This window comes from Leeuwenhoekiella marinoflava DSM 3653 (assembly GCF_900129005.1).
Taxonomy (GTDB): domain Bacteria; phylum Bacteroidota; class Bacteroidia; order Flavobacteriales; family Flavobacteriaceae; genus Leeuwenhoekiella; species Leeuwenhoekiella marinoflava.
This window is the reverse complement of record NZ_FQUN01000011.1, coordinates 124438-182108: the sequence shown is the minus strand read 5'-3', so window position 1 is coordinate 182108 and position 57671 is coordinate 124438. Positions and strand designations below refer to the sequence as shown.

52 protein-coding genes (2 of these 52 only partly in view) are annotated in these 57671 nt (G+C 39.1%); 23 read left to right on the top strand and 29 right to left on the bottom strand.

Features of this window, described 5'->3' with window-relative positions; genetic code table 11:
- The 5 genes from arsB to BUB91_RS11500 all read left to right on the top strand — a co-directional run.
- Positions 1 to 598: the 3' portion of an ACR3 family arsenite efflux transporter gene (gene arsB / locus BUB91_RS11520; RefSeq protein WP_073099373.1), read on the top strand. The gene continues 449 nt to the left of window position 1, outside the view; the window shows 598 of its 1047 coding nt (coding positions 450–1047); the start codon falls outside the window, past its left edge; the stop codon is at positions 596 to 598.
- Positions 599 to 749: 151 nt separating this feature from the next.
- Positions 750 to 1121: an ArsR/SmtB family transcription factor gene (locus tag BUB91_RS11515; protein WP_073099372.1), complete on the top strand. Its 372-nt coding sequence runs from the start codon at positions 750 to 752 to the stop codon at positions 1119 to 1121.
- 12 nt (positions 1122 to 1133) lie between these two features.
- Entirely contained in the window at positions 1134 to 1757 is a 624-nt protein-coding gene (gene merTP / locus BUB91_RS11510; protein WP_073099371.1) for a mercuric transport protein MerTP, read from the top strand.
- Positions 1758 to 3104 (top strand): dihydrolipoyl dehydrogenase family protein, encoded by a 1347-nt coding sequence (locus BUB91_RS11505; RefSeq protein ID WP_073099370.1) that lies wholly within the window; start codon positions 1758 to 1760, stop codon positions 3102 to 3104.
- A 9-nt stretch (positions 3105 to 3113) separates the two neighbouring features.
- Complete coding sequence (locus BUB91_RS11500; RefSeq protein WP_073099369.1) at positions 3114 to 3323, top strand: GDCCVxC domain-containing (seleno)protein; 210 nt, start codon at positions 3114 to 3116, stop codon at positions 3321 to 3323.
- Positions 3324 to 3340: 17 nt separating this feature from the next.
- Here BUB91_RS11500 and BUB91_RS11495 read toward each other — a convergent pair whose 3' ends face one another.
- From BUB91_RS11495 to BUB91_RS11375, 22 genes are all read right to left on the bottom strand, one after another.
- Complete coding sequence (locus BUB91_RS11495; protein ID WP_073099368.1) at positions 3341 to 4003, bottom strand: P-loop NTPase family protein; 663 nt, start codon at positions 4001 to 4003, stop codon at positions 3341 to 3343.
- The gene (locus BUB91_RS11490; RefSeq protein ID WP_073099367.1) at positions 3987 to 4739 is read right to left on the bottom strand and encodes a hypothetical protein; all 753 of its coding nucleotides are present in this window, start codon (positions 4737 to 4739) and stop codon (positions 3987 to 3989) included. Before BUB91_RS11490 ends, BUB91_RS11495 begins: the two co-directional genes overlap by 17 nt.
- Positions 4740 to 4741: 2 nt before the next feature.
- A complete protein-coding gene (locus BUB91_RS11485; protein ID WP_073099366.1) occupies positions 4742 to 5026 on the bottom strand; it encodes a helix-turn-helix domain-containing protein in 285 nt (94 codons plus the stop codon).
- A gap of 293 nt (positions 5027 to 5319) precedes the next feature.
- Entirely contained in the window at positions 5320 to 6171 is an 852-nt protein-coding gene (locus tag BUB91_RS11480; protein ID WP_008610946.1) for an RteC domain-containing protein, read from the bottom strand.
- 277 nt (positions 6172 to 6448) lie between these two features.
- On the bottom strand, positions 6449 to 8401 hold the full coding sequence (locus BUB91_RS11475) for an FTR1 family protein (protein ID WP_073099365.1): 1953 nt from the start codon (positions 8399 to 8401) through the stop codon (positions 6449 to 6451).
- Between the two features lie 753 nt (positions 8402 to 9154).
- Entirely contained in the window at positions 9155 to 11086 is a 1932-nt protein-coding gene (locus BUB91_RS11470; RefSeq protein WP_008610948.1) for a heavy metal translocating P-type ATPase, read from the bottom strand.
- A 12-nt stretch (positions 11087 to 11098) separates the two neighbouring features.
- On the bottom strand, positions 11099 to 12097 hold the full coding sequence (locus BUB91_RS11465; RefSeq protein WP_073099364.1) for a sodium:calcium antiporter: 999 nt from the start codon (positions 12095 to 12097) through the stop codon (positions 11099 to 11101).
- The gene (locus tag BUB91_RS11460) at positions 12097 to 12780 is read right to left on the bottom strand and encodes a lipoprotein signal peptidase (protein ID WP_008610950.1); all 684 of its coding nucleotides are present in this window, start codon (positions 12778 to 12780) and stop codon (positions 12097 to 12099) included. The genes BUB91_RS11465 and BUB91_RS11460 overlap by 1 nt, the downstream gene beginning before the upstream one ends.
- Positions 12781 to 12824: 44 nt before the next feature.
- Positions 12825 to 13616, bottom strand: coding sequence for a cation efflux transmembrane domain-containing protein (locus tag BUB91_RS11455; protein ID WP_008610951.1), 792 nt, complete (start codon positions 13614 to 13616; stop codon positions 12825 to 12827).
- A 75-nt stretch (positions 13617 to 13691) separates the two neighbouring features.
- Positions 13692 to 13940, bottom strand: a complete 249-nt coding sequence (gene acpP, locus BUB91_RS11450; protein WP_008610952.1) for an acyl carrier protein — start codon at positions 13938 to 13940, stop codon at positions 13692 to 13694.
- Between the two features lie 254 nt (positions 13941 to 14194).
- On the bottom strand, positions 14195 to 15598 hold the full coding sequence (gene lpdA / locus BUB91_RS11440; protein WP_008610954.1) for a dihydrolipoyl dehydrogenase: 1404 nt from the start codon (positions 15596 to 15598) through the stop codon (positions 14195 to 14197).
- Positions 15599 to 15686: 88 nt separating this feature from the next.
- Positions 15687 to 16124: a Fur family transcriptional regulator gene (locus tag BUB91_RS11435; protein ID WP_040879465.1), complete on the bottom strand. Its 438-nt coding sequence runs from the start codon at positions 16122 to 16124 to the stop codon at positions 15687 to 15689.
- Positions 16125 to 16183: 59 nt separating this feature from the next.
- Entirely contained in the window at positions 16184 to 17752 is a 1569-nt protein-coding gene (locus BUB91_RS11430) for a multicopper oxidase family protein (RefSeq protein WP_241652604.1), read from the bottom strand.
- Between the two features lie 142 nt (positions 17753 to 17894).
- Positions 17895 to 18290: a hypothetical protein gene (locus BUB91_RS11425; protein WP_008610959.1), complete on the bottom strand. Its 396-nt coding sequence runs from the start codon at positions 18288 to 18290 to the stop codon at positions 17895 to 17897.
- A gap of 34 nt (positions 18291 to 18324) precedes the next feature.
- Entirely contained in the window at positions 18325 to 18675 is a 351-nt protein-coding gene (locus BUB91_RS11420) for a SpoIIAA family protein (RefSeq protein ID WP_008610961.1), read from the bottom strand.
- A 31-nt stretch (positions 18676 to 18706) separates the two neighbouring features.
- The gene (locus BUB91_RS11415; RefSeq protein ID WP_008610962.1) at positions 18707 to 19138 is read right to left on the bottom strand and encodes a Fur family transcriptional regulator; all 432 of its coding nucleotides are present in this window, start codon (positions 19136 to 19138) and stop codon (positions 18707 to 18709) included.
- Positions 19139 to 19151: 13 nt separating this feature from the next.
- Positions 19152 to 19490, bottom strand: coding sequence for a P-II family nitrogen regulator (locus BUB91_RS11410; RefSeq protein WP_073099362.1), 339 nt, complete (start codon positions 19488 to 19490; stop codon positions 19152 to 19154).
- A gap of 108 nt (positions 19491 to 19598) precedes the next feature.
- Positions 19599 to 20819 (bottom strand): efflux RND transporter periplasmic adaptor subunit, encoded by a 1221-nt coding sequence (locus BUB91_RS11405; protein ID WP_008610967.1) that lies wholly within the window; start codon positions 20817 to 20819, stop codon positions 19599 to 19601.
- 16 nt (positions 20820 to 20835) lie between these two features.
- Positions 20836 to 25239 (bottom strand): CusA/CzcA family heavy metal efflux RND transporter, encoded by a 4404-nt coding sequence (locus tag BUB91_RS11400; RefSeq protein ID WP_008610968.1) that lies wholly within the window; start codon positions 25237 to 25239, stop codon positions 20836 to 20838.
- Positions 25240 to 25361: 122 nt separating this feature from the next.
- Positions 25362 to 25673, bottom strand: a complete 312-nt coding sequence (locus BUB91_RS21150; RefSeq protein ID WP_073099406.1) for a DUF6660 family protein — start codon at positions 25671 to 25673, stop codon at positions 25362 to 25364.
- Between the two features lie 62 nt (positions 25674 to 25735).
- Positions 25736 to 26950 carry a site-specific integrase gene (locus BUB91_RS11390; protein WP_008610969.1) on the bottom strand — a complete coding sequence of 405 codons (1215 nt, stop codon included), beginning with the start codon at positions 26948 to 26950 and terminating at the stop codon, positions 25736 to 25738.
- A 1231-nt stretch (positions 26951 to 28181) separates the two neighbouring features.
- A complete protein-coding gene (locus BUB91_RS11375; protein ID WP_073099359.1) occupies positions 28182 to 28919 on the bottom strand; it encodes a hypothetical protein in 738 nt (245 codons plus the stop codon).
- Positions 28920 to 29423: 504 nt separating this feature from the next.
- Between BUB91_RS11375 and BUB91_RS11370 the strand changes: the two genes are divergently transcribed.
- The 18 genes from BUB91_RS11370 (at position 29424) to BUB91_RS11280 (ending at position 52543) form a co-directional block, all read left to right on the top strand.
- Positions 29424 to 31106, top strand: coding sequence for a DUF6377 domain-containing protein (locus BUB91_RS11370; protein WP_073099358.1), 1683 nt, complete (start codon positions 29424 to 29426; stop codon positions 31104 to 31106).
- Positions 31107 to 31417: 311 nt separating this feature from the next.
- Positions 31418 to 34360 carry a SusC/RagA family TonB-linked outer membrane protein gene (locus BUB91_RS11365; RefSeq protein WP_241652603.1) on the top strand — a complete coding sequence of 981 codons (2943 nt, stop codon included), beginning with the start codon at positions 31418 to 31420 and terminating at the stop codon, positions 34358 to 34360.
- A 5-nt stretch (positions 34361 to 34365) separates the two neighbouring features.
- A complete protein-coding gene (locus tag BUB91_RS11360; protein WP_073099357.1) occupies positions 34366 to 35991 on the top strand; it encodes a RagB/SusD family nutrient uptake outer membrane protein in 1626 nt (541 codons plus the stop codon).
- A 14-nt stretch (positions 35992 to 36005) separates the two neighbouring features.
- Positions 36006 to 37148, top strand: a complete 1143-nt coding sequence (locus BUB91_RS11355) for a SusE domain-containing protein (RefSeq protein WP_073099356.1) — start codon at positions 36006 to 36008, stop codon at positions 37146 to 37148.
- Positions 37149 to 37192: 44 nt separating this feature from the next.
- A complete protein-coding gene (locus BUB91_RS11350) occupies positions 37193 to 38635 on the top strand; it encodes an alpha-amylase (RefSeq protein WP_073099355.1) in 1443 nt (480 codons plus the stop codon).
- 68 nt (positions 38636 to 38703) lie between these two features.
- Positions 38704 to 40551 carry a glycoside hydrolase family 13 protein gene (locus BUB91_RS11345; protein WP_073099354.1) on the top strand — a complete coding sequence of 616 codons (1848 nt, stop codon included), beginning with the start codon at positions 38704 to 38706 and terminating at the stop codon, positions 40549 to 40551.
- 9 nt (positions 40552 to 40560) lie between these two features.
- Positions 40561 to 42678, top strand: coding sequence for a TIM-barrel domain-containing protein (locus BUB91_RS11340; protein WP_073099353.1), 2118 nt, complete (start codon positions 40561 to 40563; stop codon positions 42676 to 42678).
- Positions 42679 to 42913: 235 nt separating this feature from the next.
- A complete protein-coding gene (locus BUB91_RS11335; RefSeq protein WP_073099352.1) occupies positions 42914 to 43525 on the top strand; it encodes an MCP four helix bundle domain-containing protein in 612 nt (203 codons plus the stop codon).
- A gap of 67 nt (positions 43526 to 43592) precedes the next feature.
- Positions 43593 to 44897: a Na+/H+ antiporter NhaA gene (gene nhaA, locus BUB91_RS11330; protein ID WP_073099351.1), complete on the top strand. Its 1305-nt coding sequence runs from the start codon at positions 43593 to 43595 to the stop codon at positions 44895 to 44897.
- A gap of 29 nt (positions 44898 to 44926) precedes the next feature.
- Entirely contained in the window at positions 44927 to 46003 is a 1077-nt protein-coding gene (locus tag BUB91_RS11325; protein ID WP_073099350.1) for a sensor histidine kinase, read from the top strand.
- A gap of 6 nt (positions 46004 to 46009) precedes the next feature.
- Entirely contained in the window at positions 46010 to 47338 is a 1329-nt protein-coding gene (locus BUB91_RS11320) for a sigma-54-dependent transcriptional regulator (protein ID WP_073099349.1), read from the top strand.
- A gap of 457 nt (positions 47339 to 47795) precedes the next feature.
- The gene (locus BUB91_RS11315; RefSeq protein WP_073099348.1) at positions 47796 to 49103 is read left to right on the top strand and encodes a Glu/Leu/Phe/Val family dehydrogenase; all 1308 of its coding nucleotides are present in this window, start codon (positions 47796 to 47798) and stop codon (positions 49101 to 49103) included.
- 14 nt (positions 49104 to 49117) lie between these two features.
- Positions 49118 to 49531: a GreA/GreB family elongation factor gene (locus BUB91_RS11310; RefSeq protein WP_073099347.1), complete on the top strand. Its 414-nt coding sequence runs from the start codon at positions 49118 to 49120 to the stop codon at positions 49529 to 49531.
- A 71-nt stretch (positions 49532 to 49602) separates the two neighbouring features.
- The gene (locus BUB91_RS11305) at positions 49603 to 49986 is read left to right on the top strand and encodes a hypothetical protein (RefSeq protein WP_128759351.1); all 384 of its coding nucleotides are present in this window, start codon (positions 49603 to 49605) and stop codon (positions 49984 to 49986) included.
- 49 nt (positions 49987 to 50035) lie between these two features.
- Positions 50036 to 50416: a hypothetical protein gene (locus BUB91_RS11300; RefSeq protein WP_073099345.1), complete on the top strand. Its 381-nt coding sequence runs from the start codon at positions 50036 to 50038 to the stop codon at positions 50414 to 50416.
- A 463-nt stretch (positions 50417 to 50879) separates the two neighbouring features.
- Positions 50880 to 51242, top strand: coding sequence for a hypothetical protein (locus BUB91_RS11290; protein ID WP_073099343.1), 363 nt, complete (start codon positions 50880 to 50882; stop codon positions 51240 to 51242).
- Between the two features lie 262 nt (positions 51243 to 51504).
- Complete coding sequence (locus BUB91_RS11285; RefSeq protein ID WP_128759350.1) at positions 51505 to 51918, top strand: GreA/GreB family elongation factor; 414 nt, start codon at positions 51505 to 51507, stop codon at positions 51916 to 51918.
- A 40-nt stretch (positions 51919 to 51958) separates the two neighbouring features.
- A complete protein-coding gene (locus BUB91_RS11280; protein ID WP_073099341.1) occupies positions 51959 to 52543 on the top strand; it encodes an HPP family protein in 585 nt (194 codons plus the stop codon).
- Positions 52544 to 52612: 69 nt separating this feature from the next.
- Here the strand turns inward: BUB91_RS11280 and BUB91_RS11275 are convergent, their stop codons facing one another.
- The 7 genes from BUB91_RS11275 to BUB91_RS11245 all read right to left on the bottom strand — a co-directional run.
- Positions 52613 to 53599, bottom strand: coding sequence for a transporter family protein (locus BUB91_RS11275; RefSeq protein WP_073099340.1), 987 nt, complete (start codon positions 53597 to 53599; stop codon positions 52613 to 52615).
- 12 nt (positions 53600 to 53611) lie between these two features.
- On the bottom strand, positions 53612 to 54667 hold the full coding sequence (locus BUB91_RS11270; RefSeq protein ID WP_073099339.1) for a cytochrome-c peroxidase: 1056 nt from the start codon (positions 54665 to 54667) through the stop codon (positions 53612 to 53614).
- Positions 54668 to 54713: 46 nt separating this feature from the next.
- Positions 54714 to 55520, bottom strand: a complete 807-nt coding sequence (locus BUB91_RS11265; RefSeq protein ID WP_073099338.1) for an MbnP family protein — start codon at positions 55518 to 55520, stop codon at positions 54714 to 54716.
- A 214-nt stretch (positions 55521 to 55734) separates the two neighbouring features.
- Positions 55735 to 56109 (bottom strand): hypothetical protein, encoded by a 375-nt coding sequence (locus BUB91_RS11260; RefSeq protein ID WP_083557924.1) that lies wholly within the window; start codon positions 56107 to 56109, stop codon positions 55735 to 55737.
- An 11-nt stretch (positions 56110 to 56120) separates the two neighbouring features.
- The gene (locus tag BUB91_RS11255; protein ID WP_073099337.1) at positions 56121 to 56555 is read right to left on the bottom strand and encodes a hypothetical protein; all 435 of its coding nucleotides are present in this window, start codon (positions 56553 to 56555) and stop codon (positions 56121 to 56123) included.
- 38 nt (positions 56556 to 56593) lie between these two features.
- Positions 56594 to 56959 (bottom strand): hypothetical protein, encoded by a 366-nt coding sequence (locus tag BUB91_RS11250; RefSeq protein ID WP_073099336.1) that lies wholly within the window; start codon positions 56957 to 56959, stop codon positions 56594 to 56596.
- Between the two features lie 161 nt (positions 56960 to 57120).
- Positions 57121 to 57671 carry the 3' portion of a DUF2652 domain-containing protein gene (locus BUB91_RS11245; RefSeq protein ID WP_073099335.1) on the bottom strand. The gene runs 55 nt beyond the window's last position, so the window shows 551 of its 606 coding nt (coding positions 56–606); its start codon lies off the right edge, out of view; the stop codon is at positions 57121 to 57123.

The following is a 57671-nucleotide window of genomic DNA, read 5'->3' as shown; positions in this document are numbered from 1 at the left end:
AGTATTTGCATATAGTTTCTATGCGTGGATATTCATAACTATACTTCCGCCTTATTTTGGGTTTGAAGGCGCTATCGTTGATATTTCAATAGGTACGATTGCAGAGAGCGTGGCTATTTATTTAGGTATTCCGTTTGTTATGGGAATATTGAGCAGATTAATCTTGGTAAGGTTGAAAAGCGAAGAGTGGTACACTAAAGAATTCATTCCGAAAATTTCGCCCATAACCTTGATTGCACTTTTGTTTACAATTGTTATAATGTTCTCGCTCAAAGGCGAACTGATTGTAGAAATCCCGATGGATGTAGTAATTATTGCAGTCCCATTGCTCATCTATTTTACCCTGATGTTTATCATCGGCTTTTTCTTTACCAAAGCCACAGGTGCGGAATATGATAAAACTACTTCCGTGGCGTTCACAGCAGCTGGGAATAATTTTGAATTGGCTATTGCTGTTGCCATTGCAGTTTTTGGGTTGAATTCTGGACAGGCTTTTGCAGGTGTTATTGGACCTTTAGTGGAAGTTCCAGCATTAATACTATTGGTTCGGGTTTCCTTTTGGTTGCGGAAAAAATATTATGGAAAAGTCGAGGTTTAAGTTGCTAAAGAAGTAGATTTTCTTTTATCACCAGCTTTGGTATCAAAAGCAATCCAGATTAAAAGTTCACGTTTTAGATTTATTCATTATTTAAGTATTTGCTTAAATAATATAATAATGATATATTTGTGGCCACTTTAAATCAAAAAAGATGAGCTTGGAAATAACCTGTACACGGAACGAAGCAGACAAGAAGCAAATATCGAGATGTAAGGAAACCATAGAGAATTCTTCAGGTAGCTTAGAAGCAATAAGCAAAATTTTGTCTCTTGCGGGAAGCGAGGTACGACTGAAAATTCTATTTCTATTGAACATAGAGAATGAACTGTGTCCTTGCGATATTGCTGACATTCTTGAAATGAGTGTTCCTGCCGTATCCCAGCATATCCGAAAAATGAAGGATGCGGGAATTATTACATCGAGACGTGAAGGGCAAACATTGTATTATTCGCTGGTAAAGAGTGAGGACAATGTTTTGAATGGAATTTTCAATTCAATTTCGACAAGAAAGAAAACAGCTTAGAAAGTTTACATTATGGCACCGAATAAAACTTCAAATACCGCGACCTATACCGGCATTTTTACCGCAGTTGCAGCATCAATATGTTGTATAACCCCTGTCTTGGCATTAATTGCTGGAACAAGCGGAATTGCATCTACCTTTTCTTGGGTCGAGCCATTTAGACCCTATCTTATCGGCTTGACCATTATTGTCTTGGTGTTTGCCTGGTATCAGAAACTGCGGCCGAAAACACAGGAAGAAATAGATTGCGCCTGTGAAGATGATGCGAAACCATCGTTTTGGCAATCCAAACGGTTCTTATTGATAGTAACACTATTCGCCGCATTGATGCTGGCCTTCCCGTACTATTCCAATCTATTTTATGCACAGCCCACCAAGGATATTGTCTATGTCTCTCAATCGAATATCAAAAAGCAGACTTTTGAAGTCGCTGGAATGACCTGTGCAGGCTGTGAGGCACACGTAGAAAACGAAGTCAATAAGCTGGATGGAATTATTTCGGTCAAAGCCAGCTACGAATATGCCAATACCATAGTGGAATTTGACAAGACCAAAACCGATTTGCCTGCAATCCGAAAAGCTATAGAAAGCACCGGTTATAAAGTTGTCGAGAAAACCACTAAAGAAAATAAGTAGATGAAAAAATATGATGTTTTCATTATTGGTTCGGGTATGTCAGGTATGACAATCGCCAATAAATGCGCTTCAAAAGGTCTTTCGGTGGGCATTACTGATGAACTGCCTTATGGTGGCACCTGTGCCCTACGAGGCTGTGACCCAAAAAAAGTGATTATCGGTGCCACGGAAGTACGCGACTTTGCTAAAAGACTTAAAGGGAAAGGCATTGATACCATTCCGAATATCAACTGGAGGGATATAATGGCGTTCAAACAGACCTTTGTTGATGAAATGCCGAGGAAAATAGAAAAGGGGTATAAGAAGAACGGAATCGACACCTTTCACAATTCCGCTACGTTTATAAATGAGAATACCTTAAGTGTAGGTAACGAGACCATTCAAGCTGATAAAGTTGTAATTGCGTCAGGTTCAAAACCAAAAGTTTTAGATTTTGAAGGCGGACAGCTTGCGAAAACGAGTACGGATTTTCTAAACCTTAAGGAATTACCCCAATCCCTGCTTTTCATCGGTGGTGGATATATCGCCTTTGAATTCGCGCATATTGCCGCACGTTCTGGTGCCGAGGTAACAATAGTACATCGAGGCAAACGTCCGTTGGAAAACTTTGACAAGGATATTGTAAAACATTTGGTCGATGCCACAGGTAATTTAGGTGTTAAGCTCGTTCTTGAAACTGAAGTTTCTAAAATTGAACATAAAGATGACAACTACATTACTACAGGAATTTCAAACGGAAAGGAAACTAACTTCAAATCGGCAGAAGTATTTAATTCCGCTGGTCGTCCCCCAGCCATTTTTGATTTAGAATTGAAAAAAGCAGGTATATCCTTCTCAAAAAAGGGGATAGAGGTCAACGAATACCTTCAGAGCAAATCGAACGCGAACATATATTCAGCTGGCGATGCAGCGGACTCAAGAGGATTGCCCCTAACACCCGTAGCTGTTTTGGAAGGACACGTCGTAGCTTCAAATATCATTAAAGGAAATAAGAAAAAAGTCAGTTATCCCCCAATGCCTTCAGTAGTTTTCACTTTGCCCACTATGGCAACCGTTGGCCTATTGGAAGATGATGCCAAAGAAAAGGGATATGATATCAATGTCAATTTTGAAAAAGTGGATAATTGGTTCAATGCGAGACGCCTGAATGTGGATGAATATGCTTATAAAACAATCATCGATAAAAATAATAATACCATTTTGGGCGCGCATCTGATCGGACCTCATTGTGAGGAAACCATCAATCTTTTCGCAATGGCGATAAAGACCAAGATGACCATAAGCGATTTGCGGACAATGGTATTTTCATATCCTACAATGGCATCTGACCTAACCTATATGCTCTAACTATTATTTATGGAAACTACAATATTAAAATCTACGATCACCTGCCCTGAATGCGGCCACAAAACAGAAGAAGAAATGCCAACCACGGCCTGTCAATTCTTTTATGAATGTGATAATTGCAAACAAACACTAAAACCAAAAGAAGGGGATTGTTGTGTATTCTGTTCTTATGGTACTGTGGCTTGTCCGCCGATTCAAGAAAATAAAAATTGTTGTTAAAAAGCCATACTATAAATTCACTTCCTCTTATCCCCAGCTTTAGTATCAAAAGCAATCAAATTAAAAAGTTCCCGCATTCGACTACGGACACGATTACCATAACGTTCTTCCAGTTCTTCTGCGTTGAGATTGGTGGTGGCGTGGGTCTTGATTTTGTGTTTGGTTTGTAAGTACAGCTCGTATCGAGATAAAAGTACTTCGCCCATTACGTTCAAATCCTTTCCGTAGAATCTGCCAGAAGGTTCCACGCCCAAATCATCAAAACAGTAAAATTTAGTGTTACCATATTCTTCAACGGTTTTAAAACCCAAATGATTAAAACTGAAGGTTACGTTTCGGCAAGGAATCATCTCATAAGGACGTTGCAAAGGCACTAAATGGCGCAATAATTTCATTAAACTGGTTTTGCCGCAGCCAACAGGTCCAGAAAGTAGAATGCCTTTGTCAATGTCAATACCATAAGTCTCACAGTTGTCTTTATCCTTGATGAAGTAGGAACAGAGTTTCAGTAGAATATCCTTGTCCTCATCATAAATTCTGAATCTTTTTCCAAACAAAAGTTTGCCCTTGGCATTCAAGTAAATCAATATTTTTGGAAAATCATAGAGGACGCTTTTGCCATCAAATTTTCCGAGCGAATATTCCACGCCACCTTCGGTAATTTTAGAGGGGTTGTCCATAATCTTTGTTTTTAGTGGTTCGCAAGTTGTCCTTGATTTGGGACGCTTGTTTTTCGTTTGCTTTGTTTTCCTCGTCGAATATTTCGGTTCTGTCCATCCAGTTGATGGCTACGGCACGCCAATCTCGGATGTCTTTTCCGTCGCTGGTTTGCCAATTACGAGTTTGGTAATGCTCAAAGAATTTTTTTGCTTCATCAGCATCAAAACCTTTTTCTTCAAAAAAAATGAAAACGGCCTGCCAGCCCTTTGGCTGTTTTATATTGTTTTCTTGTTTGTTATTGTTTATAGTAGATACCAATGCTTGTCCACCTATGGGACGGTGTTGGTTCACTACTTGTCCGTTATTGGGACGGTGCTGTCCCACAACTGGTTCACGTATGGGATGGTAGTGTTCCGCAAGTTGTTCTAATGTGGGATTGTACTGTCCCACAACAGGTTCATCACTTGTCCCGATAATGGCCATCTTTATTTTGCTGCCTTTGTACGGATTGTTGGAAGGGAAATAGCTCAAATAGAGCCAAGAATCTAATTCCGTTATGCACCGATGATAGGTAGATTTTGAACCTATTTTGGCACAACGCATCAAATCCCTACGGTTTACATATAGTTCATCTGCAAACCTTGAGCTGTTCCATTCTTGGAACAGCGCCATATATAAGCTTATATGGGTAGGATTTAGGCGGTCATCAAAATAGAACTTTTCAAAAGCCGCATTAAGTAGCTTTATATAGTTCATCGTTAAGAATTTAAACTATGATCCACACGGTTGGCGTCCATTACTTTTTGAATTTCCTCTGTATCGTAATAGATAATGCCACCCACTTTTGTGTAAGGTAGCGTACCATTGATACGAAGATTCTGTAAAGTGCCTGGACTAACTTGAAGCAAGTCCATTACCTCGGAAGATTTTAAATATTTCTTGAGTTTTCCAGTTGCTTGTTTAGATAGAAGATTCTTGATGTCATCGAGCAATTCCATTTTAAATTCTCGAAGGTCGTCGGTGGTAATAATATTTGCTGGCATAATAGAACGGTTTTAAAGAAAGGGACTATCGTATCGATTTCAACTAATTTGATAGTCCCTGACCTGATTTGACTTTCGTTCTACAAATTTGGGATGGTTTATTGGATTTTAATCCCAAGTTGTACCCAAGTAGGGTGTTTTTATTTGCTCATTTTCAATGGTTTAAATTGGTTTGATTTAGAGGTGTCACTTTAAATCATCTATGCCAAATGATAATAGATAAAATTAATTTTATTTTTTCACAAGTAAGACCCAACTTGGGAAGAAATTTAACATTTTTAAAAATGAAAATATCAACCGTCCGTTTCTTCCATTCGCCTTAAAAGTGTTGCTTTTAGTCTATCAATAAACTTGGTTTGGTCGATTTTCCGTTCTCTTATTTCGAGAAAAGTTCTATAAACGTTACCAAGATTAAGTTCAAAAATATCTTCACAAGCTGAAGCCATTTCTTTAATACCAGCTGTACCGCTTTTTATCGCTCCAGAAGCCTGTAAGGCATAAATCAATTCAATCAGGTCAGTTTTTGAAGCCGTCCAGCCAAGGCGCTCACCATTGGCTAAAGTGTTTAGTTTATTTGAAATACCGTAGGACTGATCTCTTAAATAACTTAATTCCTGAACGTAGTGATTTATTAAGAGGTCATAGGCCATAATTTTAGCAATTGCGTTATCGTGACTTGTAGAAAATTCAGCATCAGTATAGAAATGGGAAGTGTCCGAAACCAGACTAATTTTATCTTTACCTCTTATAAAGTAAAATTCATCTAAAACCGTAGATTCCTCCCGGTAATATTTAATAAAGTCGATATTCCGGCGGTTACTTTCTTGAAGTTTTTGAATTTCTTCGTCTATAAAGATCTGTTGAGATTGAATCGTTCCCGCCGGGCGATTAATCAAAAAATTATACAGTTTAGCATAGAATTTCAACCTGCTATAAACATACGGCTTGTGCTTTTTGAAAAATGTTATTTCATTTTCTTTATTTTTGAATTTATTATCTCTAATACATAGCCGAAGTTTTTGTAAATATTTCCTTGAGATTGTAATTCCCTTTTCAACTACATTGAAATCATTAACGTTGGACTCCTCTATTTCTAATATTTCATTTTTGAAATCTTCTATTATTTTAAGTAAATCTTTTTCCAAATTTAATCTGGGTTTAAATGTTAATAAAATAAAACCCACATTATTGACAACTGTAATTTTGGGGTTTAAGAAATCGCATTTTGCATCTTAACATCGTTTCCAAAACGACTTAATACAAAACACCTAAATCATTTGGTGTCATAAAGAGAGACTAGTTAAAATACACGCTCTATAAATGTTACTTTATTACCATTATTAGGCTTTTTAATTCGTTAGGTTTATTATTACATTATATTCAAGCCTGTAAAAGTTTGAGGAACTCAACTCTACGCATCTCTTATTTGACTTGAATAGCCCTATTTCTATGATTGCTAACATAATACAACAGTAAAAGAAACCCTAACAAGACCACTTGTGCCATTAGAGTTTCATTTGTAGGATACACGCCCAACCAATCTATCTTAAGGGAAATAGGGAAACTAGTGACTGATACCCAGCCTGCCTCTTGGACAGCGTGAATCCCTTTTCCAATTAATATTATCGCAAGTAAGGTTATTACCCAAGCCGAATATCTAAAAAGTTGCCTTACCGGAATTCTTTTGGAATATTTTACAAAAATCACTGCAAGCAATGCTATCAGTCCAAAAGCAGCAATCACGCCCAAACCTATGGAAGACCCATCACCAGTTTTGGTCTCTAAGCTAATGGCCTGTAAGAAAAGGATGGATTCAAAGGCTTCCCTAAATACAACCATAAAGGAAAATACGGCCAATCCAAACATTTTTTCCCCTCTTAGTTGTTTGCCTATCTTTTTTTCTATAAATTCTTTCCACTTTTTTGAATGGGAATGATTATGCAGCCAAAACCCAACAAATGCCAGCACTATTACCGCTACTAAAGAAATCAATCCCTCCATAATCTCACGGTTCTTACCACTAATACCGATTATCCAATCTGACAGGAACCATCCTGCGATACCTGTTAGAATGGCCATAATCCACCCGCCGTGTACATACGGGAGTGCTTTTTTAGTGCCGGAAGTTTTTATTAAAGCCAGGATCAGGGCAATGATAAGGAATGCTTCAAGCCCCTCGCGCAACATAATAGATGCTGCCAAGAAAAAGGAAAGCCAATAGTTGAGCTTCGTATCCCTCATCAATTGGTCCGCACGGTCTATCATTGATACCGCATCAGCGATTTCAGCTTGTACCGTGGAGATACTTTTAGAGCTCTCTATAGCTTGTCTAACCGCCATCATTTGCTGCTCTAGTTGTGAGGTGAATTCTGGGTCGTTGGCTTTCAATCGTACTTCTACCGGTTCAATACCTTCGAGATATGCATTCAGGGCATTTTGACGTGCCGATTTTTTATTGCCCGCCTTATAATCTAACAGAACAGCGTTCAGGTAATTTCTGGCAACAACAAGACTATTGTCGGTCGAGGCCTTTTCGAGAGAAAAAATTCTTAGAGCTTTCAATTTTTTATAAGTAACGGAATCTTCGTAGCCCAACTTTTGAATCAATTCCTTATCGGATAGAGTAGCCACATCTTTTAAGGAAACTTCATTAGAGATTTTGTTAAATATTTCCTTTAGCCCAAGCGAATCTGCAGAAGAGGCATTAAACCTCAGGGATTTGATATAAAAGGAAAGATCCCATACTTCTTTATCGCTCAACATACCGAAACTTTGCATTGCAGTTCCTTCTACACCAAGTTTGATGGTGTTATAAGCCTGAAAGGGGGAAACCTCACGCATAAGGGTATCGATTAAGAAATTGGTAGGCGCCGGATTTAGGCCCATAGCTAGTTTGCCCTGTCCATTACCGCTTGCTCCGTGACATTGAATGCAATTGGTCAGGAATAGTTTCTTTCCATTATCAATATTTGGCCAATTAGGTGGGCTAATTTCAAATTCCGTAAAATTGATAATAGCCCACTTGACCTTTGAAGTGACCTCTTTTATTTTTTGATGGGAAACCTTGTTTAGTACATATGCTCTCAAATCAATCAAGTCGCTCTGTATCTGGTTTGCCTGCGTTAAGGAGAGCTCCAGATTTTGGCTTAGTGAGAGTATGGTTTCACTAAATTCCTTCATTTCAAGGTATTCACCTTCGTTAACTATAACACCATCTTTAACCGCTGCTGGATAATCTTTTGATAGATAATCCAATAAATGTATAATGGTCTGAATATTCGAGTCATCTTTGACCGTGCCGGCATAGATGTTCGAGCTTAATAAGGCAATGAAGCTTATTAGAAAAATACTTATATAACGCCTGTGTTGTAACATAAAAAAATTATTATAAAAATCACTAATATTATTTAGACTAAATAAATATAAAGATACGCTTTAAAACAAATCCTTTCGCAAAAGGTGCGGTCAATATATCAATACTGAGTTACTTTATTAAGTAATCAATCTTATATGATATGGAGATTCTTAAAACATTATGCACCTAATTTTAAATCTTTTAACCAAGGCACCAATTTTCAGATTTTATCCATATACCAAATCTTTTATAAAGAAATGAAACAAGAGAAGGGCTGCGATAAAAATTCCAATTAGGGCCATAATTGCCTATAACTTGTCTCTTTTGGTTATTTTACTCTTAGACCTTTTCTCCCTTCTTCTTATTCTTCTGTTTAATGACATAATTTGATTTCGAGTAATCAAGACACTTTTCAACTGGCAATAGGGACAATCCCTGAACCTTAAAAAATTTCAATTATTAAGAGGAAGGCGATGTCATCTATATAAATGAACTAGTTAAACACTATATTTTCAACTCCCCACAGTATTAGATAAATTAAAAATCCTTTGAATAGTATCAATCCGAAAAAAGCAGGTAAAAAAAGTAGAAAATGGCATCGAAAAAATAAATTATAAGTACTATAGAAAAGATTCCGACAAGTGCTAGGATGCCGTACAATCTGTCTTTTGTTGTCATAGTACTTTTTAGGGATTTTTCATTCCTTTTTCTTTGCCTTCTATTTCTACGATTTTGAGACATTTTATTCTTTATATGCTTCTTCCAATTTTAAATTAGTCCCATTTCATTTTCTGTAGTCGAATGGCATTGAGTATGGCAAGGAAGGCTACTCCAACATCTGCAAAAACTGCTTCCCACATTGTAGCCATCCCCATTGCGCCCAAAATCATAACAATGATTTTTACACCGAAAGCCAAACCAATATTCTGCCAGACAATGCGTCTTGTAGACCGGCCTATTTTTATTGCCCTTGCTATTTTAGAGGGTTGGTCGGTCTGGATAATGACATCCGCCGTTTCAATGGCCACATCGCTGCCCAAACCACCCATTGCAATGCCTACATCACTTATTGCCAAAACCGGGGCATCGTTAATGCCATCGCCAATAAAGGCAATCTTGCTGTCCGGGCGTTTTTTTAAAGTTTCCACTTCATTCAATTTATCTTCCGGTAAAAGCCCTCCTTTTGCCCAATCGATTCCCATTTCGTTTGCCACTTGCTGTGTAATTGAATCCTTGTCGCCCGAAAGCATTATAAGTTGTCGAATTCCTGCTTGACGTATTTGTTCAATGGCTTCGTGCGCATCTTCCTTCAGTTCATCGGCTATGGTTACATAACCTGCAAATTTTCCATCAATGGCTACCATTACAATGGATTCAACAATAGCGTCCGTTTCTGATGGAACTTCAATACCGTTTGAGGTCATCAAAGCTTTGTTACCTACAAGTACTGTTTTTCCGTTGACCATCCCTTTCAAGCCCTTTCCGGCTACTTCCGAAACATCGGTCGCCTCATAATCCGAACCGTCCGCTTTATATTCCAATATCGCCTTCGCAATGGGATGTGTGGATTGTTCTTCCATCGCCATCAGGTACTTCATAAACGTTGCCTTTTCTAATGTTATGGGTTTAATTTCCTTTATTTTAAAGACCCCGTGGGTAACGGTTCCGGTTTTGTCCATTACTATCGTATTCACTTGGGTCATTGCATCCAAAAAAGATGCGCCCTTGAAAAGTATACCGTTACGGGATGCGGCACCCAATCCACCGAAATAACCTAGGGGAATGGAAATGACCAATGCACAGGGACAAGAAATTACCAGAAAAATCAAGGCTCGGTATAACCAATCCTGAAACACGTAATCGTCCACAAAAAAATAAGGTAAAAACGTTAAGCATACCGCTAAAAAAACTACGATAGGAGTATAGATGCGTGCAAATTTCCTTATAAACAGTTCCGTCTTTGATTTTCTTGCGGTAGCATTTTGTACCATATCGAGAATACGGGCAATGGAACTGTCCTTGAATTCTTTGGTGGTTTCCACTTCTATAACACCTTCTAGATTGATGCTCCCGGCAAAAACCTTGTCTCCTTTGGCAATGGTGTCGGGTTTGCTTTCCCCCGTAATCGCTGCGGTATTGACCGATGCTTTTTCGGATAGTAATTTGCCATCTAAAGGAATCTTTTCGCCTACGCGCACTTGTATTTTTTCTCCAATTTCCACGGTCTCGGGATTGACGGAAACATAATCGCCGTTTCGATACACCACGGCCTCATTAGGGCGTACATCAAGCAGCGCCTTTATATTACCCTTTGCTCGTTTTACAGCTGCGTTTTGGAAGAGCTCACCTACGGCATAGAAAAGCATTACCGCAACGCCTTCAGGGTATTCCCCAATGGCGAACGCCCCCAGGGTTGCGATGGACATTAGGAAAAATTCGGTAAAGAAATCACCGTCCTTGATACTTTCCCATCCCTCTTTTATAACAGGAAAACCAACGGGGATGTAGGCTACCGCATACCAAACGATTCGCACCCAACTTTTAAAAAATGGGAAGGCGTCAAAATAATCAACCGCAATACCTACTATAAGCAATACAAAACTGAAGATGGAAGGGATATATTCCTTAATACTCAGTTGTGCTGAAACCTTATTTTCAATTGATGTATCGTTGAGGTCTCTTAAATTTAGTTTTTTCTTTTTCATATATGTTTTATTTTAAAATAGTTTTAGAACAAAAAATACCATTATTAATAGATAGACGATATAGGCTGCATCGAAAACGAATATCTGCCATCTGCTAAAACCGTGAAGTTCCTTGCTTTGATGGACAAAAAGGGAATACAAAAGCGGCATCAGCCCAACGAAGGCAAGGTTCACCCAGAACAACTGAAAATCTTCGATAGGGGTGGTTACCAGTGCCAATGGGAAAAAGGCTACCGTCATCGTAACCGCATTATCTGCGATAACACTGGTGGTGCCTGCCGTTACTTCGCCTCCTTTCACCACGCTCCAGGTCTTGAATATTTCAGGCGCGGTGGTCATTATACCCGTGATGAACAATCCGCCAACGATTTCAGAAATATTCAGGGTCGAAACAATATTTTCAGTGGCCTTTACAATAAAAAAAGCTCCTACCGCTATCGCCAAGGCTCCTGCAACAGATAACCAAATCTGTTTTTTGTCCCATTCTACATTTTTGCCCTTTTTCCGGCCTTTTATGATGGCGTGGGCCAAGAAAACTGCGTAGGCAGCGAGCATAATCCACCCATCCACAGGCTGAAGTCCTCGCCAGGCTTTGGGCAAAGTCAAAAGGGCGACAAGGGCGATAATCCCCAGATAAGGCAGGGAAAGGACAGAAATAGATCGTTTATTCAGCACAAGAATATTTTTATCGAGGTGTTTTTGATGTTTCTCATTGTTCTTGAATCGTTTCCGTGAAGCGAAATACGCTATGGTAACCATTAACGGAATGGAAATGATATTTGAGCCCAATAGATTACCTAGACCAATATCGGATACGCCCCGGGCTGCACTGGTAACGTTTACAGCTACCTCGGGGCTAGCGGTTACAATGGCAAGGAATGCTGCACCTGCTGAAGCGGTCAGGCCCCATTGTTTGCGGAGCATCTTTAAAGGCGTCAAGAGTTGGTCCGCACCCCAGTGTGCCGCCCAAGCTGCTACCCCCAATACTAATATCCATAACCAGACGTCCATTAATAATTGTTGTTTATTATTGTTCTGTTACCATCGGTATATTTCAACTTTTTCATATTCGATCTTTTCTGGACCTTTCGTTGTTTGTTTTGAAAGATCAGGAGCAAAATCACTCCCGTGCTAATCCAAACATCTGCGGTATTAAATACAGGGTCGAAAAAAGTAAATTCATTGCCTCCCCATAATGGCAGCCATTCCGGAAGCCTTGTATCTATAATTGGAAAGAACCACATATCGACTACATTACCATTTAAGAATCCGGCATAACCACCGCCCGAGGGGAATATTTCTGCAATGTTGCGAAGTGCGGGATCACTTTTTTCAAAGATCAGTCCGTAAAATGCACCGTCAATCAAATTACCCAATGCACCTGCGTATATAAATGCTGCACAGATTACAAAAACCTTTGCATATCCTTCACGTATCATCTTTTTGATATAAAAAGTCCCCCAAACAATGGCGGCCAGCCGAAATAGGATCAAAACAAGCTTGGCCAGATATCCCTCCCCAAACTTAAAGCCCCAGGCCATTCCGGGATTTTCCAAAAAATGCAAGCGAAACCAATCCAGGCCAAATACGTAGTACTCCTCGCCATAATAAAAATGGGTCTTCACATAAATCTTTATGGTCTGGTCTATTGCCAACAACAGTAAAATCAATAATGCTACACTACTTTTATTCATAATTTCCTATTGTTTCCCAACGTCTTGTGCAACATATATTTGCATTATTTAGATAATTTTAAAATTCTTATGGCGCCCCGCATTACAAACGTGAAGACGATGCCGCCAATCACCAAATCGGGCCATTTGCTATTCAGAAAATAGACCAGTACCCCTGCCACTATAACCCCACCGTTTACAATAATATCATTGGACGTAAAAATGGCACTGGCCTGCATATGCGCCTCCTTACTTTTAGCCTTGTTTATCAACCAAAGCGAAATAAGATTCCCCAGTAGGGCAAAAATTGAAACAATGATCATCCATTGGAACAAAGGTGTTTCTGTATCGCTGAAAAACCTTCGCAAGACCTCTGCAAACCCAAGTGTTGCCAATGCCATCTGAAAGTATCCGCTGAATTTTGCCACCTTCTTTTTTCTTGAAATGGCACCACCTACTGCGAATAGGCTCAACGCATATACGATGGAATCTGCCAGCATATCCAAGGAATCCGCCACAAGTCCCATAGAAGAGGAAATCCAACCTGTGGTCATTTCGATAACGAAAAATCCAAAGTTGATGCCCAAGACCCACCAAAGGATTCTTTTTTGTTTGGATTGGTCTTCCATTACGGGTGTTTCGGCTTCTGTGGTTCCCTCAAAGGAATCCCCAAGTTTTAAGCTGGCTATAGACGTTTGTATTGCTTTAACACCGTCCACGTGATATATTTCTAATTTTCTATTGGGAATATCAAAATCCAAGTGTTTTACTTGAGCATAAGACTCCAACTTCATTCGAATCATCTGCTCTTCTGAAGGGCAGTCCATTTTAGTTATTATAAAAGTGCTTTTTTTCATTATTATTTGTTACTAGATAATTTTATTTAATGATTCTTTTTGCTTTATTGGAAGCGCTAATTTTTTAATTTTTTGTTACGAATCCGTATTTTTAATCATATCCCTAATGTATGTCTCGGCTTGGCCAATGGTGTTTAATTTTTCTGCCTCATTATCTGGAATGGCTATATTGAACTCGTTTTCAAACTCTAGCATCAATTCGACCATATCCAACATATCCGCACCAAGGTCTTTCGTAAAATTCGCTTCCGGTCTTATTTGATTCGGATGTATTCCAAATTTATTGACCAAGAGCTTGTTGAATCTTATTTTAAATTCGTCCATCTGTACTTCATTTATTTATGCGATTCTATATATCTTTCCAAGAGTGACTTCAGGCTATCTAAATAGTCCACGAACGAGTTAACGGAAATCTCGGGTGTTTCGCAATCAGGGATTGTAATAGGGTTTTCATCAAGATATTGGTATAGTTCGGGGTATTCCTGCTCAATTCTCAATGTCAATTCGTTAATTTCCTTGGTCAATCGCTGAAGCTTCTTCATCTCTTTTATTCTTTATTGTGCCGGTTATTGTAAATATTAAATATGCAATGCCCTGTCTTCTGTAGCGGCCAGACAAGCTTCCTTAAAGGTCTCGGAAAATGTGGGGTGCCCGTGTGACATTCTTGCAATGTCTTCGGCAGCTGCCCGAAATTCCATCGCTACCACCGCTTCGGTGTAGCTGTCTGCAATGCGAGGGCCTATCATATGCACGCCCAATATCTCATCGGTCTGCTTATCTGCGATTACCTTGATAAAACCATCCGTATCCATACTTATCTTCGCCCGTGCGTTTGCCTTATAGGGAAAAGAGCCTGTTTTTATACTTTTATTGGCCTTCTTCAGTTCTTCTTCCGTCAAGCCTACTCCGGCCACCTCAGGCTGGGTGTACACGATATTTGGGATGAGCGAGTAATTGATATGGGGCTTTTGGCCAACAATCCGTTCGGCTACGAAAACGCCCTCTTCACTGGCTTTATGGGCAAGCATTGCCCCTCGGATTACATCCCCTATGGCATACACACCCTTGATGTTGGTTTCGAGGTTCTCATCTACCGCTATCTGTCCTTTCTCATTGGTTTCCACTCCTATATTTTCAAGCCCTAAATTGGCGGTGTATGGTTTTCGACCAATGGCCATAAGGCAGTAATCGCCATCTAAACTCATTTCTTCTTTACCGGAAAGATTTTCCGCTTTCAATTCTACTTTGCCATCAGTTGCCGTTGCATAGGTTACCTTATGTTCCAAATAAAAATCAATTCCCTGTTTTCTTAGGGAACGGTGCAATTGATGTCCCAGTGCGCCATCCATAGTGGCAATGAGGCTATCAAAATATTCTACTATAGAAACCTTTGAACCCAGGCGGGCGAATACGGAACCTATCTCAACACCGATAACGCCTCCGCCAACGACTATTAAATGCTTGGGGATTTCCCGTAGCGCAAGGGCCTCGGTAGAAGAGATGATACGGTTTTTGTCGATTTTAATATTGGGTAATGAAGCGGGTTTGGACCCTGTGGCAATGATGATTTTATCGGTTGCTATGGTTTCCGTTTTATCTTCGCCCTTAATTTCAATCGTGTCTTTGTCCTTGATGGTTCCGTGGCCTTCATAAACGGTAACCTTGTTCTTTTTCATCAGATAATCAACACCATTGATGATTTCCTGTACCACATCCTGAACCCTTTGGTTCATTTTCAGGATATCGACATTGGCTTCTTTAACATCAATCCCAAATTTTTCGAATTGATGCTTGAGTTTGTAATAATGCTCAGAGGCTTCCAACCAGGCTTTTGACGGGATACAGCCCACGTTTAGACAGGTACCGCCCAACGTGCTGTACCTTTCAACAATGGCCACTTTTAGACCCAATTGGGCGCAACGGATGGCACTTACATACCCGCCCGGGCCAGACCCTATAATTGTTACATCATATTTTTCCATATTCGTAAATTTTTTAATTAAATAAGGTGGGGGAAACCTTAAGCTGACCAGTGGGCGCAAGGGTTCAGTTTTAAGGTACTCCCACCTATTATTTTTTACTACAATTTTTACATACCCCTTTTAATACCAGGTTCACATCGTTTATTTCATAATCGTCCGGCAAGTTTTGTTTCGATATTCTATCCGGCAAGCAAATAGTTTTTCCGCAAACGGTACAATGAAAATGCATATGTAAATCTGTACCGTATTTACCTTTGGCCTTTTTATCGGAAATTGCAAATTTTGCCACTCCTGTCCCATCATTAATCTGATGAATTAGCCCTTTATCTTCAAAAGTTTTTAGGTTTCGATAAAAGGTAGTTCTGTTTGCCGTTTTGTTTTTTTCGCTTTTAGCGATAAAGACTTTTTGCATTTCGTTTAAACTTACTGCATAGGTCTTCCTATTGAGGTATTTGTGAATTTTCAACCTCATTTCAGTAGGGCGTATCCCTTTGGACAATAATGTTTTTTCTGTTTTTGTTGTCATTAAAGTCATTCAAAAATCAATTATATTCCAAGCGGTGCAACACTATGTATAGTCATCTTTTATTCAATTTTAAAATTGCGCATCATCCCCATATCTTCGTGTTCCAGATTATGGCAATGGTATAAAAAGAGGCCTTTAAAATCTTCAAAGCGCATAATTAGTTTAACACTCATACCTGGCATTAACAGAACCGTATCCTGCCAACCCTCATCTATAAATCCATCCTTAACTGAATTCCAAATCCTGCTGTCAACCCCGGAAACGTCCCTTTCCAGAATATTAAATTGCAAATGATGAATATGAAAAGGGTGCGGCATCTGCATTCCCCCGCCCATCATTCCTCTGTCTCTATCCATTTCTCCACGGTTACGCATCCAACCTCTTTCTCCCATCATATCGTCATTGCCCATCATTCTACCACCTCTGTTCACGATTTCCCAAACCTCGGTCGTATTGAGCTTTACGGTTTCTTCTTCGGTAACCCCCGTCATTTCCCAAGTCCGGCCATTGATAGTCCATTGCATTCGCCTCATAAAAAAACGGAACGTCCTTGGGTTGTTCCTATTAACAGCAGTGGCGGGATCGAGTTTGTTGAATTCGGCCAGCCGTTGTGGAAGCTCAAAGTCGTTGCTCCCTGTTTTATCGATATTGATTTTTAATATTTCATAAGTGCTGCCCAAAGGAAGGTTGTTTCGACCCCTGCCCATCATTCCGCCCATCATCCCCATCATCCCAGGAGAGAACGACAAACTCTTCATAATCATTTGAGAGCCTTGAGGCCTGTTCTTTAAATCGAGCCATACATCAATTCTTTCTGCAACGCCCAACATTACATAAGGTTTAGATTTAGGACTATCGAGTAAACTACCATCCTTGCCTATAATAACAAGTGGGGTGCCGTCTTCCCAAGCTAGTTTATAAAAACGTGAATTGGAACCGTTTAGAAAGCGTAGTCTATAGGCACACCCACTTTTAAGTGAAAGTTTCATATCCGGATTTCCATTGATAAGGATACGGTTGCCCAAAAAACCATTCATCCTATCCATACGTCCACGGTTTAGATATACCAATTGATTATTGTTATCAAACTGGCGATCTTGCAGTACAACAGGAACATCGTATTCTCCTGATGGCAATTTTAATCGTTGTTCTTCATCGTCCGTAACTACAAAAAGCCCTGCAAGACCATTATAAACCTGTGGCCCAGTACGTCCGTGTGGATGTGGGTGGAACCAATAGGTGCCGGCACGGTTCATTATTTCAAATTCATACACATAAGTTTCACCATTAGCTATTACATCTTTAGGATGACCGTCATCTTCCTCTGGAACGTGCATACCGTGCCAATGAACAATACTTTCCTCAGGTAATTGATTCTTGAAACGAACCCTTATTTTCTGTCCTTTTCGCACCCTTATTATAGGTCCCAAATAGCTCTTCCCTAATTTTTGTACTGTTGTTTTGTCTCCGTCAAGAACGTTTCCTTCAAACATCCAAACCTTGGTTGTATTTCCTTGAAACAATTGAATATCTGTTTCTTTGGCTGTCAATTCGAAATCTAAATCTGCTTGAAAATCGGGATTGATGGTATTTTTATTTTCTGAAGCAAAACCATTACAGGAATTCAACAATGGCCAGGTAATAACAACAGTTGCTCCAAGGCTACCAAGCTTGATGAAGTTCCTTCTATCTATTTTGTTCTTTTCCATAATTTTCCGATTTCTAATTAACAATTTGCCCAAAGCGTCAGGTTTATTCGATTAGTTTAAGTCACTGCTTTTCATTTTTATCTTCATCATTCTCCTCCATTTTACATTGGCACTTTCCATCTTCATTTTTACACTCACATTCACACTTCATCTCTTTTTCTTTTTTCATCGTAGCCATTCTTTCCTTCATCTTTTTTGACATTGTAGTGTCCTTTTCCATTTTCATCATCATTTTTTTCTTCATCTTTTTGGACATCGTGGTGTCCTTTTCCATCATCTTCATCATTTTTTCCATCATTTCCATTCTCATCTCTGGATTATTGATAATGGCCGTCATAACCTGTTCCCTTTTTTCAGGGTTCTTCAAAATTTTGTCTGTGTTTTGTGCACTGCTCTGAAAGCCTATCATAAAAGCCACCAAAACCATTAGAATACCTGCATTTTTAATCTGTTTCATAATATCTGTTTTTAAATGTTGATTAATTTTCTGTTTAAGCCTCAATCCATTTTTTGGCAGTAACGGAATCCTTACTATCAAAATATCTGATATGTGCCCTAGAAAAGGGCATTAAGAGCTTAGTGAGTTCTTCTTGATATTTAAAAGAACCTACAATCGCAACCTTCTCAAGGTGTTTCTCTTTTTCAAGGTTCTGAAAATAATCTTTCTCAAACACCTCTGGTGTGCAGCCCTGGCAATCCTTTATTTCAAAATAACAACGGACATCTTTAGCAGAATTTATTTGTCTGTTCAGCTCTAAAAAAAAGTTCTCACAGTCATTGAGGTCAAGCATACCTTTAGCAATAAGGAAGAGGGTATTGTTTTTATGAGTTATAGTCATCATTTTATTTTTTTTAAATTATAATACCTTAAATTCATCGTGAATCTGCACTTTCATTGCCACACTTAACGCATATCCCTTGTACGATCAAATTGATGTTTTCTGCCTTAAAACCTTGGGGTAAGTTGATTTGGGGTATTTTATGGTCTGTGAGACAAATTGTTTCATCACATTTATTACAGTGAAAATGCAAATGAAGGTCATTGCCAACTTCGCATTGACAATCTTCATCACAAAGGGCATATTTTACAAAGCCAGTACCGTCTTCGATGGCGTGTACCAATTTGTTTTCCTCAAATGTTTTCATAGTACGAAATAGGGTGCTACGCTCTGAACTTTTGAAATGTTTTTCGAGTTCTCCCAAACTTATTGCTACCTCCATTTTTGATAAATGTTTGTAGGTTAACAAGCGCATAGCAGTAGGTTTAACGCCCTTTTCTTCCAGTTTTTTTACTATGTCTTCCATTTTACATCGGGTTTTATAAGTCGTACCTCTTGAGAGATTCACCAGTTTTGATTTTAAAGGCTTCGTCTATACTGGTTATATAAATTATTCCGTCCCCCTTTTCCGGAGATTTACCGTTTTCGGTTATAATATCTATAGCCTTTTGTGCCTCTTCGTTCTGGCAGACGAGTTCCAGTTTTACCACAGGACTGTCAGTTACGTGAAAATCGAGGGACGGTCTTGCACCTTTTGCCTTAAATGCACCGGTACCTTCTGCCTGAGACAGGGTCATACTTTTAAATCCGTTATCCGATAGAGCCTCAATGACCCTTTGTATTCTGTTCGGTTTTACAAATGCTTTTATTTCTTTCATAATTATTTATTTTTAATTGATTTTGAACCGAGCCTGTTTTTTAATTTTTAACTAACTAATTAAGACGATAAACAAGCTCGGAATCAAAACCTTTAATTGTTTATTGAATTAATCGTCATCTCCCAATTCAGCTTTAATCATCTCGGAAGAGAGAATGTATGCCCCTTTTGTAACAACGGTTATATCCTTAGATATACCTGCGGGGAGGCTTATTTCCACATAGCCCAAATCGGTCATCCCTGTATTAACAGGAATCATATTGAACCTTAGTTTATTTTCTTCTTCATTGTCCTTATCCTCTACGAAAATGAAGGTTTTTTCCCCATTTTTAACAATGGCTTCCTCTGGAACTGCCAAGGCCATTTTTTCGCCTTGAACAATTCTACCTTCCACATACATTCCAGGAAGGAGTTCTTTATCTTCATTATGAATGTCCGCGTGCACGTGAATCGCTTTTGGATCGGTTTCAAACGTTTTGCCAATGGCGTGGATTTTTGCCTTTAATAGTTGATCTGGCTTTGATGCTACGGTAAAATAGATTTGTTGCCCTTCCTTTACTTTATAAATATCTTTTTCATACACTTTAAAATCTGCGTGAATTTCCGAATTATCACTTACCGCAAACATTTTGGTCTGTGGTGCCACATAGTCACCAAGGCTTACCATAACTTCATCGACAAAACCTCCGATTGGCGATGTAATAGGCACTGACGCATAAATTTCACCAGATTTTATTTTAGAGATATTTAATCCCAGTAGCTCCAGTTTTGACCTTAAGGCGTTAACGCTCGAAGTAGTACTTCTGAATTTGGACTGAGCCATCTGAAATTCTTTGGCCGAGGAGACCCCTTTATCAAATAAAGTTTGCTTGCGTTCAAAATCCTGTTGAAGGAATACGAGTTCATCGTTTTTTTCCTGAAATTCCTGTTGCATTGAAATAATATCTGGGTGCTGTAAGTAAGCCAATACCTGTCCTTTCCGAACTTTATCCCCCTCGATTACTTTTATGGAACTTACATTACCTCCTACAAAAGGGCTAATATTGGCTTTGTACTGCGGATACAGCTCTAAAATCCCGGTAACCTTAACACTGTTGCCAAGGCTTTTTTCTTCAATTTGCTTTAGCTCAAGACCTATGGTTTCAGCTTGTTCATTGGTAATTTCTACTACACCTTCTTCACCTTCTTCGTTTTCCCCTTCTTCAGCGCTTTTGGAATTTTCCGAAGTTTCATTGGTTTCGCTGTTCGGTATCTCCGAGTTGGATTTTCCATTACAGCCTATTAACATAATAGTTAGTACTATGGAACTGATTATTGCTATTTTCTTCATTTCTGTTTTTTTTAGATTATAGATTTCCCAATTGATATTGTAGTTCAATGGCCTGTTGGTTATATTGATTGATAAACTGTAAATGATTTTGTTTTATCGTAATGGCACTGTTGAGAATAGTGATATAATTCACATAATCTATTTCACCTTCCTTAGATGCCAGTTCTGCCGTAGTAATTTGCTGCTCGGCCAAAAGCAATGCGCCCTCCTGATAATAATTCAGGATTTTTTGTGTTTTTTCCAGCGATTTTATGAGTTGAGAGACTGTACTTTCGGTCATTGCCTTTTGTTCGAGGTATTGGTTCTCGGCAACCATAGCATTAGCTTTAGCTGCCTTTACCCTTGATTTCTGTGGAAAGAACCAAAGCGGTATGTTAATACCGGCTTGATAGGTATTGAAGCCCGATACATTATCCACAATCTGTCTTCCATAGGTCAAGTTGAACTTGGGTAGGAACTGTGCTTTTTCCACACCGACATTGGCTTTGCTTACTTCTGCATTCTGCATAGCATATTGAAGCAAAGGATTATTGTCTACGGAAGCCGAGTCCAAAGTGGCCAAAAAATCCATCGGTTCATAGGTTTGACCAACCGTTTCAATTTCTTGTTCGATGCCCAAATATTGTTTCAATGCCCTTTTTGCGATATCTATATCATCATAGGCTTGTTGCCTTAAGACTTGAATCTGCTGATATTCAGAAGAGGCGGCAATAAATTCCAGTTTGCCCGTTTCCCCGGTATCATAGCGCAATTGGGCAGCTGTCCTAAAGTTAGTATAAACACTGTCCAACTGTTCCGCAAAGCGCAATTGTGCTTTGTTATAATTGATACGGTCATAGGCCTGCATCACATTACGAATCAATTGCTGCTCGTTGACAGCGTAGAACGTTTCGCCCAGTTTAACACGTTCCTTATAGAACTTGGATTTTGAAAAACCTGAAAGCAAATCAATATTTCCTTGCTGTACACCAATAGTGGTCTGTATGCCTGGCAGGTCATTGCCTACTTCTTCCTTTCCCGTAAAAACCCTCGTGTTTCCCATATCAAAGCTGGTACCCTTCATCGCCTGTTCACGCTCAATAAAGGCTTGGCTTTCTTTTAAGGAAGGATAATTTTGCTTTGCCATTGTAATGGCTTCTTCCAAAGTAAGGGTTTGGGCCATTTGATTATCCTGCGCGGTTGCAGAATTTGGGGTCAAAAATCCTCCCAAACTCAATAATACAATAATAACCGTTGTACTTTTCTTGATATAACTTGCCTCACCACCATTGCCTTTACGTTCTTTGCGGGCCTCCAGCCAATTATATAGTACGGGAACCACGACCAATGTTAAGAATGTTGCCGTTATCAGTCCACCGATTACTACCGTTGCCAGCGGTCGTTGGACTTCTGCACCTCCCGATGTGGACACTGCCATTGGTATAAAGCCCATAATGGCGGCAGTTGCTGTTAAGAGTATGGGACGTAGCCGTTCGTGGGTAGCCTCATAAATTCTATCTTTTATATTTGTCATACCACTTTCTTTTAGTTCATTGAATTTATTGATAAGCACAAGCCCATTTAATACCGCAACCCCAAAGAGCACGATAAAACCGACCCCAGCGGAAATACTGAATGGCATCCCCCTTATCCAAAGTGCAAAAACACCGCCAATGGCCGCCAAAGGCACTGCCATATATATCATTACCGATTGTGAAAATGAGTTAAGTGCGAAATAGAGCAAAATGAAGATTAAGAAAAGTGCTATAGGCACCACAATCATTAGACGGTCTGAAGCCCGTTGCAGATTCTCAAAAGAACCACCATAGGTAATATAATAACCGGGAGGAAGATTTAATTGAGCATCTAATTTTGTCTGAATCTCTTCAACCATTGATTTTACATCACGACCACGAACATTAACCCCAACCGAGATACGACGATAGGTATTGTCCCTGGATATCTGCATTGGCCCAGGTTTATAACTGATGTTGGCCACTTCTTTAAGAGGTACTTGTGCCCCGTTGGGAAGGTCGATGTATAGATTCTTTAGGTTATTAATGTCTTGACGGTACGACTCAGAAAGACGAATGACAACATCAAATCTTTTTTCTCCCTCAAAAACAACACTGGCTTTTTCACCAGCGAATGATGCACTTATATAATCGTTCAGCTTATCAATGGTTACACCGTACTGGGCCATTTTAGCCCTGTCGTATTCTACGGTCATCTGGGGAAGGCCACTGGTAGCCTCGGCTCTAACATCACCTGCTCCGGGAACGGTTTTTATAATCGAGGCCATTTCGTTAGCCTTATCTGCCAGTACGTCCAAATTTTCACCATAAAGTTTTATAGCTACATCTTCTCGTACACCTGTAAGCAATTCATTAAAACGTAGCTCAACAGGTTGTGTGAACACAAAATTTACTCCAGGTATTACGGCGATTTTTTCCTGTATTTTTTCGATGAGTTCTTCTTTGCTGTCTGCCGAAGTCCATTTACTTTTATCCTTTTCAAGGATTATGTAACTATCGGCAATATCCATTGGCATTGGGTCTGTGGGGATTTCGGCAACCCCAATCCTTGAAATCATTGTTTTAACCTCTGGGAACTCATTTACTATATTTTGAAGTTTTTTTGAGGCCTCAATGGATTCGGTAAGACTGCTTCCAGGTTTTATCAGTGCCTGCATTGCTATATCGCCCTCATCAAATTTTGGGATAAACTCGCCACCCATATTGCTAAAAATGAATCCTGCAATCAATAATAGGCCAACTGCACCTATCACGATGCCAGCCTTAAAACGAAGTGCAAAAGACAACAGTGGCTTATAGGCTCTATTGAGACTAGACATAATCTTATCACTGAACCTATCAATTTTATTCTCGAACTTTGCAAACCAACTATCCGGATTTTTTGAAGGTTTTAAAAACATTGACGAAATCATTGGCACATAGGTAAGACAAAGAATAATTGCGCCTAAAACCGCAAAACCGAAAGTAAATGCCATTGGGCGGAACATCTTTCCTTCTACACCGGTTAAGAATAAAATAGGTGTAAAGACGATTAGAATAATCAACTGTCCAAAAAATGCGGAATTCATCATAGTGCTTGCAGATTCATAGGCAATCTCATCCATTTCAGCCTGCTCAATGACTTTAGTTGATTTTTTCATCCGTTGATGAATATGAAAAACCATTCCTTCTACAATGATTACTGCACCATCTACTATAATCCCAAAATCAATTGCACCAAGCGACATTAGGTTTGCCCACACTCCAAATTGTTTCATCAAAATAAATGCGAACAAAAGGGATAATGGAATTACCGATGCGGTAATCAATCCTCCGCGCAAGCTTCCCAAAAGGATAACGAGTACGAATATTACGATAAGTGAGCCTTCGATCAAATTCTTTTCTACTGTGCTTGTCGTTCTACCAATAAGCTCGCTCCTGCTTAAAAAGGGTTCAATATATACACCCTCAGGAAGGGATTTTTGAATTTCCTTTATTCGGCTTTGTACATTGTCTATTACGTTATTGGCGCTTTGCCCCTTAAGCATAAGGATTTGTCCTCCAACGGTTTCCTTTCCATCTTGGGTAAAGGCCCCGTACCTAATCTGGTTTCCATAGCCTACTTTTTCAGCAACATCCCTTACAAGAACTGGTGTGCCATTTTCTGTAGTGACGACTGTGTTTTCTAAATCTTCGAGGCTACGCGCCAGACCTTCACCCCTAATAAAATTGGCTTGATGGTTTTTTTCAATGTAAGCACCACCTGTATTCGCATTGTTCATTTTGAGGGCTTCGAAAACCTGTCCCATCGTAATACCAAAACTTTTGAGCTTATCTGGGCTAAGCGCTATTTCGTATTGTTTCACATATCCACCGAAAGCATTGACCTCTACAACGCCAGGCACCAATGCCATTTGACGTTTAACAATCCAATCTTGGATAGTACGCAACTCCATTGCATCATACTTATCCTCATATCCTTCTTTTACTTTTAAGGTATACTGAAAAATTTCGCCCAATCCTGTAGTGATAGGAGCCATAAAAGGCGATCCAAAACCTTCGGGTATCTCTTCACTGACTTCAGCTAGTTTTTCCTGTACCAGTTGACGGGGAAGGTAGGTGCCCGCTTCGTCCTTAAAGACAATAGTAACCACTGAAAGACCAAAGCGAGAAACCGAACGTAGCTCGACAACATCTGGAAGGTTTGCCATTGCCAGTTCCACAGGATAGGTAACAAATTGTTCTATGTCTTCAGTGCCCAAGTTGGGTGCTGTAGTTATGACTTGTACTTGATTGTTCGTAATATCTGGAACCGATCCCAGATTAATGGTGGCCATTGACCAAATGCCCGTGCCAATCAGGGCTACCATCAATAGACCAACAATAAATTTATTGTTGATTGAAAATGAAATGATTTTATTAATCATAAAAAAGAAGGGTTTAATTCATTGAAACTTTTTGGTACAAATTTGCTATATACAAAATCGTATCAAATTAAGATTGACCTAAAAAGGTCTAAGGAGGATATAGCTATCCTATAAAAACTGAATTAAACCTGTGGAGGCTGCAAAAGGGAGAGGGGAAGATCTTTTCCAAAACCATCAGAATGGAAGAATATTTCAGAAGAAATAACAAAAGATGGCATAACAAACGGAACTACATCGACATTTACAACATTTACGTGACAACAGCTACAAAGGCAAAAATTGATGCATACCGGCTGTTCGGTATTATCTGAATTATGATCTAACTGTATTTGTAAGTCATTTTGAAAATCGTATAAACTAACTTCACCGTCATCACAGGGCACAACATTGAGTACCAAAAAGTAAACGGATAATATGATAGTTAAAATTTTCACTCTGCAAAGATAATAAAATTGCGATGCACAGGTTGTGCAAAGATGATTTAGAATTTCAGAAATCAAAAATTAATGACGCTATCCAAAGCATTATCGGCATCCCTATGCATAAAGTTAGATTGGTAATTTATAGTAGTGGTAATCGATGAATGTCTATATAATTTTTGGAGCATATTAATTGGGATTTTATCTTCCGATATATTCCCAAATGTATGTCTAGCAATGTGCATAGTTACTTTTTTTGATATTTTGGCTTTATCAGCGACCGATACCAAATATTTATTGAATTTCTTGTTGGCCGTTTTTGTTTTAGCATAGACATCTTTTGCATCTTGTAAATTTGCCTTTTTCATTTCCGGAAATATAAAATCGTCATCATTTTGTTTACTGTCCTGATAATATTCCAAAATCGGAAATATTTTATCTGGGATTTTAAGGGATAACAATTTTAAATTCTTGTTCATTCGATAATGCAGCCTTTCGTCATAAATATCGGTCCAACGAATTTTCAATACGTCAGCTACCCGAATTCCGGCAAAATAAAAACTGAAAAGCCAAACATTTCTAGCGTGAGTCTCGTTGTCGGTCAGATTTTCAACGGATTCAAGTTTTATGACCTCATTTTTGGTAAGGCCTATTTTTTCGGTTTCAGGGAACTTAATCCGTATTTTATCTGAACCGAAGGGATAGAGTTTTCTATCTACTATACCCAATTTAATAGCTCTATTATAGATAGTTCTAATCACAATAAGATTATTTACTATCGACCTTTCCGATAGGTTGTGTTTTGTACGGAGGTAAGTTTTAAATCTCTTTAGAAAGTTTTCATCAATTTCTTGAAAGGTAAGTTGTTTTGATTTGGTAAAGTTCAATACGTGGTTAACACGAGCCTTGTCGGTCGAGAGCCTAGACAGCTTTTCGTTTGCTTCTAAATCATCAAGAAAATCTTGTGCCACTTCGAAAAAAGTAACTGATTCGGAAGATGCATAAAGTTTCTCTTTTATTTGATTAGCCGATATATCCTTTTTGCTCGATTGCAAATCAATCAGCATCTTATTCGCCTCAGACAGTTTAGTACTAAGCAAGCCGTTTAACCTATCTGAGTAAGGGTGTGATTTTCTAACTCTAATATTTTTTCCATCCCAATCATTAGGGTCAATATTATGACCTATATAATGATAATTTGAGCGACGGTTTTTAGTAATACGAATACAAAGAGGACAATGCCCTTCTTTATTGGGCTTTTTCCGAAGTACTATTTTTGCGTTTGATGCCATATCTTAAGTATTGAGAATATAAAGATAATCATTTTTGGTACAACATAGGTACAACAAATTAGGATTTTAAACGATATCAATTGACATTATATAAAATTAAATATATGTTAATCAGTTGATTATAATATAACTTACGGAAATTTGGTGGTAAATACGCTGGATTCAAAACCCAGTTCTTACGAGTGCGGGTTCGATTCCCGCCCGGGGTACCAGAAGGGTTTAAGCGAAAGCTTAAACCCTTTTTTTTTGGCACCGCCAAAGGGTTTAATACCCGAGGCTTGCCTCGAAATTGAAAAACTGTTGTATAGGGTTTTGTGGGTTGTTTGGTGAAGTTCAAAAGCATTATTCTAGAAGGTTCACGAATTCCAAAACCAACAATAAACTGCAATTAGACTTCTGATGTGATGCTGAAACGTGTTCCGCATAACGGGTCTTTCATGCAGTTTTTCTCCTCATCCCCAGCCTTTATCTAATCGGAGAAGGGAGCTTGATACGAACTTCTATTCGTGTTCCTGTTCTTTTGCCTTGATGCCAAAGAACCAAAAAATCAAGGCTCACAAGACGGAATCTAAATTTTTCGTTCACTGCACTGCATGCGCTTAACTCGGTTGCTATCGCGCCCTCAAACAGAACCGCCTGCGACGTTGCGCTCACTTCAAATTTCACGATACCTTCTTGTAGGCCGTTTTAAAAATGTAATGTATAAGAGATTTTAGATTTTAGAAAAAAGAAAGTATTCATACCCGAAGGGTTAAACGATTGCCTTCCCTCGGTTCAGAATAGGCGCAAGGGCAGAGCGTTAAGAAAAGGTCTGGTAGACCTTTTTAGCGAATGAGCTGGCGCATAGGCTTTGAGATCATATCTTTGCATTTGGACTGCTTTTCCTCAGTAAGGGTTGCTTTTGGTTCGTTTTCTTTAGACGAGTAAAGAAAATGAACAAAACATGATATAGAATCTATAACCTCTATTCGTGTTCTTGTTCTTTTGTCTTGATACAAAAGAACCAAAAAATCAAGGCTCACAAGACGGTATCTAAATTTTTCGTTTGCTTCACTGCATGCGCTTAACTCGGCCGCTATCGCGCCCTCAAACAAAACCGCTTGCGACGTTGCGCTCACTTCAAATTTCACGAGAACCTCCTGATAGGCCGTTACTTTCCCATCAAGTGACTTTTCTGCACCTAATTATTAAATAAGGTTATAAAAATCATTTTATTAAAGAACTTAAAAGATTAAGTCCTAAACACCTTCAGCACCTGCGTGGGATTAAACGCTTTCGAATTCATACATAATTTCCCCAAACGAATGTCTGCCGTATAGTACAACACCCCGGCCGTTACCAAAAGCAGGGCTTCGGGAGGCAGTCCCGTTGCGGTAAAACGAGTTGCAGGGATGCTTTGCGTTTTGTGCGGAATGGGAATGCGAAAGAGTTCGTGTCGCAACACCTGGTAAGTCTTCGAGTCGTAGACGCTCATCCAGTAACCCAGTTCGGCTTCACCGGCCTTTGACGGCCAGTAGAGGTGGTTGTCGGCCTTAAATTCGGGTACGTTGATTTCCAGAGTTTCCGCTTCAAGGCTCAGCTGCAGGTCGGGCATCTGCACGTACTGCGGATACTGATTTTTCAGGTCGGCTTCCACGCCTTCCAGTACGGTGGGTTCCCCCTGCCAGAAATCCAAACTGCCTTGAGGGAGGGTGTCGTTCATTTTCATCCCCTGATACACCGCTGTGCGAAAGCGGTTAAAAAACTGGGAGTCGTACATGCTGCTTAGAAAAGGACGTAAGCCCCTTATGATACTGCTGGTAGTTTGGGAGGCGCGTCCAAAATCGGTAGCGGTCTGTTTGGCGCGCCCTTTTCGGGCTTTCCCGGCAGTATCGGGCCGCGACTGAACGATGGTTTTCCCCTTTACATTTCTAAATACAAGATTGCCGATGTTGCCTTTAAGGCCGCTTTTGTTGTCTAATTGTGCCATAGTAGGTAGGTGTTAAGTTATACATGATACAAGAATGCTACCTCATTTTAACCAGTCTTTCACACGAAAACTGTGGTAAAGTGTGGTTGGAGTGTGGTTGCACTGTGGTTGGAGTGTGGTAGCACCCTCTACAAGAGTAAGTTATGAAATAAAGCAATACGCCACCAGTGCATACGTAACATTTGGGTAAAAAAAGCATTCCTAAACCCTTGATAATGATACTTATGGATTAAGTCTATGCCTGATCCGATTCAACGGATAAGGGAGTGCATGGGGTTCTCAAGCTTAAAAAGGCAGGTTTAAGGGGGCTAAACATTCACGAGCAAACAGTATTGCAGCCCATGGACCTTTAGGGTACAGCGTAGTAAAAGAGCCTTTAGAAGCTAAAACGCATTGCATGCTGTGCCGGATTGTTTGCACGTAATAAAGCCTCCACTGGTGTAACTGAATTTTTAGCATGCTTTTTTGCTATCTTGTTTTCTATTTCAAGGAGATGCCTTTTATATGATTTGTTATAACAAACTGGTTTTACCGCTGGCAGTGCTGTTGCTGTTTTTTCAGTCTTGGATGAGTTATGGACAACAAGATGCTGATTTTAAAGAGCTTTTGGAAACCATCAAAAAGTCTGCAGCCTATGATGCTATTAAAGTAGAGCGAATAGACTCGTTGTACCAATTGCTTCGATTACAACAAGAAGGTGATTTAAAATCGAGATTTGATTTAAATCGTTCCCTTTTTTTTGAATATCGAATCTTTAAGCAGGATTCCGCTTTTAAATACGGAATACAATCCAAAAATCTAGCTGAAGAATTAGGCGATCAGCGGCTTATTGCAGAGACCACCCTTGATCTGGCTAATGTGTGTGTGTCGGCAGGAATGTTTAGCGAGGCTCTGGCTTATTTAAACGGTACCGATCCAGACCATATTCCCGAAGATATACGGTTCTCACTGTATGGGTTATTAGGGCGTTGCTACAGTGATATGGCAGATTACAGCACGATAACTTACTTCTCTGAACGCTACCGAAAAAAAGCCCAGGAGTACCATCAAAAGTCCTTAGAGCTGGCGACGCCAAACACTTGGGATTATTTTATGCTCAGGGGCTACTTAAACTATAAGTATGGTAATCTGGACGAAGCTTTAGTTGATCTTAAACCTTCACTAGATATGCGGCAAGACCTCAGGTCTCAGGCTGTGGTGAATTCGGTTTTAGGAGATATTTATGTACAATTGGGAGATCGCGAGAAAGCTATTAAACACCTATCCCAATCTTCTATAGCAGACATTAAATCATCTGCTAAAGAGAATCTTTCGATGATTCAACTGGCAGAGTTTCTGTTTCAGAGTGGCGATGTCAAACTCGCTTCCATTTTTATCAAGAAAGCCAATGAGGATGCCGAAGCCTACGGTGCACAGCAACGCAAAATACGAGTGGGCGCTATTTTACCACTGATTGAAGAACAAATAATCAATCAGGTTGAAAAACAGCGCGAACGCTTATCACAACAAAACATTATGTTGAGTGTGTTACTAGTTGTTTTATTGATGCTTGCTATAATAACCTATATTCAATTACGCAGGTTGAAACGTGCCAGACAAGCACTTTTAGTAGCGCATAAAGATCTTCAGATCAAAAATGAGCGTATTGTGGAGGTCAACGAGACCATTAATTCTAAAAATGAAGAACTCAAGAGCTTGAATGATTTGCTGCTGGAGGCTAATAAGATTAAAGAAGATTACATCGGTTTCTTTTTTACGCAGGATGCAGATATTTTTGAAAAGTTTAAAGAGTTTAAAACACGAATAGATCACAACCTCAAAACCGATAATCTAGACGGTATAAAATACCTTTCTAAGAGCTATGATCTTAAGAAAGAAAAGAAAAAGCTCTTACAGAGTTTTGATGAAGCGTTTATCAAATTATTCCCTGATTTTATCGATGAATTCAATTCGCTTTTAAAAGAAGATGAACAAATAGCAATCAAAGACGGACAAGTATTAAATAAAGAACTTCGCATCTTTGCTTTAATTCGTCTCGGAATTAAACATAATGAAATTATAGCACAGGTTTTGGGCTATTCTGTCAATTCTATTTACGCTTATAAGACAAAAATTAGGAATAAATCATTCTTAGATAAGAAAGATTTTGACCAAATGCTTCTCGAAAGAACCCGTCTCAAGCTCTAAAAAGGCACAAATTGTAGCGTAATTTTCTATATAAAAAAAGCAGCTTAATATATTCAAATAGTTGATTTTCAAAAATTTGAAACATTTATTTTGTCTTTATTTTCTATATGAAATTTTCAAAGCGTAGTAAGCACTCGTAATTTCTTCAATTTTGTGATGTATGTGGATTATTATCCAATTCAGATACAATTTTAACCTGATAATCCTTTTAAACAGCTTTTGTATTTGCAAAAAACTACGTGCTTTTTCTCCATGTTACGAAAACGTTTGCAGGGTTCAATTGGGTTAAAAATCAATTTAAAATCTATTAAATGAACGAGAAATTTATGCGAGAATTATTTAAAAGCTTACGGCTCTTAGTGTTCATGCTGCCTGTAAGTATTTTTGCCCAGAATGGGGTGAACGGGGTAGTGACAGAAAGTGCTACCGGGATGCCCATACCGGGAGCAAACATTATTGTTAAAGGAACCAGCAAGGGTTCTACAACAGATTTTGATGGTAAGTATACCCTTAACAATATTAAGGAGGGAGATGTTTTGATGTTTTCTTTTCTTGGTTTTAAAGAAGTCGAGATTGCTTACGCGGGTCAGCCTACGATAGATGTGGCACTAGAAGAAAGCCAGACCAGTCTGGATGCAGTCGTGGTAATCGGTTACGGTACGGTAACCAAAAAAGATGCGACAGGTGCGGTTAACCAGGTGTCTACCGAAGATTTTAACAAAGGTCAGGTCAATACGGCTTCGCAGTTGATTACCGGTAAAATTGCCGGGGTTACCGTAACTTCAGGGGGAGGTGCGCCCGGGGAAGGTCAGAATATCAACATACGCGGTATTGGTTCTATTTCCTTGAATAGTTCGCCGTTGTATGTAGTAGATGGTATTCCGTTGGATAATACGAATGTAGGTGGTTCCAGAAACCCGTTAGACTTTATCAACCCTGCAGATATTGAAACGATGACCGTTTTAAAAGATGCTTCTTCTACTGCTATTTACGGTTCTAGGGCCGCAAACGGTGTCATTCTGATTACAACCAAGAAGGGAAAAGGAAACGAATTTAAATTCAACTATTCGGGTGCTACAACAACGTATCGTCCTACGAATTATGTAGACGTGATGAGCGGGGATGAATTCAGATCTTTAGTGACACGTGTAGGTTCTGATGCGGCGATTTCCCGTTTAGGAACTGCTTCTACAGACTGGCAACAATTGATTTACAGAGAAGCTTTAGGTTCTGAACACAATTTAAGTGCTACCGGAAACATTGGCGGTTTTATGCCGGTAAGAGCTTCGGTAGGTCATACGGATCAGGATGGTGTTTTAAGAGGAGATAATTTCTCCAGAACTACCGGTTCTGTAAGTTTAAGACCTACGTTTATGGACGGTTATCTTAAAGTAGAAATCAACGGTAGAGGGATGTATACCGAAAATACATTTGCTAACCGCGATGCTATTGGGTCTTCAGTTGATTTTGATCCTACTAAGCGTGTTTACACGGATGACTCACCGTTTGCGAACTACAACGGTTGGTACATCTACAGCGCAGATGCAGATCGATTCATTCAAAACAGCCTTTCTCCCACAAATCCTATTGCGTTACTTAACGAGAAAGATGATTCCGCAGAGATTAGAAGATTTATTGGTAATGCAAAAGTAGATTACAAATTGCATTTCTTTCCAGATCTAACCGCTACGGTAAATGTAGGGATGGACAAAACGAACAGTCACGGTAGAACCATTGTTTCTGATCAAATGCCCTCTGCGCAATTAGACTGGAACGGTTCGTATTCTAATTACATCAACCAAGCAACCAATAAGCTTTTTGATGCCTATTTGACGTATGATAAAGACTTCGGAAAAAGCTCTATAAATGCTGTTGCGGGGTATTCGTATCAAAGTTTTGAGTATGATAATTACAGTTTTGACAGCGAGGCACAAGAAGAAGGAAACGACGCAGAATTTATTGATAAATGGCGCAGTACCTTGCTTTCTTACTTTGGTAGAGCCAATTACAATTATGACGACCGCTATTTGTTAACCGCTACCATGAGAGCTGATGCTTCTTCAAAATTGAATCCAGATGATCGCTGGGGGTATTTTCCATCTTTTGCGGTTGCATGGAATATCAACAACGAAGATTTCTTCAATTCTGAAACCATCAATCAGCTTAAGTTGCGTGTGGGGTATGGTGAGATTGCAAACGTAAACGGTCTGGGGGATTATTTATTCTTGACCAACTATACCGGCAGTCGCTCGAATGCAAACTATCAGTTTGGAGACACCTATTACCAGACCTATCGTCCGGATGCGTATAATGAAGATTTACGCTGGGAAGTGGGAAAAACATTTAATGCGGGTATTGATTATGCCTTGTTTAATAGCCGGGTTACGGGTTCGCTCAATGCCTATTTAAAGAAAACAGAAGATTTGATCAGTTTTGTAACGGTCGATCCGTTTACCAATTTCTCCAATAAAATCAATAAGAATATTGGCGATATGGAGAACAAAGGGATTGAATTTGAATTGAACGTAACGCCTGTTCAGACTGAAAACTTCACATGGAGAATAGGGTATAACGTAGCGTATAACGATAACACGATCACAAATCTACCCGATCAGGTTGAAGAGGGAGGTATTTCTGGAGGTACCGGTAACACGGTACAACTCCATAAAGAGGGGTATTCCCCTTTCAGTTATTGGGTGTATAAGCAAATTTATGATGAGTCCGGCAGACCCATTGAAGGAGCGTTTGTAGATCGCAACGGGGATGGTCAGATCAACGATGACGACCGCTATTTGTATAAGAGTCCGTTTGCAGATGTGACTATGGGGCTTAACACGAACTTAAATTATAAGAATTGGGATCTGGCAATCGTATCTCGAGCGAGTTTAGGCAACTATGCGTACAACAACATGGCCTCCAGTAGGTCTTACGAAGTGCGTGCTACCGAAAACAGTATTTTGACCAACCTCCACCGGGATTATTTCAATACCGGTTTTCAATCTATAACAGAAACCAGTCTGCAAAGTGATTACTACATTCAGGATGCTTCCTTCTTCAGGCTAGATAACATCACGTTAGGATACACCTTTGCTGAGGTATTTAAAGATTCAGATCTAAGATTGTACGGTTCTGCACAAAACGTGTTTACCCTAACAGATTATGAAGGTTTAGACCCGGAGATCAATGGCGGTATAGATAACAATTTTTACCCAAGACCCCGAATTTTCACTTTTGGCGTAAATCTAAACTTCTAAAAAAAATGAACATGAATTACATAAAAAAATTACTTTTTGTCATTCCAACACTTATTCTAGTGTCGTGTCATGACGATTTGGATCAGACACCTATAGATCCGGACAGTTTTACGGAAACCAATGTTTTTGCGAATGCTGACGAAGCTAAAGGAGCTTTGGCAAAACTCTATGCGAGTCTTGCTTTAACCGGTCAGCAGGGACCTTCGGGACAACCGGATATCACCGGAATTGATGAAGGTACTTCACAATACTCTCGTTTGCTTTTTAGCTTAAATGAACTCACAACAGACCATGCGGTAATAGGCTGGGGGGATCCGGGATTGCCTAATCTACACGCGATGAACTGGGGTGCGGGTAATGACTTTACTACAGGTATGTATTACCGCCTGGCTCAGGAAGTATCTTTTACCAATTCGTTTATAGAAAACGCAGCTTTGCTTAATGAAAATGCTGAGGTTGAAGCCTATGTTGCAGAAGCTCGTTTTTTACGTGCCTTTACGTATTATAATTTATTAGATCTATTCGGCGCCGTACCCTTGGTTACTGTAGTTTCTACAGAGTTGCCGGAACAAAGCACCAGAGCTGAGATTTTCAGTTTTGTAGAGTCTGAATTGTTAGCGATTCAAGACTTGCTTAAAGAAAGTGGTGCTAATGAGTATGGTCGTGTTGACCGGGTTGCGGCCTGGGCTTTGCTTTCTAAGTTGTATTTGAATGCTGAAGTATTCACGGGTGAAGATCGGTATACGGATGCGATTACGTTTTCAAACCTTGCGATCAATGCTTCGTACAGCATCAACACGAATGATGCTAACGGAAACGGGTCTGCTTATGACGAACTGTTCTTAGCTGATAACAACAGTAACGGGGCACAAAACGAATTCATCTTTGCACTCAATTTTGACGGAAACAATTCCAGAACCTATGGGGGGACGACCTTTTTGGTTCACGCTGCAATAGGCGGATCTATGGATGCCTTTAACTTTGGTGTAAACGGAGGCTGGAGTGGTTTACGCACCACCAAAGCTTTGGTGAATAAGTTTGATTATGCTGTTAGTAATACAGATGCAGACGGTAATCCTATTGAATGGGAAGATAGCAGAGCGCTATTCTATACAGACGGGCAAAACTTGGAGATCAATACGATTGCGAACACCTTTACCGATGGTTATGCGGTTACCAAATTTAAAAATGTAGATGCTACCGGTGCTCCCGGTGTAGATGAAGGGGGTGACTTTGTAGATACCGACTTACCGGTTATCAGACTTGCAGAAATTTATTTAAACTACGCTGAAGCTGTTTTAAGAGGAGGATCCGGTGGGGATCTCAATACAGCTACCGGCTACATCAATGCGTTAAGAACACGTGCATTTGGCTCTACTGCGGGTAATATTTCTTCTGGAGATTTAGATCTTGATTTTATTTTAGATGAACGCGCACGCGAATTGTACTGGGAAGGGCAACGCAGAACAGATTTGATTCGCTTCAACGATTATACAACCGGGAGTTACCTATGGCCTTTTAAAGGCGGTTCAAAATCAGGAACTGCTGTTGATGATTTTAGAAAATTATTCCCATTACCCAGTAACATCATTTTGATTAATCCTAACCTGACTCAAAACACAGGTTATTAATAAACAAGACAACCATGAAAAAAATAACTTTAGTACTCCTGGCATGTATCGCACTACTCAATTTTACTTCGTGTTCAGATGATGATGGTTTTACTTATACCGCTAAGCCAGCTCCTGAAGGTATTGCGTTTACCAATTCAACTTTAGAGACGTACAATCTAACAGCTTCCAATGCGGCAAATATTGCAGAACGCTTGGTGTGGAATGCTGCGAACTTCAATGTACAAACTCCGGTGAACTATGAGGTTCAAGGGTCTTCTGTTGAATCTTTTGAGAGTTTTTCTGTACTAGGCGTGGGTACGCAAACCAATCAGGCTGTTACGGTAGCAAATATGTTAGCACTGGCTAGAGAGGCCGGTCTTGATAACGACCCTACTACGGCAGCGCCCAATAATGGCACTGTTTATTTTAGAGTGCGTGCTTATGTAGGTGCCGATGCCGGTAATGTGGTAGCGCAACTTTCTGAGGTGATGGCAGTTTCTGTAACCTTACCCGAAGAAGCAGAAGAAGCGTTAGATCTTCCTAAAATATTTGTAGTGGGTAACTTCCTGGCATCTGGGGGTTACGGTACAGACTGGACACCGGCTGATGCAGTGCCGCTTGCAGCTTCTGCTGAAGGAAACACAGCTTATGAAGGTTATGTATTTTTCAATTCAGAAACTCCGGAATTCAAATTCTTACCTACCAATACCAGTTTTGACGGGGATTATGGGGATACCGGTGCAGATAACGGTACGTTCTCAGGAACGCTCGTGCAGGAAGGTGAAGTAAACGCGGGTACTCCTGACGGAACCGGTGGTTACTATCTTGTAAATGTAGATACAGACGCATTGACCTATGATCTTACTAAAACAAGTTGGGGTGTGATCGGTAATGCAACACCTACCGGTTGGGATAGCGATACCGATATGGTGTATGATTCAGCAACAAAAACCTGGAGTGTAACATTAGACCTTACCGAGCAGGAAGCTCCAGATAATGGAATCAAATTTAGAGCGAATGATGCGTGGGAGATCAATTATGGTGATACTGATGCAGATGGTACCTTAGACTTTAATACGAATCAAAATATCGGTATTCCAGAAGATGGGAACTATACGATCACATTAGATCTGAGTAATCCAAGACAATACACCTATTCTATATCTAAAAACTAATTTGTCAAGGCTGCCTGGTGCAGCCTTTTTTAAATAGAATGTATATGAAACAATTTTTTTTTAAAAACCTATTGCTGTATCTTTTTATACTACTCTTGAGTGTAGGATGTGCATCAGATGACAGCGTCGAGGTACCAACGGATGGGGATAGCGGAGTTGTAGATCCTGTTGAATTTACGGCACTTAATCTAGAAGATTACGATAACGGTAGCCGAGTCATGATGCAAGCGTTTTACTGGGATGTTGAGCCTCGTTTTGAATGGTGGAATACCCTTTCCGGTAAAGTTGCAGACTGGAGCGAAGCGGGTATAGACCGTATCTGGTTACCCCCTGCTACAAAAGGACAATCAGGTGGGTATTCTATGGGATACGATGTGTCTGATTATTATGATTTTGGAAATTTTGAGCAGCATGGGACGACTCCAACTCGTTTTGGAACGCGTGCAGATCTGGAGAATTTGATCGCAACCGCTCACGAGAATGATCTGGAAGTGATCGCAGATATTGTATTGAATCACAATTCGGGTGGTGGTCTGGAGTACAATCCGTATCGTGATAAAGATACCTATAGTCTTTTTGATGAAACCCACGGTAATGCTTCGGGAATGTTCAACAGAAACTATGAAGATTTTTATCCCAATAGCGTGAGTAATTACGATCCGGGTAGTTTGTTTTATGCAGAAACCAATCTAGACCACCACAGAGAGCGGGTTCAAAACTGGTTGTGGAAACAGGACAATTCCGTAGCAAACTATTACAAAAATGAAATGGGCTTTGACGGCTGGAGGTTTGACTATGTATTGGGTTTTGAATCGTTTGTAATTAAAGACTGGTTGGCAGAAGTGGGTGGTTTTTCAGTAAGTGAATTGTGGGATGGAGATCCAGATCTCATCCGTAAGCACATAGAAGCTACCGGTAGCGGTGCTTTTGACTTTGCCGCATTTTACAGAATGGAACAAGCTTTTGACCGTAACGATGACTTGACGTATTTGACCAGAGATCAGGTATGGCAAACCCATCCGGACAAAGCGGTAACCTTCACAGCAAATCACGATACCGAAAAAGATGGAAACATCGATAACTACATCGAGTCTTCCAATAAATTAAAGGCTTATGCTTTTATCATGACGCATCCTGGTTATCCTACGGTTTTCTATCTGGACTATGAGAACGCAGCGTTTAAGGAGCAGTTGAATAAGCTGATCCTCATTCACAATACGTTGGCAACCGGAGACCTGGAAGTCTTGTACACAGATGAAGATGAGTATATCGCAAAGCGAAAAGGTAATGCAGACAATCCGGGACTTATTGTATACATCACCGCTAACAGCAGTACAAAAAGACGTACAATCGCTACCGGATGGAATGAGGTACAGTTGATGGATTATTCTGAAAATACGACCTATTCACCAATAACCGGTGAAGATGGCGGTGCACAGCTAGAAGCCCCTGCAAACGGGTATGCAGTTTGGTCTGTGATGCACTAATTTAAAACAGAAACATCAGGCAGCCTCTTATTCTTTAAGAACAGGAGACTGCTTTTACAGTAAAAATTATGAGAAGTACAGTAAAGTATTTTATGCTGCTGGTATGGAGTTGTCTGTATAGTTATAGCAGTTATGCGCAACTAGAAAAGGTAGAACCGCCGTTCTGGTGGGCAGGGATGGAGAAGTCTGAAATACAGGTGCTATTCTACGGAACCAATATTGCAGATTTTAGCATTTCGGTGCAAGAAGAAATTCCGGTTACCGGAGTGATTAAAACCGAAAATCCCAATTATATTTTTGTGAGTATTGAAACTCAAGATGTAGCAGCCGGAACGATTCATTTTGATTTTAAGAAAAAAGGAAAGCTGCAATTTACCCGGGAATATGAATTGAAAGAACGAGCTGAACATGCTGCAGATCGCGAAGGGTATACCAGTAGCGATGTTATTTATTTGCTGATGCCAGACCGTTTTGCTAATGGAGATCCTGATAATGATTCTGTAAAAGGTTTAGACGATAAATTAGACCGAAGCAAAAGCGGCGGAAGACACGGTGGCGATATCCAGGGGATTACAGAGCATCTGGATTATTTAGAGGAGTTGGGCGTTACGGCTATCTGGAGTACACCACTTCTTGAAGATAATGATCCTGCCTATTCGTATCACACCTATGCACAGAGCGATGTATACACCATAGATCCCCGTTACGGAAGCAATGCAGATTATAAAAACCTGGCTTCAGCATTGCACAAACGCGATATGAAGCTCATTATGGATTATGTGACCAATCACTGGGGAGCACAACACTGGATGATAAAAGACCTACCCAGTTACGATTGGATCAATCAATTTCCGGGTTATGCCCAATCGAATTATCGTATGGAAACCCAGTTTGACCCGCATAAATCGGACAGCGATTTTAAATACTGTGTGGATGGCTGGTTTGTAAAAACCATGCCGGATCTCAATCAGCAAAATCCGTTAGTGGTCAATTACCTGATTCAAAATGCAATCTGGTGGATCGAATACGCAGACCTTGACGGGTTGCGGGTAGATACCTACAGTTATAATGATAAAGAAGGTATTGCAACGTGGACCAAAGCCATCATGGACGAGTTCCCTAACTTCAACATTGTTGGTGAGGTCTGGTTGCATAACCAGGCGCAGATCGCTTATTGGCAAAAAGACAGCAAGATCGGTGCGATTCAAAATTACAACACCTATTTGCCTTCCGTAATGGATTTTACACTGCACAATGCCGTTGAGCACATGTTTGCAGAAGAAGGCGGCTGGGGAAGCGGTATCATGAAAGCTTACGACAATTTTGTTAATGATTTTCTATATCCAAATCCAGATAATCTTTTAGTCTTTTTAGAGAATCACGACACCAGAAGGTTTAACGACATTTACGATCAGGACATCAATGCGTATAAGTTAGGCCTTAGTCTTATCGCGACCACACGTGGTATTCCTCAGTTGTATTACGGTTCAGAACTAGGGATGCGTGGTGACAAATCTAAAGGAGACGGGGATATCCGCAGAGACTTTCCCGGAGGTTGGGAAGCAGATGCGCAAAACGCTTTTAGCGCTTCCGAAAGAACAGCACAGCAACAAGCATTTTTTGAGTTTACCAAGAAAATTCTCAACTGGAGAAAAACGTCAAAAGCCGTTCACTCAGGAGAACTCACCCAGTATATCCCGGAGCATAATGTGTATGTCTATTTCAGAAGTTTAGGCGCAGAAAAGGTAATGGTGGTTTTGAATAATAACGAAACCGACCAAACCTTAGACCTGGCACGTTTTGCAGCAGACCTTAAAACTACAAGTGGAACAGACATCATCACGTCTCAAACTATTGCGCTGACCGATACACTTACGGTAGCAGCAAAAACCCCAATGATCATTCAATTAAACTAGTTTTTTAAAATGAAGAAATTCACATTACTGTATATTTTAGCATTAACAGCATGTTTACAAACTGCTTTTGCACAATCGGCAAGTCTGGCAGAACCAGATATTGCAGTATTTTACCCAAAAGATTTCGACTCGATTCATACGCTTCCTTCTCTGGCAGTGCTTAAAGAGTTACCGAAGCGCGATTCACTTCCTGCAGCCTGGAAGGTGAAGCCGCAATTCATTCAAATGGATGGAAAGAATTCGGTTCATTTCGACTTAAATCCAGAAACAGATCTGTACGGAACCGGAGAAGTTATAGGTGATTTGCGCCGCAACGGCTCTGATGTTACCTTATGGAATACCGATAATTACGAGTATGCCAAGTTTGAGGGCAAGCAATTGTATCAGGCGCATCCCTGGGTTTTAGGTGTACGTGCAGACGGAAGCGCTTTTGGTATTTTGGCAGACAATTCATGGAGACAAGAAATTCGTTTAGAAAACGGAGTTGATATCATCAGTGAAGGGCCTTCTTTTAGAGTTATTGTTATCGAGAAGGAAACGCCGCAAGAGGTTATGGTAGCGCTTGGCGAACTTACCGGAACGATGGCAATGCCGCCAATCTGGGCTTTGGGGTATCAGCAGTCGCGCTATTCTTATTTTCCGGATACCAATGTGCAGGAACTGGCAGACGAGTTTAGAGCTCGAAAAATTCCGGCAGATGTAATCTGGATGGATATTGATTATATGGACGGCTTTAGAGTTTTCACTTTTGATCCTGAAGGGTTTCCTGATCCTAAAGGCTTGAATGATTATCTGCATGCCAGAGACTTTAAGTCGGTATTTATGATTGATCCGGGTGTAAAGCAAGATTCGCTGTATTCCGTTTATCAGCAGGGTAGTGCCGGTAATCACTGGGTTTTAGATGCTGCAGGTAATGAATATAATGGCGAAGTATGGCCGGGGCAGGTTGCTTTTCCGGATTATACCAGACCTGAAACGCAAAAATGGTGGGCTTCTTTATATAAAGATTTTATGAATCTGGGAATTGACGGGGTTTGGAATGATATGAACGAGCCGGCCGTTTTTGACGGTCCGGGTGGTTCTATGCCAGATAACAATATTCACCGGGGAGGAGGCGATTTACCACGAGATGTGCATTTGCGTTATCATAACGTATACGGACTCTTAATGGTGCGTTCTAGTCGTGAAGGAATCATGGCTGTGAATCCAGAGAAGCGCCCTTTTGTACTCTCCAGAGCTAATTATATTGGCGGGCAACGCTATGCTGCGACCTGGACGGGAGACAACTCTGCAACCTGGGATAACTTAAAAATGTCGATCCCGATGTCTATAAACCTGAGTCTTTCGGGTCAGCCGTTTAACGGTCCCGATATTGGAGGATTTACAAAAAGTCCGTCTGCAGATTTATTCGGAAACTGGATTGCTTTAGGAGCATATTACCCATTTTCCAGAAACCACACGTCTAACGAAACCGAAGATCAGGAGCCATGGGCTTTTGGGGAAGAGATTGAGAATGTGTCGCGTACAGCAATCAATCGCAGATACCGTTTGATGCCTTATTTGTATACTTTGTTTCACGAGGCAGCAACCACAGGAATGCCGATTATGCGTCCTACTTTTTTTGCTGATATTCAGGACGAAAATTTACGCGAAGAGCAACAGAGTTTTCTATTGGGTGAAAATCTATTGGTTATTCCGCGTTGGGCAGAGGGTTTAAAAATGCCTGAAGGGGATTGGCAAGACATCGCCTTTGAAGAAACAGATGATACCTATCAGGCAATCGTAAAATTGCGTGATGGAGCAATTGTTCCTATGGGACCGGTAATTCAAAGCACTGAAGATTATAGTACAAAAAAGCTCACATTGTTAATCAATCCCGATAAATCAGGAAATGCTTTCGGAAGCCTGTATGATGATGCCGGAGAAGGTTTTGGTTATCAGGATGGCGATTATGCGATCTTAGATTTTTCAGCATTCAAAACTGCTGAAAACACCTTAAAAGTAAGTGTAAAACAAACCGAAGGAACTCGCAAAACTGCACGTGAATTTAGAATTGGTTTAGTGAAAGACAATCAAATCATCTATTCTGACTGGTCTTCTCAAAACGAATTGACTTTAACGTTTTAAGTAATAATTGAATTTTGGTTTGAAAAGGCTTCCATTCCGGAAGCCTTTTTTATTGATTGAATATTATTAGAGCGGGTCTTTATTACCCAATTTGATTCCATATTACCCGATAGGAAATTTCTTATTTAGAGCTGATTAGGTTTACCTTGTTGATAATCAATTGGTTGTTGTTTGGTGGTGATTTGTGGTGAGTATTTTGCTTTTAGTGATAAAACCTGTTTTAAAGCAAATTATTATGATTTCAAACTTACCTTTAGCAAAACGCATCAACACGATATTAGCACTTTCGGTGGTGTTTTTATTGGTTCTGGCAACCAATAGAATTGATCAACATCATTTTGAAACCGCTCAGAAATCGGTAAATGAAGTGTTTGAAGACCGGGTACTGGTACAGGATTATATTTTTTCTATCTCTAACATGTTAGCCGCAAAAAGGCTGGCTTTAAAAGACAGTGCTATTTCTAAAAAATTGCTTGAGAATAATGAAAAGATAGCAAAACTTCTTTCTGATTTTCAGAATACAAAATTAACCGAGAAGGAGTCAAACCAATTGAGAGGCCTGCAAGAGAGTTTTGAAAAAATACAAATATTAGAACCTCAAATAATTCAACAAACCGCCAATTTTGAACGGTTAAAAACGGAAATTTTTAATACTCTTGATACGATGCAAGATGCTTTGGTTACTTTGTCAAAAATACAGGTACATGAGAGTGAAAATCTAATGCATAGTGCCCAGAAATCTTTGAATACGAGTAAACTTATTTCAACTTTAGAAATTGGTTTTCTTATCGTTATTGGGATCGTGATCCAAATTACTCTTTTTTATAGAGTAAAAAAGAGCTCTTAATAGTAATACTAGAGCTCAACAACTAGCTACTGCCTGTAAATCTAACATCATAATCTCTATTCTAACTATGGATAAAAACCTATTCAGCAAAACTCTTTTCCAAAAATTTGTAAAAATTGAAGGCTCCGGCGGAATACTTCTGCTGTTAGCAACACTCCTAGCTTTGTTATGGGCTAACTCTTCGTTAGGAGATAGTTATTCTGATTTATGGAATTATAAAATAGGTTTTAAAACGGAAGGCTTTGAATTGTACAAACCCTTAATTCTCTGGATTAATGATGGGTTTATGACCATTTTCTTTTTTTTGATTGGCTTAGAGATAAAGCGCGAAGTGCTTATAGGTGAGTTAAACTCTTTAAAAAAAATGGCCTTTCCGCTTTTTGGAGCATTGGGCGGAATGGTTGTACCGGTTGCATTCTTTTTGATTTTAAATCAAAATCCTGAAACCCTGAAAGGCTGGGGTATACCTATGGCTACAGACATTGCTTTTTCTTTAGCTATTCTGAATGCATTAGGTAAAAAAGTACCCTTAAGCCTCAAAATTTTTTTAACGGCCTTTGCTATCGTAGACGATTTAGGAGCCATAGTGGTGATTGCTTTTTTTTATAGCGGAACGATTAATTTGACAATGCTAATAATCGCACTGATTCTTTTGGTCTTCATCTATATATTGTCTTATAAACAGTATTATTCAAAATTTATACTTATAAGTTTCGGATTGGTGATTTGGGTTTTATTCCTCAAATCAGGCATTCATCCTACACTTGCAGGAGTTCTACTGGCATTTTCGGTTCCTATTAGGCAAAAAATCAATACGCCTGAATTTATAGAGAACTTAGTCGCAATCACTTCAACTATTAAAATGTCAGCAATCTCTAAAAAACCTATTCTAAGTAAAGAACAAATACAGGAAATTGATGATCTTCAAGATTGGACCAGTCGTTATCAATCCCCCTTACAACATATGGAGCACAGTTTGCATGGCTGGGTTGCTTATTTAATCATTCCTATATTTGCACTGGCTAACGCAGGTGTAAACCTTACCAGTGAAGTAGCATTAGATACACAACTGGTTGTAAATATAATTTTAGGGTTGGTGTTGGGAAAAAGTATAGGAATAACAGCTATAATTCTTTTTGTTAAAAAGATTAAACTTATCAATATACCTAAAGATATTACGCTACGGCATATTATAGGAACATCATTTCTTGCCGGAATAGGCTTTACGATGGCTATTTTTGTTTCTAATTTAGCTTTTGAAAGTGATCCCTTCTACAATTTATCAGCAAAGATGGGAATACTCATAGGTTCGGTAATAGCTGCAATTATAGGGTATCTTATTTTAAGAATTAAACCCAATAGTGCTGGTTAAGCTTACACTTTAAATTAATAGTATAAAATATGAATGCTACTGAAGAGGCTTTAAAAGAGCGTATTAAAGAGTTGACCTGTCTTTATGAGGTTTCTTCGATTTTGGTGAATGCTGATCCTGAATATCAGGAAGAAACATTTCAGGCTATTGCTTTCAGTTTAAAAAAAGCATTTCAATTTCCAGAATATACAGGAATATTAATAAGGAAAGGTAAAACCCAGATTAAGACTGGATTTTCTGATAACAAAGCAAGCATTTCATCTCCAATATATTTATTCAATAAAGAAGAAGGAGCTATAGTGGTTTCTCTCAAAAAAAAGGAGATGTCTTTTTTAAGAGAAGAGCAGCAATTAATTGATAATATAGCACTTAAAATAGGAGATTTCCTAGAACGTGTTGCTATTAAAAAAAATGAAAGTCTACTAAAAAGGCAAATGGAGCACGCAGACAGACTTTCGATACTGGGAGAATTAACAGCCGGAATAGCTCATGAGCTTAATACTCCATTAGCAAATATCCTAGGATTTGCAGAATTACTTAAAGAGAGTATGGCATCTGATAAAACAGCTGCTTCAGATCTTGATAAGATAATTAAGAACACGATTTTTTCAAGAGAAGTAGTAAAGAAGCTGATGTTTTTTGCATGTGCGATGCCAAAAGAAAAAAAACATATCAATATCGTTCCGCATATTTATGATTCACTCGATTTATTAGAAGCGACGTTTAGAAAAGAACAGGTAAGCTATCAGGTGAAGATTGAAGAAGAAGCGCTTGTCATTCAGGCAGATACTGTGCAGATTACTCAAATTATCTTTAACCTTATAATCAACGCTATTTATTTTTCCCCTAAAAATGGTGTTGTAACTATCGAGGCCTTTCAAGACACGGAGCACATTATTCTGAAAATACTTGATGAAGGTCCAGGACTTAGTGAAGAGGCTTTAGAAAAAGTATTTCAGCCCTTTTTTACCACAAAGCCTACAGGCGAAGGTTCTGGATTAGGACTTAGTGTAGTGCACGGTATTGTGGCTAGTCATAAGGGCAGTATTGTAGCTCAAAACAATACCGATAAAGGCGCTATATTTAGTGTTCGTTTACCTAAATAGGAAAGCATGAGATTACGAAAAGAGAATATACTTATTGTAGATGATGATTTGCACATTTTAGAGCTTTTACAGCGGCATTTACATTCTTGGAACTATCACACCTATCGTGCGGTCTCTGTAAAAGAGGCGGTGCATATTTTACGAGATAGTCATATAGATCTTATGATTACAGATCTTAAAATGCCGCAGATAGATGGTTTTGAGCTCTTAAAATTTGTATCAGAGCACTATCCCAATCTACCAAAGCTAGTAGTTACCGGGTATCCTTCTGTACAGGATTCACTAACGGTGATGAAATCTGGGGTGCTAGAATACCTCACGAAACCTTTTACAAAAGATGAATTGAAAGCGGCTATTGCGCGTACAATTCCTAAAACTTCAGATAGTGGTTCTCAAAAATCTTCTACCGCTACAGGAGCAAAAAATACGCATGAAGAAATCATAGGTTCTTCTGAAAAGATAAATGATGTCATTCAAATTATTGAACGCGTAAAAAATAATAAAGCAACTATTTTTATAACGGGTGAAAGTGGAACAGGAAAAGAACTCGTAGCCCGTGCTATTCACTACTCCGGTAAGTTTGCTACAGCGCCATTTATAGCAGTAAACTGTGGGGGTATTCCTGAAAATTTACTGGAAGCCGAACTTTTTGGCTATACCAAAGGCGCTTTTACAGGTGCAGATACCAATAGAAAAGGAGCCTTTTTGGCTGCGCAAGGAGGTACTATTTTTTTAGATGAAATTGGCAATGCCTCCCTTGCAGTGCAAGCCCGATTGCTACGGGTTTTACAAGAAAAGGAAGTCATGCGTATCGGGTCTCAAAACGCTGAGAAGATAGACGTTAGAGTTATCGCTGCAACGAATAGTGATTTGCTTGAAATGATTAAAAGCCAAAGCTTTAGGGAAGATTTGTATTACAGGCTCAGTGTCGTTGAGATAGCAGTAGCACCATTGCGTAAAAGGGTGTCCGATATTTCCTTACTCGTTGATAAGTTTCTTTTCAAATATGGTATAGAATACAAAGACCGTTTCGTTAAAATAGATCCGGACGTGTTAGAAGTTTTAAAGCGCTATCAATGGCCTGGAAATATTCGGGAACTTGAAAATGTTATACAGCGGGCCGTGATTTTGTGTGATACCCACATCACTATAGATCATTTGCCCGAACACCTTAAATACAAGTTAGATTTTCCTGATGAAGCATTACTAACATTGGGTGAAATGGAAAAAAAGTACATTCAAAAGGTCCTTAGAACAACCGGGAATAATAAAACCAAAGCGGCCGAAATACTTAAAATTACCCGTAAAACTTTGCGGGAAAAGTTGAAGGATTAGCACGAGTCTTTTTATTCTAAATCTATAAGAGCTTCGGTCTTAATATAAGGTCGGGGCTCTTTGTGTTAATTGCGGGTGCTAATTATCCAGTCGGGTAAATAAGGTTTACAGATTTATTATTATTTTTTTGGGGAAACAAGCATACTGTTCTAGTAATTAGTCTTTTAGAGGTGTAATGCTTATGGGTTTAGATTGTTTGGCAAGGCTCTTGTTTTAATGGTTGTGTAAACGTACTCGAAGTATTTTAATCTCAATTTTCGGGTGAAAATTATATACTATGAAAACGAATTCATTTTCAATTTGCCTCAGCTGTATTCATTTAAAAACTTGTGTGTTGACCGCGTATAAAGATCAGGTGTGGTCTTGTAGCGAGTATGATTTTCCTCAAACAGAAAATCATCACCTACACTTTGACAAAACCCTAAACCTTAATTGAAATTACATCATTTTAAAAATTATGATAACGCTAGAAAAAGAAAAACTTCAAAAAACCAGTGCTAAAACACAGGCTACTGGAATGGTAGAAAATGTGCTTGGGCAATTTAATAATGCAGCAGATCAAATAGACTTAAATCCGAATATACGTAGAATACTTAGTGTCACGACAAATGAGATCATCATTCATTTCCCGGTAAAGCTCGATTCTGGAGAAGTGGCGATTTTTAAGGGTTATCGAGTTCAGCATAATAATGCACTTGGTCCTTACAAAGGGGGATTGCGCTATCACGATACTGTAGATGTTGATGCAGCAAAAGCATTAGCGATGTGGATGACTTGGAAAACCTCTTTAGCAGGCTTGCCCTATGGAGGTGCAAAAGGTGGGATTCAGATAAACCCCAAACTGTACTCTCAATCAGAATTAGAGCGTATTACGCGAAGATTCACTTATGCGTTAGGTGATAATATAGGTCCTGAACACGACATACCGGCACCAGATGTAAATACAAATGCCCAGACTATGGCTTGGATTGCAGATACCTACATGTCTACGAAGAGTCCGTCTGAACGTTCAACTTATCAGCATGTTGTAACGGGAAAGCCTGTGGGTTCTGGGGGTTTAGAAGGCCGCGACAGGGCTACAGGGTATGGTGTTTATCTCTGTATTAAGTTATGGGCAGATGCAAATAATATTTCGCTTAAAGCAAAGAAATACAGCGTACAAGGATTTGGTAATGTAGGTAACTGGGCCGCATATTTTATGGAAAAAGATGGAGCCGTACTGGTTGGGGTTCAAGATGCTTTTGCAAGTATATATTCAGAAGAAGGCATTGGTGTAGAAGCACTTTTTAACTATGCGAATACCAGCGGAACAGGTATTAAAAATTTTCCGAATACCCTAGAAATAAATAAAGATGATTTTTTCAGCATAGACTGTGATATCCTTATACCCGCTGCTTTGGGTAATCAGATAACCGAAGATAATGCAGAACGTATTAAAGCGAGCCTGATCGCAGAAGGAGCAAACGGACCAATAAATGCAGCAGGAGAGCGTATTCTTCTGGATAAAGGAGTCACCATCATACCCGATATATTATGCAATAGCGGTGGGGTTATTACCAGTTATTTTGAATGGTTGCAAAATAGAAATGGAGAGCTATGGAAACTTGATGAAGTTATAGCAAAATTAGAAAATAAGTTACGTACAAGTTTTCAAAATGTAAGTAGGACAGCAGAAGAGCGGGGGATAGACATGAGAACTTCAGCCTATATTTTGGCTATCGAACGCATTGAGAAAGCCTATGTACAACGCGGGATTTTCCCATAAACAAATCAGAAATTATGAAATATGGAAGCTTGATTTTAGAAAAGAAAGAATATGTGCTTTTGAAACGCATTATGAATGTTTCGTATCATTTAGACGATCCCTTGGTACGTAAATCAATTAATAATCTAAATGCAGAATTACAGGCTGCGATAATTTGTGATGATACTGAAGTTCCTGAAGATGTGGTTCGGTTTAACAGTAAAGTTATTGTTGCATGGGAAGATTGGGAACAGGATTTCTACGTCGTATCCCCGGCAAAAAGCAATTTGGCTGAAAAAAGAATTTCGGTGATGGCTCCTATGGGAGCTGCATTGATTGGTTACTCAACAGGTGATGAGGTAATATGGGATTTTCCTAATGGATCTAAATCACTTTTGATCAAAGGGGTTTTTCAGCAGCAGGTTTCGATTGATGGTAATATCCTGTAATACAGAAAAATGAGCCTCGATTGGACTTAGACAGTGCTGCTCAAAACGAATTTTAATTGATAAGCTTTTATATGATGGATACAAAAATTTATGCACACGACAATGAAGTAGACCTTTATCAAAAAAATAATTACGTAGAACTTCAAACCTGGATGACTCTTCTAAAATTAACCGCTAAGGAGTTAGAAAGTTTTGTTTGGTTAGGAGAAAGAAAATCTTTTAAATCAGAAATTTTGATCCACAAATTGACCGATAAAAAGGCTGAAACAAGCGTACTGCTTGATTTGCTTGGTAAGTATTTAAATCAGATTACTGAAATTAGAGAATGCGAAGATATGGATTGTGAGTACTATTATCAGCATCAGCATGAGCAACTTAGAGTCTTATTTAATTATCATATAGAACAGTGTTCTAAGTTAAAATGTAAGCTCTTAAACAGTATAGAGGCTATATAACTTAAGTTAACTCTAGAAAGAGTTTGAAGTAAATGAATGAATTTCAGCAATGAGCACTACTCAAGATTATTTTTTTACAATTCAACTCTTCAACAAGGATATTGAAGAGTTGAACCTGTGGATGACGCATTTAGAAAACTTGACTACCGAGATAAATCAATTAGCAGTTATTGAAAAGCAACTTTTAAAGAATATAGACATAAACTATAATCTCTTAGCCTTCCGGAGAAAAAACACGTTGTTTATGGCATCGATTTTTCGACAAGAACAACGGTTGTTAAAAGAAAAAGAATATGGACATGAAACTTATAATCTGAAATGGAATCGTGAACATGACCTTCATCGAAGTCTTTTTACTCAACATTTGAAGGCGTTTAGAGCGTTGCAAAGTACGGTCTATAAGAAACTTTCTTTGCTAGAACGTAGATAAACTCACGTACGTGTACATTAACTAAATACTCATTTGGTCTAATTAAAATGAAATGAAATGAAACGAAACCAACTAAAATTTTACGTGCAAATGATTCTTTTAATTATGGTCTTATTTGGCTTGTTTTTTTTGATTAATAAGTTAATCCTGTTTTTTTTCTAAAAGACTAAGCTTCACCTTGTGTATTTAACTGTTTGTGAGCTTTTTTAATTAAAAGACTTGTTTGTATTGAAAATGGCTTCATTTGCTTGTGGTATTCTAAGCAAAACCCGTATAGGTGGGTAGTTTGTATCCAACCCGGGTATTCTGTACCCAACACCACTTTATTTAAACAGTTTGAATTCAAACTAACGCCCTGATTTTCAATTTTTTAAAATTTTGAATGTTTAGTTTTGATCTACTGGCATATGCCTTGCTTTATAATAAGTAGTAGAACAATTTTAATAACCTAAATATCAATCTCATGAAAACTATACTATTTGTAGCCGCAATGGCATTAGGAACCTTATCTATTCAGGCACAAGATACGTGCACAACTCCAAAACTTAAAGCTGGTGATATTTTAAAAATAGCATCACCATCTACCAGTTCATTTGAGCATATCAATTTTCCGAAGAGCAATTTTATCATTAAGCGTGGTGGAATAGCAAATTACAGAGCGCTTATAAACAAAGAGATAGAAGTTACAGAAATAACTGAAGAAAATGGTTGCGTAGCTCAAGTTGATGTGAAATTAAAGGATGGAAAGAAATTCTTCAACACAGTTAAAACAGTGCGCGTAGACCTTAAGAAAGCTCTTGATGCTGGAGAAATCGCATTAAAATAAGTGTTTAGTTAATTAGCCAAAAAAACTAAAACAATCCAGAGAAAAGTTTCTGTTAGTTAGTGCGCGCTTGCTCGGTAATAAAGATTAGAAAGCTTTGTGGTTTTGGCCTAAGGTGATTTAATACGAATTAATTGGAGCAGCATTCAAATTGAGCAAGTGCGTCTTCTCTGGTATTTTTTGAATTAAACTTAATAAAGCCCAAACCCCGATTCACGTGAAGTAGGGATCACACTATCGGGTACGGGCTTTTTTAGTTGTAGCTATGAAATACAATCACTTTTTACTGGAAAAGAAAGAATATGTGCATCTTAAAAAGGTGATGAATTTTTCACATCATCTTATTCAGGATTCTTATGGATGTGCGTTAAGGGTATTAGATGCTAAATTGCATAGTGCCAGAATTTGGGATGCTCAGCATATGCCAAATGATGTGGTACGACTTCATAGTAACGTATTGCTGGCTTTAGGTTCAAAAGAGCTGAACACAACGTTAATTTTAAATTCCAATGTTTCTGAAGATTCGCAGGAAACCTCAGTGCTGACAGCTCTTGGAGCTGCAATTTTGGGCTGTGCAGCAGGAGATACTGTACAGTATTTTAAGGATGGAAACTATTTCGATTTATACATCAAATGCGTTGAGCAGCAAGATACCTTTATAGACAGTTTTATGCTGTAAGCTTTAAGTTCAGAGACACAATTATAAAAGTTAATATCCAATGCCTAAAAGAACTGTAAGAAGAACGTATAGGATTTCTAAATACATTATTTACAAAGAAACTTTTGTTGACTATAAAGAGTATTTCTGGTCATTTGTGGGGGCATTTATAGGGATCGGACTTATCGCTTGGGTGCAATCTCAGTTTTTACCAGAACTAGAAACTATTTTCTTAATCGGTTCTTTTGGGGCTTCTAGTGTTTTGATTTACGGAGCGATAAACAGTCCTATGGCTCAACCTAGAAATTTAATAGGAGGTCACCTAATTTCAGCTGTTATTGGTGTTACGATAGGTAAATTTATGCCAGATATTATCTGGCTCACAGCGCCTCTGGCTGTGGCAACTTCTATAATCGCTATGCAGTTTACAAAGACCTTACACCCACCCGGTGGTGCTACAGCATTAATAGCCATTATAGGAAACACAAAAATCAGTGAACTAGGGTATGGGTATGTTCTTTCTCCGGTGTTAACAGGAACCTTGATTCTTTTTGTAACCGCTCTGGTTTTTAACAACCTTACTAAGCATCGAAAGTACCCTGCCAGTTCAAAAAGGCGTTTTCTTACGCGTCTGCTAAGAAAATAATAGAAGAGTTTTTAATTGTTAGTGTTCGGGAACTTCTCGTAGAACTGTCCACGAACACTACTAATTAGTTTATAACATATAATTGAAGTGAAGTCCTAAGCGGTATTTAGCTTCTACTTTACCATCATTTAAATCTTGACTTACCGGAAGCATTAAATTGACACCGGCACTTAATTTTTTTAGTGAAACTTCAGCGCCTAAGCGTCCAAAAAGCACATTGCCTTCGGTATCTGCAACAGGTAAACCGTAGCTCTCATTTTCAGAATAAACTTCGCCTGCCAGACCTATAAACGGAATGATTTTATCTATTTTAAGGGTGTTGTACACTTTAGAAAGATTGATTCCGTAAGTGAATTGATCGCCAAAATGATAGTCTTTTTTGTTTTCGGTTTTAAAGGTATAATTCGTCATCAAGCCCAAGCCCCAGTTTTCATACCCTACTGAATAGTTCGCGGCTAAAATGTAATCAAGACTTCCTGTACCCACTTGAAAACTTGGATTTACACTGCCTTCATTGTTAGAACGCTTGTATTCGCCAGTAGGTAATTTTACACCACCACCTACTTCAAGGCTGTGTTTGTATTTTGTAATTTGATTTTCATACAAACCATTAGGAACCGGAGTGATTAGTGCGTAAAATGCTAACACACTCACATCTCCCAAACCATTGATGTCTTGTGAAGTTCGATCTACAAAATTACGGTGATGAAAATGATACGGAACAATTGCAGTTACACTCAGTTTTTCGGTAATTGGAATTTTACCCCAAAGTTGTAGGGTGTTGAAGTTTTCTTCTACCCAAGGCGAATTATTAAAAATTCCGTCTCTGGATTGGTAACGTTGGTAAATGTAGCGCAGGCCTACAAAATTTTCGTTGCCTACCGTACCATAACCCATACCACCACCGGTACTTCCGCAACCGCAAAAATCACAGTCTTCATAATCGTATTTATAAAACGGATTGATCTCAGGATCTATAATTTTGGTCTCGCTTGTTTTAGCTTGTACCGAAAAAACTGCCGCTACAATTAAGCAAGTAGTTATATATTTTTTCATTTGATTTCTTTTTTAATATTCTGCAAAACGCTTATCGTTGAGGTATTCAGAATCTGTAAGTGTGTTTAAAAATGCGATTAGAGCTTCTTGCTCTGTAGCGCTGAGAGCTATTCCTAATCTTCCATTTTGTTTTAATATGGGATCTAAGGTTTCAGAATCTTGCACCCCCGAATTGTAAAAATTGAGTACAGAAGCCAAGCTTCCAAAACGCCCGTCATGCATATATGGAGCTGTGACAGCTACATTACGCAAACTGGGTACTTTAAACTTATAGTGGTCTGCGGTGCTGCCGCTAACTGCTGCTCGGCCTAGATCGTTAATTCCGGGATAGGGAGGAAGGCCATTATTTCTAAAGGCACTATCTGTAAATAGATCGGTTTTGTGACAGGAAGCGCACTTGGTTTCAAAAACACCCAATCCTTCTTTTTCTAGTTCTGAAAATTCACCGCCAGTCTCATTCCGTACGTATTTGTCGTATTTAGAGTTAGACGAAATCATCATCACCATAAATTGTGAAAGCGCCTTAAAGAAGTTTTCGTTATTAACCGAACCGTCTTCAAAAGCCGAAGCAAACAAGCGTTGATATTCGCTATCTGCTTGTAGTTTTGTAAGCACGTTACTTATGGTTTCTCCCATTTCAACCTCATTAGTAATAGGTATGATGGGAAATAAATCAAGATGAGAGGTGCCGCCATCCCATGAGAATTGACTTTGAAAAGCCATGTTTTGAACAGCCGGTGCATTTCGGGTTCCTTCCAGATCGTCTATACCGTGGCTAAATTGATGTCCGTGATGCGTAAAGGCAAAGCGTTGCTCGTGACAAAAACCACAGGAAATGAATCCGTTGGATGATAATTTGCCATCATAAAATAATTTTTTACCCAGTTCGAATCCGTTTTTTGTAGGCGGATTTTTACTGATGTCATAGTGCATCTCCGGAAAATTAGCCGGTATACTAACTTCTAGGTTTTCATCTAAAGCAAAGTAGTCTGTGTCGTCACTTTTGCTACATGCAAAAATCAGACTGAGCACTACCATGCTTAAAGCAAGTTTAATACTGTATTTCATAATAAAAATTTAGCGTAGCATTATAAATGCTACGCTTTAGTATTAATTAATGCTCAAGATTCTCACCATTGTGCACGTGATCTACCCGAAACATAGTCGCAGCATTGGTCGCAATTTGCGGACTTTTAACTTCGTCAATCATCACTACCGCTTTTTCAGACAATACAATTTTAGTGTTACCGTCAAGAATTTGATTGGCATCAACAGCTAGATGTACAATAGGGCTCAGGGTTGAACTTACTAATGCATTTGTAGGCAGTTCTAAAGTGAGTTCTTTGTAGTTGTCTAAACTGCTGCCATGGCTTCCCATATGAATCTGAAAACTAGTAGCTTCAGTTACTGTGGGAGAAGTAAACGTACCTTCGAAATTCAAGAATTTATAACCAGCAAGCCAAGACCACATCATGTTTGTTTCTTCAGCCAGCTGAAGAAAATCTCCCTGACCTGCTGCGCCTTGCAGGTATTTTTCCTGGTCTACGCCTAGGCCAAAGCGTACTGCAACATAATCGCCGGCAGGAATATTAGTCAACGTTATTTCGCTTAAACCTGCTTCTTCGCTAATAACAAAATAACTATCGTCTTTAGGATAGGTGTATTCATTTCCTTCGGTATCGATTAACACAAAGTTGCTTACAATATAATTGAAACGATTTATGGTAAGTACCTCACCATTACTGTTTGTGTAGGTTGAACTGTTTAAGAGTAAATCATCACCATTTACACTGTTGTCAAATTCTATCCTAAGGTTGTTTTCTCCTGTTAGGTTTTGAGTAGCGTCATCGTCTGATGAACACGAAGTGAGAACTAGCCCAGCGGCTAAAATCAAGTATTGAAATCTTTTTAATGTTGTCATTTCAGTAATTATTAGAATTTATTGGCGCCGCCAAAGGGTTTAATACCTAGGCTTGCCTCGAAATTAATTTTTTTTTAATGAATACCTCGTGGGCTTGCCCCGAGGTAGTTTACTTTTTTCCCATATGGGATGTGTCAGGCGTTTGCCTGAAGTATTTGCACAGCGGTTTTAATATTCAACTTTGAAAATTAAATGCTGTGGCTGTTCTATATAATTAGCTGAAAATGGGTGGTCTTAAGATTTGATTGCTATGTCCTGAGGTAACTGCGCGATTATAGCAGTCCTCTACTTTATTTTTTGGTTTGGGTTTTAGGAGTTCAAACTCCCAGGCAGCAGTGTGCTCCAAGAAGTAGGTGATTGTTAACTGAAGGTTGTTTTTGGCACCGCGCTCTTGCGCATCTTTTTTCTTTGAAGCTTCATCGGCAAGTGCTTGCATCAAATAGCAGCGACCCTTACAATTAAGCTCTGGGCGATCCCGGTTTACACATAACTCGTCTACTATGTAATCGTAATTGAATACATAGTTGAGTATGGGTACAGCAGGTTGCAGCATGATAAAAGCAGCAAAAAGAGGCCAGAAAAACTTCAACAGATAATTCCTTAGTTAAGATTTTTTTGAGCCAATGCTATGCTTTCATTTGTGAAATCACGCAGTTCTTTAACTTCATCAAGTTCGGTTTCTAAGCCTTCAATGTTTTCTTTAAGCTCTGCTGCGGTCATTTTAGCAACCGGCGTGCGGTCTTTTACATAGGTGTCTGTAAAATCGTGCATCCAAGACATCATGCTTCGGTCTGTTTCCTTGAGTTTGTCTAGGATCTCTTGCTGAGCAGGAGTCATCGAATCTTGAGCTTGAAGTTGTTCTTGTAATTCAGTGAGTTTACCCATCTCTGGCATAATCTCATCGTGAATGGCTATTACTTCTGTAAATAAGGTGTTGTATTGGTCACGTAGTGCTGCATTAGCATCGCAAGAACTCATACTTGCAGATAGTGTGATACACGCAAAAACCACGAGACATTTATTGAAAATGTTCATTGCTTAAAAGTTTAGTTTATAAAAAAAATAGGACTAAACTAAGCGATGGGCGGGCGTAAGAGGCTTTGAGAGGTTTCCCGGCTGATGAACTTTGAAGCAAACGAGAACGGAACAAATGTAGTTTCTACAAATTTTACAGGAATTGTAAAATCACTTGCTGTTAGTATAAAAGGAAGCAGCTCTACATTTGCAGTGTTGCTTTTCTTTTTTGTGTTAGACTCTTTTTCTGAAGCTTCAGCAAGCGCGTTCATAAGGTAACATTTCCCGTTACAATTGAGCTTAGGGACATCTTTGTTTTCACAAAGAACAGTACTTATGTATTCGTAATCAAAAGCATATTCTAAAAATGGAAATGCCGGGCGCAGAACCATAAGAAAAGCAAAAATGAGTACTAGATTTTTCACTCGATATTCGAGATTGAGATGCTTCGGGTTTTATTCCAAAATTTAAACTTGTTTCGATACATTATCTTATGGATTTACTACAAGATAATTTACGGCGCAAAAATAGGGTTCTGTATAAAATTTCTTAGTTAAAATTCAATATTTGTTTTTGTTGAATGCGCTTAGCTCTGTCTTAGCGGTTCAAGATTGATGTAGTGGTAATTGATAGTGCCCAGATGCTCAAAGTCTATAGCTTGTTTTTCCAACGGAGCCCAATCACAGTATTTTTTAAATTCTTCTGGAGAGAAATGTTTATAGAGTTGTTCTGAGATTAGAATATACTCATCGATTTCAATGTTGTTTTTTAAAAGTCGGTGTGCAGTTATAACATCTTCACCCATGAGTTTAATACGATTGCCTATGGGTACCATTGCAATCTCTTCGCCATAATGCAAGATGATCTTAAGACCTAGAATTTCTGGTATTGCAATAGCATCTTCTTCAGATTTGTGTTTCTTATGCAGTTTTAAAATACGCTTGTAGAAATCGGTATAAAATGTTTTGCATTGCTTTATGAGTGACGCGAGATCAGGGAGTTCTCCTTTTCTAAAAAATAAAACAGCGTCGCCTTCTATCTCTGAGACTTTGAGGTCTAAAGTATTCGCATAGATTATTTCGTTTAACAAAGCTGGAATGACCTGGGAGGTCAATTCAAAGTTTGCTTCACGCATAA

Excerpts from the sequence above, each read along its gene's own strand:
- BUB91_RS11515 (WP_073099372.1), top strand. The coding sequence starts at position 750 with ATGAGCTTGGAAATAACCTGTACACGGAACGAAGCAGACAAGAAGCAA.
- merTP (WP_073099371.1), top strand. The coding sequence starts at position 1,134 with ATGGCACCGAATAAAACTTCAAATACCGCGACCTATACCGGCATTTTT.
- BUB91_RS11505 (WP_073099370.1), top strand. The coding sequence starts at position 1,758 with ATGAAAAAATATGATGTTTTCATTATTGGTTCGGGTATGTCAGGTATG.
- BUB91_RS11500 (WP_073099369.1), top strand. The coding sequence starts at position 3,114 with ATGGAAACTACAATATTAAAATCTACGATCACCTGCCCTGAATGCGGC.
- BUB91_RS11495 (WP_073099368.1), bottom strand. The coding sequence starts at position 4,003 with ATGGACAACCCCTCTAAAATTACCGAAGGTGGCGTGGAATATTCGCTC.
- BUB91_RS11490 (WP_073099367.1), bottom strand. The coding sequence starts at position 4,739 with ATGAACTATATAAAGCTACTTAATGCGGCTTTTGAAAAGTTCTATTTT.
- BUB91_RS11485 (WP_073099366.1), bottom strand. The coding sequence starts at position 5,026 with ATGCCAGCAAATATTATTACCACCGACGACCTTCGAGAATTTAAAATG.
- BUB91_RS11475 (WP_073099365.1), bottom strand. The coding sequence starts at position 8,401 with ATGTTACAACACAGGCGTTATATAAGTATTTTTCTAATAAGCTTCATT.
- BUB91_RS11470 (WP_008610948.1), bottom strand. The coding sequence starts at position 11,086 with ATGAAAAAGAAAAAACTAAATTTAAGAGACCTCAACGATACATCAATT.
- BUB91_RS11465 (WP_073099364.1), bottom strand. The coding sequence starts at position 12,097 with ATGGACGTCTGGTTATGGATATTAGTATTGGGGGTAGCAGCTTGGGCG.
- BUB91_RS11460 (WP_008610950.1), bottom strand. The coding sequence starts at position 12,780 with ATGAATAAAAGTAGTGTAGCATTATTGATTTTACTGTTGTTGGCAATA.
- BUB91_RS11455 (WP_008610951.1), bottom strand. The coding sequence starts at position 13,616 with ATGAAAAAAAGCACTTTTATAATAACTAAAATGGACTGCCCTTCAGAA.
- acpP (WP_008610952.1), bottom strand. The coding sequence starts at position 13,940 with ATGGACGAATTTAAAATAAGATTCAACAAGCTCTTGGTCAATAAATTT.
- lpdA (WP_008610954.1), bottom strand. The coding sequence starts at position 15,598 with ATGGAAAAATATGATGTAACAATTATAGGGTCTGGCCCGGGCGGGTAT.
- BUB91_RS11435 (WP_040879465.1), bottom strand. The coding sequence starts at position 16,124 with ATGACAACAAAAACAGAAAAAACATTATTGTCCAAAGGGATACGCCCT.
- BUB91_RS11425 (WP_008610959.1), bottom strand. The coding sequence starts at position 18,290 with ATGAAACAGATTAAAAATGCAGGTATTCTAATGGTTTTGGTGGCTTTT.
- BUB91_RS11420 (WP_008610961.1), bottom strand. The coding sequence starts at position 18,675 with ATGATGACTATAACTCATAAAAACAATACCCTCTTCCTTATTGCTAAA.
- BUB91_RS11415 (WP_008610962.1), bottom strand. The coding sequence starts at position 19,138 with ATGGAAGACATAGTAAAAAAACTGGAAGAAAAGGGCGTTAAACCTACT.
- BUB91_RS11410 (WP_073099362.1), bottom strand. The coding sequence starts at position 19,490 with ATGAAAGAAATAAAAGCATTTGTAAAACCGAACAGAATACAAAGGGTC.
- BUB91_RS11405 (WP_008610967.1), bottom strand. The coding sequence starts at position 20,819 with ATGAAGAAAATAGCAATAATCAGTTCCATAGTACTAACTATTATGTTA.
- BUB91_RS11400 (WP_008610968.1), bottom strand. The coding sequence starts at position 25,239 with ATGATTAATAAAATCATTTCATTTTCAATCAACAATAAATTTATTGTT.
- BUB91_RS11390 (WP_008610969.1), bottom strand. The coding sequence starts at position 26,950 with ATGGCATCAAACGCAAAAATAGTACTTCGGAAAAAGCCCAATAAAGAA.
- BUB91_RS11375 (WP_073099359.1), bottom strand. The coding sequence starts at position 28,919 with ATGGCACAATTAGACAACAAAAGCGGCCTTAAAGGCAACATCGGCAAT.
- BUB91_RS11370 (WP_073099358.1), top strand. The coding sequence starts at position 29,424 with ATGATTTGTTATAACAAACTGGTTTTACCGCTGGCAGTGCTGTTGCTG.
- BUB91_RS11365 (WP_241652603.1), top strand. The coding sequence starts at position 31,418 with ATGAACGAGAAATTTATGCGAGAATTATTTAAAAGCTTACGGCTCTTA.
- BUB91_RS11360 (WP_073099357.1), top strand. The coding sequence starts at position 34,366 with ATGAACATGAATTACATAAAAAAATTACTTTTTGTCATTCCAACACTT.
- BUB91_RS11355 (WP_073099356.1), top strand. The coding sequence starts at position 36,006 with ATGAAAAAAATAACTTTAGTACTCCTGGCATGTATCGCACTACTCAAT.
- BUB91_RS11350 (WP_073099355.1), top strand. The coding sequence starts at position 37,193 with ATGAAACAATTTTTTTTTAAAAACCTATTGCTGTATCTTTTTATACTA.
- BUB91_RS11345 (WP_073099354.1), top strand. The coding sequence starts at position 38,704 with ATGAGAAGTACAGTAAAGTATTTTATGCTGCTGGTATGGAGTTGTCTG.
- BUB91_RS11340 (WP_073099353.1), top strand. The coding sequence starts at position 40,561 with ATGAAGAAATTCACATTACTGTATATTTTAGCATTAACAGCATGTTTA.
- BUB91_RS11335 (WP_073099352.1), top strand. The coding sequence starts at position 42,914 with ATGATTTCAAACTTACCTTTAGCAAAACGCATCAACACGATATTAGCA.
- nhaA (WP_073099351.1), top strand. The coding sequence starts at position 43,593 with ATGGATAAAAACCTATTCAGCAAAACTCTTTTCCAAAAATTTGTAAAA.
- BUB91_RS11325 (WP_073099350.1), top strand. The coding sequence starts at position 44,927 with ATGAATGCTACTGAAGAGGCTTTAAAAGAGCGTATTAAAGAGTTGACC.
- BUB91_RS11320 (WP_073099349.1), top strand. The coding sequence starts at position 46,010 with ATGAGATTACGAAAAGAGAATATACTTATTGTAGATGATGATTTGCAC.
- BUB91_RS11315 (WP_073099348.1), top strand. The coding sequence starts at position 47,796 with ATGATAACGCTAGAAAAAGAAAAACTTCAAAAAACCAGTGCTAAAACA.
- BUB91_RS11310 (WP_073099347.1), top strand. The coding sequence starts at position 49,118 with ATGAAATATGGAAGCTTGATTTTAGAAAAGAAAGAATATGTGCTTTTG.
- BUB91_RS11305 (WP_128759351.1), top strand. The coding sequence starts at position 49,603 with ATGATGGATACAAAAATTTATGCACACGACAATGAAGTAGACCTTTAT.
- BUB91_RS11300 (WP_073099345.1), top strand. The coding sequence starts at position 50,036 with ATGAGCACTACTCAAGATTATTTTTTTACAATTCAACTCTTCAACAAG.
- BUB91_RS11290 (WP_073099343.1), top strand. The coding sequence starts at position 50,880 with ATGAAAACTATACTATTTGTAGCCGCAATGGCATTAGGAACCTTATCT.
- BUB91_RS11285 (WP_128759350.1), top strand. The coding sequence starts at position 51,505 with ATGAAATACAATCACTTTTTACTGGAAAAGAAAGAATATGTGCATCTT.
- BUB91_RS11280 (WP_073099341.1), top strand. The coding sequence starts at position 51,959 with ATGCCTAAAAGAACTGTAAGAAGAACGTATAGGATTTCTAAATACATT.
- BUB91_RS11275 (WP_073099340.1), bottom strand. The coding sequence starts at position 53,599 with ATGAAAAAATATATAACTACTTGCTTAATTGTAGCGGCAGTTTTTTCG.
- BUB91_RS11270 (WP_073099339.1), bottom strand. The coding sequence starts at position 54,667 with ATGAAATACAGTATTAAACTTGCTTTAAGCATGGTAGTGCTCAGTCTG.
- BUB91_RS11265 (WP_073099338.1), bottom strand. The coding sequence starts at position 55,520 with ATGACAACATTAAAAAGATTTCAATACTTGATTTTAGCCGCTGGGCTA.
- BUB91_RS11255 (WP_073099337.1), bottom strand. The coding sequence starts at position 56,555 with ATGAACATTTTCAATAAATGTCTCGTGGTTTTTGCGTGTATCACACTA.